Genomic DNA, 57,671 nt, shown 5'->3' with positions numbered 1-57,671 from the left:
GACCCGGGGATACTCACGACAGACATCTGAATTGAGACACACGCTTGCCGGCAAGCCATATTTGTCCAACGCCTCCATCAGCCTCCAAATGCCCACTCGCTGCCCATAGTCTCGCCAGCCGTAATTGAGAGCGTCCGGCATGAAATGCGCGGTGTGCGGCACGATCGCCGGGCCAGGCCGGTCCTCCGGAAAATGCTCCAGATTGATGTAGATCACGACCGCGATGCGTTCCTTGTTCGGAAAGGACACAACGGTACGATCGACAATCGGCGTGAAGTTGTAACGCTTCGTTTGGGTCTGCATTCAGTCGATAACTCCTCGATAAACTACTTCAAGCATCAGAAATGCTCGCCGAGCCCATCACGTCAAAAGCACTGGCCGGCTTGGCCGTGCTGCGTGCACAAGGCTGAGATGGATGTTGTTTCGCGACAAAGGTCCTTTCTGCGAGCCCGGTCAGTCCAACCTTGGTCATGCTGTCCCAAGTACAATAACCTGCCGGCCACGCGCGACCGCCGATAGGCACGACCAAAGATTCGGACCAGGCACCAGCTTGGTTACAGCATCAAGGAATGTTTATGATCATCGGGCGAGCCGCGTGCTGCCCGTCGTCAACGATCTTGTCGTCATCATCCGAGCCGACGGATCAAGACGGTCAAATGGTTGGAGGATGACCGGAATGCCGACCTTGATCATCTTCCGGTATCCCGGGAGATCGAGCTCGCTGGTGCCGGGCAATCGGACGTCAAGCGCCGCGTATGCAGGCGCGTCGCGTTATAGTCTCGGCCTTTCGACGATTGACTTACGGAAGGCCCTCTCGACGAGCGGGCCGCTATCAGCCGAAAGGTCGCGAAGGACTATTCGCGCGATCAATCTGCGGAAGGAATTGTCATTCACCTCGTTCCACCACAGCGGCTTCACCGAGGGACCGACAGTAATCTGACAGACGCCGAGCCGAAGACCGCCCCGCCCACTCTTCAGCCGCGAAGCATTTAAAGTCCGCGCCCTGCACCTCAGGTGGTGAGTGGCTCCATCCTGAACCGGCATTGATCCTCGATATGAGCGCGGTGGTGCACCCGTTCGCCGTCGCGCGTTATAGCTGCGGTCGCGGGAGCTGCTCCGATCATTGTGCCGCCTGGAACAAAGGAACGACGGGGCACCTCTGGATTCTGCTTTTTCAATTCCATCTCCGCGATTAACCGCGTCCCGCCTTCAACGATAACGACAACCGGCCACTATAATGATGAGACATTGGGGTTGACATCGAGAGCATGTCAACGAAGCCCATGTTGGTGACGCATCGATTGCAGCAAGTTTTGCAAAAGCACGCACACTTAGAGACGATTGCAGTTGTTGTTGCACTGGACGATGTGATCGATCAAGGCTACGCGTCACACCTTGTATTGGGCCAGACGTGTATTTCAGGACTTTGTGACCTGGGCTGTCTCGTTGCAAGGATGCCCGCATCCCAGTTTCACTATTTGCGATCAGATGTGCGGAGAACGAACAAGATGCGTCGATCATTGGTGATGCTCCTGGCGGTGGCTTCGCTCAACCAGGCCCACGCGGAGGCGAAGGTGAACAGCACGCATGCCGTGTGCAGCTATACGTTAGCAAGCGGGGAAACGTACCAAATACCCGCGGGCCAGACTCTTTGCTGGCGCGTCCCCCCGCCCTCGTACAAGGCGTACACGCTCCTGCGTTGTGATCCGCCATTTCAAGAGCTCAGCCGGGTACAACTTGGCGATGGTCGCTGCAACAGATACGAGGAACGCCAATAGCCGCGGCCGGATGCGCGTTTCTCTGTAACTGGGTGCCAAGTCAGGCGAGCCCGACCGCTCACAACGGTCTGGTTGCAGGTTCGAGTCCTGCCGGGCCCACCAAGGTGATCAATAGCTTACTTCGTTCTGGTTTGCCTGCAGCGCGACTGCCGCATCAGAAACCGCATCAGTACAATCAAGACAGAAACGTAGTGCTTGAGGACGTCGAGCGGCTCGTCGCCCTTCGGAACGAGGATCCATTGCACCAAACGGCCAAATGCGCACACAGCCGCCCAAAGCCTCGCGCCGCCCCACCAGATTGGAGAGAACCCTCGCGACGAACGCAGATAGCGCAACGCCGCGTCCGAACGCTCACTCACCCGTATGGATGCGGCGGCCATCGCCGCACGACACCGGCTGCCGAGGGTCCCGCTCGCGGGAATGATTTCAACTGACTTTGCCGACATGATCATGCTTCCTTTTGCTTCCATGGGTGCAAGGCGCACCACGCGCCTGCACCCCTGCCCGTCGGCGAGACCGGGGGTAGCAAGTGCCAGGGCGACCCGAGCGGAGGGGGATCACCCGCCCGCAAGGGCCGCTCACAAGAGCGGGTCTGCACAAGTGTGTGGGCCATGCAGTCCGAGGCAGCAGTGTGAGAAGAGCGCGGAAGACCGGGGAAACCGCTCGGGGCGGCGCCGGCGCCAGCCGGCGCTTTACTCTGGCGCGCGCGAGGGGCGGAGCCCTAAGGCTTCAAGCGCCGGAATGTGAGCAAGTCAGCGCGGGCGTGAGCAACGCATCGAAAGCAAGAGCAAAAGTGAGAAAATCGAAAGAGGCACCCGCAAGAGGGTCAGCATAGCGCCGACGCGTAGCGGCGGGACCCGGGACCGAGTGCAGTCGCGAGACCGGTTTAACAAGGTACCCGCGCGACGGGCAGTGATAGCGGTGCCGCAAAGCGGCAGCCCTTCGCGCGAGTGCCTCCGGCGAGCGACACATTATATCTACCTGTGCGAGGGATCGAAGCCGAAGGCCGAGACGCGACGCGGCTCGGTTCACGAGAGCCCGCTGCGGCCGTTGCCGCATGCGTCCCACCATTTTCGACGTCAGCCCACTCGTTCCGCCGCATACGATCCCGGCGACGCCGGAAAGACGACCGTTTTTTCGTCGTTGACCAACACTCTTCGATGTATGTGCGCGTGGACCGCCCGCGCGAGGACCTGGCTCTCGACATCTCGTCCCAGGCTCACATAGTCCTCCGGACTTTGTGCATGCGTAACCCGGATGATGTCCTGCTCGATGATCGGTCCCTCGTCTAGATCCGCCGTTACATAGTGGGACGTTGCCCCGATGAGCTTAACGCCGCGCTCGAAAGCCTGCTTATAGGGGTTTGCGCCTTTGAAGGAAGGCAGGAATGAGTGATGGATATTGATGATCCTTCCCGACATTTTCCTGCACATCTCGTCAGAGAGGATTTGCATGTAGCGTGCCAAGACTACCAGTTCCGCTCCAGTCTCCTCGACGATGCGCATCTGCTGAGCTTCGGCCTCGGGTTTGTTCTCTTTTGTCACTTTGATGTAATGAAAAGGAACATCGTGATTAACCACGAGCTTTTGGAAGTCGAGATGATTGGAAATCACCGCAACGATATCGATCGGGAGCGCGCCGATGCGCCAGCGATACAAGAGATCGTTCAGGCAATGACCGAAGCGCGACACCATGATCACGACTTTCATCCGCGTGGATCCGTCCTGGATGGCCCACTTCATGTCGAACTGCTCTGCGACGGCCGAAAAGCCCTCTCGTAACGCTGAAAGCTTCGCACCTTCCTCCGATAGAAAGCTTACCCGCATGAAAAATCGGTCGGCCTGCACGTCATCGAACTGCGAGCTGTCCGTTATGTTGCAGCCATTCTTAGCGAGAAACGTCGAGATCGCGGCAACGATGCCGCGCCTTGCCGGGCACGTAACGGTGAGGAGAAAACTGGTCATGAGGAGTTCTCGAAAGGAGTGGCGGCGGTCTGCCGGAGGATGAAACGGTGGCGGCGCTTAGGCCGTCAGGCCAACAGGTACGGGGAGGTTTCTGGCTCGATGAGCCGCAGTCAGGGTGTTGACCAGCAGACAGGCGATAGTCATTGGCCCAACGCCGCCTGGCACAGGTGTAATCGCGCCAGCCACGGCAGCCGCCTCGTCAAAGTCGACGTCGCCGACCAGCCGAGACTTGCCGTCGCGTTCGACACGATTGATGCCGACGTCGATCACGGAGGCTCCGGGCTTAATCCAGTCGCCCCGGATCAACTGGGCTCGCCCGACCGCGGCGACGAGGATATCGGCACGCCGACATACCGATGGAAGATCACGTGTGCGGCTGTGCGCTACGGTCACCGTACAATTGGCCATGATGAGAAGCTGCGCCAGGGGCTTGCCCACGATGTTTGATCGCCCGACGATGACGGCCTCGAGGCCCGAAAGATCGCCGTGAACCTCCTTCAGCATCATCATGCAGCCAAGGGGCGTACACGGCACCAATGCTCTTTGCCCGGTTCCCAGAAGCCCGACGTTCGAGATGTGAAAGCCGTCGACGTCCTTGTGCGGAGCGATCGCGTTGATAACACGTTCTGCATTCATGTGGGGCGGAAGCGGCAGCTGGACCAATATGCCGTCGACGGCAGGATCCAGGTTGAGCTTGGTGACCAGCGCCAGCAGTTCGCCCTCCGAAGCATCCGCGGCCAGCCGGTGCTCAAACGAGTTCATTCCGACTTCACGGGTCTGGGCGCTCTTGTTGCGGACATAGACCTGGGAGGCTGGATCTTCACCGACGAGCACAACCGCGAGGCCACAGACGACTCCATGGTCCTCACGAAGCCGGACCGCGACCTCCGCCGCCCGTTGGCGAATCTGGGCTGCCGTAGACTTTCCATCGATAATTCCACGCCTCATTCCATTGCTCCGATTGCCTGGAAGTAATGCCTCTTGCCTACGCGATTTCTAGTTTGAAGAACTCAAGATCGACGTTCCCCCCAGAAAGCACGACGACGGCTGTTCGACCTTGCAGATCGATGCGGCCGGCCAGGAGCGCCGCAAATCCCACCGCGCCGCCAGGCTCGACAACGAGCTTGGCGATCTGAAACAACTGACGAACGGCTTCCACGACGTCCGCGTCGGACACCGCGAAGCCGCCGGCAAGATTGCGACGGTTGATGGGAAAGGTGATTTCCCCCGGGATCTCTGTGACGATGGCATCGCAGATGGAGCGAGAACCGGCGCGATTGCTGGTACGCTCTCCGCGCTCCAACGAAATCCGCGTATCGTCGAACCCCTCCGGTTCGACGCAATAAATTTCGATGTGCGGCTGCAGCGCTTTCAAGGCGGTCGATACGCCGGCAATGAGGCCGCCTCCTCCGACGGGACAAAGCAATACATCGGCTCGTGCATTGATCGCATCGAGCTGGTCGACGACCTCCAACCCGATCGTGCCTTGGCCCGCGATGACCATTTCATCGTCATAGGGGGGAACCAGGATGGCCCCTGTTCTTGCGGCGATCTCCTCCGCAATTGCCTTTCGATCGCCGACGTGGCGGTCATAGAGCACGACGTCCGCGCCGAGCCTTCGTGTATTCTCGCGTTTCAGAATGGGCGCGTCTTCCGGCATCACGACGGTAGCCGGGATACCGAAAGTCTTGGCCGCAGCGGCAACGCCTTGAGCATGGTTCCCCGAAGAGAACGTCACCACGCCCTTTTTTCGTTGGCCATCGTCAAGAGACGCGATCTTGTTGAAGGCACCCCTGAACTTGAATGATCCCGTTCTTTGCAGATTCTCTGGCTTGAACAGAACGCGACCACCGAGACTATCGTTGATCCGATCGTACTCGAGCATCGGCGTCACGACGTGCTTTCCGTGCAGGCGAGTTCGCGCCCGCGAAATCTCTTCGATCGTGATCATCGCGAAGTATCCATGCTTTTGGGAACGACCGAAAGGGCGCGCGCATATCGATCCTGCGCTCGGATGATCACTTTGACACAGCCTTACCCAGGCCGATGGCCCTTTCCACGATGAGCACGATGCCAAGCGTACCCAGCACCAGCAGCGCGGAGACGGCGGCGACGAGCGGATCGGTCCAGCTTTCCACGTAGTGATAGAGTGAGACCGGGAGCAGCTTGAGCTGGGTTCCTGCGATGAACAGCGAAATCACGACTTCATCGAACGAAACGATGAATGCCAGCGCGGCGGACGCGACGAGTGCGGGCGTCATGAGCGGAAGCGTGATCTGGCGAAAGACCTGCCATGGCGCAGCGCCAAGCGTTCCCGCGGCATCCTCGACGAAAGGAGGCATTGTGCTAAGGCCCGTCATCAACACTCTCAAGGCATAAGGCAGGGTAATGACCAGATGCGCAATGACGACCCCGGGCCAACTGCTAACCAGACCATATCCGGCAAATATGACGAGGATGGCCAGGCCCAGGACGATGCTTGGAAGCAGAAGCGGCGCGGTGAACAAGGAAATCAGGGCGTCTCGTCCCCGAAAACCCCATCGCGTCAACGCCACAGCGGCCGGCATCGCGACCAGGAGTGTTATGGCAGTCACGCAAGCTGCGATGAGCAGGCTGTTGCGAAAGGCCGTCACCATCTCTTCGTTGTGAAGAAGAGCGACGTACCACCTTGTACTCCAGGCCGATGGTGGCCAGGCCACGAAAGCGTCAGCAGAGAACGATATGGGGAATACGAGGATCACCGGCGCAAGCAAGAACATCATTATTAGAATGATGCCCAATGCGTGGATGCCTTTCGCGATCTTTGGCAGCACGACCGAGCCCCCTACTCTACAATCTTGGAGAGTTGGCCGTAGAACAGCAAGGCTGTTCCGAACACGATCAAGATCAGGACGGACAAGCACGCCGCAACGGGCCAATTCAACGTGACGATGGCCTGATCGTAGATCTCGGTCGCCAACAGGGCGACCCGCCCGCCTCCCAGCATCTTAGGCGTGATAAAGCTGCTTACCGCCAGCACGAAGCAGAGCAGGCATCCGAGCAGAATTCCCGGCATGCTGAGCGGGAGAACGATCCGGCGGAATACGGTAAAAGGGCCGGCCCCAAGCGTCTCCGCGGCCTGCTCCAGCGTCGCATCCAGCTTTCCAAACCCCGAGAGGAGCGACAGTATCATGTAGGGCATGAGGATTTCGGTCATGCCGATGATGACGCCAAGCTGATTGTTGATCAATCGCGGCGGCGTCAGGTTGAACGAACGCAACATGGCTGGCAGGAAGCCTTGGTCGCCGAGGATCACCATCCAACCGTAGGTACGCACTACGGCCGAGATCAGGAGCGGCGAGATGCAGAGCACGATGAGAAGCGCCTTGGCCCTTGTCGCGCGGCTGACGAACAATGCGAGAGGATAGGAAAGCACCAGCGTGACGAGCGTGATCAGCGCCCCGATCCAGACCGTTCGCCACAACATCGACCAATAGTATGCATCCGAGATCAGTGAACTCCAGGTCGAGAGATCAAAACCGTCAGTCATCGCTCCCGTAGCCGCCGCACTGCGGAACGACATGGCTGCGAGATTCGCCACGGGCGCGACGAAGACCAGTATGTTCACGAAAACGATCGGGAGCAGGAGGGCCGACAGCAGCGATCTCCCTCCGCGCTTTGCGTCGTTCGCTTCGAGCGCGGAAACGGTCATCCGGCCGCCTCCGAGGAGAAGGTGAGCGTGTCGCGTGTTTTCCATCGTAGCGCCACGGCATCGCCGGGCTGAAAGGGATCTGTCGCGGAGCTCGTGGCCTTTTCGACCTGCAGCAGACCGCCCGCCGTCGCGACCGCATATTGGAGCGTGTCTCCGACGTAGGTGATGTGCCGGATGGTCCCGGCAACCATATTCTCTTCCGGCAATCCCGAGCCCGGCTCGCCAGCCGCTGCCAGATCGATGCGATGAGGGCGGATCATAATGAGGACGCGCCCGGTACGGCCGTTCGCGTTTGCGCGGATGAGAGAGTCGCCCACGGCGATGGCGCCATCGTTACGCCATTGCCCTTCCAATCGGTTGATGCGCCCGACGAACTCCGCCACCATCGGTGTTTCCGGCCTCTCATAGATATCGAGGGGAGTTCCGATCTGCTCTAGCTTGCCGCGGTTCATCACGACGATCCGGTCGCAGATCGCCATGGCTTCCGTCTGATCGTGCGTGACAAACACGGTGGTCATCCGCAAACGCTGTTGTATCTCCCGGATCTCGTTGCGCATGTTGTCCCGCAGTTTCGCATCGAGATTCGAGAGAGGTTCGTCCAGCAACAGAATATCGGGTTCCACGACTAGTGCGCGGGCGAGAGCGACCCGCTGTTGCTGGCCGCCCGAAAGTTCACGCGGCTTGCGATCCGCGACGCCATCCAAGCGAACCATCGCTAGTGCGGATGCGACCCGCGCTGCGATATCGGACTTTCTCACCTTGCGCATTTGCAGCCCGAACGCGACGTTCTCCGCGATGGTCATATGCGGGAACAGCGCATAGGACTGGAACATCACCCCCATGTTGCGTCGGTAGGTCGGAAGGTGAGTGACATCCTGACCGCCGACCTTGATCTTACCCGACGTCGCCTGGACAAGGCCGCTGATCATCCGAAGGGTCGTGGTCTTGCCGCAACCTGACGGTCCTAACAGGCCGAGCAGCTCGCCCTGTCCAAGCGAGAAAGACAGATCGGCCACCGACGGCGCGAAGCTGCCGTACCGCTTCTCCAAGGCTTCAACCTCTAGATACAATGTCTTTCCGTCGCTTGTGCGACGCCCCTCCGGTAGATGCGATTCTGGAACCAGTTGCCTAGCTGCGGCTGATTACGTTCCTGCGCCATTGCTCGGTAATCTTGTCCCTGAACTTGGCGACCTCGATCCAATCCACGTCGATCATTCGAGCCGTCCGCTCCGGCGTGGTAGCGGTCCGCTTCCGCGCATCCTCGGAAATTGACGCGTTCTTGTTCGTCGGAACGTAGGAGAGCTCTTCGGTGAACCGCGATTGCGCTTCCCCGCTTAATGCGTATGTCATGAACTGGAGGGCAGCCTCCTGTTGCTTCGATCCCTTGACGAGATTGATCGTGTTGATCTGGGAGATCGACCCTTCTTCAGGCATCGCGGCCGCCATGCGGTCCGGATTCTGCTTCGAAATGGTTTGCGCGCGCGCATTGTATCCGACACCGAGATCGACGGCGCCGTTTGCCACCGCTGCATAGGGATTAGGCTTCGGATCCCAGGTCTGCACGAGTGGAGCCATCTCGGCCAGCAGTTGGATCCCCTTGTCGATCGACTGGCGGTAGTCTCCGCCACCGGCCAACTTGTTGGCTATTAGCGTCAGTCCAACTCCGACCAGATTCGGAGGGGCGTCAATCGCAATCCGGCCCGCATGCTTCTTGTCCCAGAGCTCCTTCCAGGATGTCGGCGGCGTTGGGAACTTGCCGGTAGCATACATCAACACGAGCGCATCGAACGTCACGGCGGGACCGGGGACGCCCTGGATCAAGGCCGCGGGAACCAACTCCTTCATCACCGGCAACTGCTCGGCGCTTACAGGCTGGTAGATGTTTTCGTCCCCGCCGGCCTTGGCGACCACCACGTCCATGATGCAGACGTCAATTTGAGGCGCCGCCTTCTGGGCTCGCAGCATTCCAAGGTTTTGGGCAGACGTCGGCATTCCCATGTAGTCCACACGGATACCGGGATTTGCCTTCATGAAGGGCACGATAACAGTTCGCTTGTAAATATCCTCGAAGATATCGCTGTAGGCGGCGACCGTGATCTTCCGCTCCTGGGCGCTTGCTTTGCTTACCCACGGCATCGCTGCGCCGAGAGCGCCTAGAGCCAATACCTTGCGTCGCGTCAAATTCGGCATGGAATTCTCCTGTCTCACGTTGAACAATGTATGGTCACGCCCGTCTTCGGAGTCTTGTATCTCTCGCCTGCCCGGGTACCTCCGGACGGACTTCCTGGTCGCGCTCAAGACGCTTTGGAATAATGTCGTTTCACGTATTCCTCAGAGAACTTGCCGGAAGCGAGGTCTTCCTGGATTGCCGCGGCGAGCCGCTCGGCCGGCGGACCGTAACCGCCTGCTCCCGCCGTCTCGAGCACTGCAACAGCATCGGGCTCCAGGCGAACGCAGCAGGCCTTGGCGGCAAGTTCCGTGACTTGGCCGGCATCCGAGCGAACGTAAAACCGTCCTGTTGCGCCATCTTCACCACCGAACAGTCCCCAAGGCTTGTGAACGAAGCGCTCGCCGACACCATTGAACTCGCAGACATGATCGATCGGCCGAATGGTGCGTCGGATGCCCAAGCCGCCGCGGTAACGACCCGCACCGCCAGTGTTCTCGATCAACGAGTATTCCTCAACGCGGAGCGGATATTCGAGCTCGATGGCCTCCACGGGCAGGTTGGAGGTGTTGGTGATGTTGACCTGGACGCCGTCCTTGCCGTCGAAGGTTGCGCGCGCGCCCATACCGCCGCCCAGCGTTTCCAGATAAACGTAGAGCTGGGCAGTTCGAGGATCTATTCCAGCAAACACGGCGCTGGTATTTGCTCCGTTCGTGCCCGCGACCACGCGGTCTGGTACTTGCTCGGCCAAAGCACCGAACACACAGTCGACGACCCGTTGGCAGGAGTTGGCACGCAAGGCAACCGCGGCCGGAGCGATGCAGTTGACAAATGAACCGAGAGGCGCCTTGATTTCGATCGCGTCAAAGATTCCCTGATTGTTCGGCACGTTGGGGTCGAGCAAAGCTTTGAGGGCGAAGCACACCGCCGATTGCGTCGCATTGAAAACCATATTGAAGTTGCCGGGGACCTGCGGATCGCTTCCTTCGAAATCGAACAGGATGCGGTCGCCCGTCTTTTCGATTCTCAGCGCGATCTTGATATCCTCGGTGCCTGCACCGTCGTCATCCATGAAATCGGTAAAGGCGTAAACGCCATCGGGAAGTGTTGCGATGGCCTTTCTCATTCGAATTTCTGTGCGGGCGATAACTTCCCGGAAGATCGCCGAAATCCGGTCGCCGCCATGCTCACGCAACATGTCCTCGAGTCTGGCGACTCCGAGCTTGCAGGCCGCGATCTGGGCGTTGAGGTCGCCCCGACGTTCTTCCTCCAGACGCATATTGAGCAGCAAAAGCGTCAGCAGATCCTGATCGAGCACGCCCTTGGAATAGAGCCGCATGATCGGAATCCGCAGCCCTTCCTTGTAGATCTCGTCCAGACCTCCCGACATCGACCCAACCGCCGCCCCGCCGACATCGGCGTGGTGGATGATGTTGGCGACGAATCCGATGAGCCGGGAGCCTTCAAATACGGGCATCGCCATGTTGATGTCCGGAAGATGCGTGCCGCCCGCGACGTGCGGATCATTGGCGATGAAGACGTCGCCGGGGTGGATATCACTACCGTATCGATCCAGGATGAATTTTGTCAGACCGCGCATCGATGCAAGATGGATCGGCAGCGCCATTTCCGCTTGCACAACCAGCCGCCCCTGCGCATCGGCGATGGCGGTGGAGTGATCGTGGCGCTCTTTCACGTTAGTTGAGAACGCGCTTCGCATGATGCTGATGAAGCATTCGTCAGCAATCGACTTCAGTCCATTCCAGGCGATTTCGAGCGAAATCGGGTCAATCACGATCTCAGACATTGTCGATCTCCATGATCATGTTGAGGGCGGCATCGACCGTGATCTCGGCCCACGGCGGGACCACCGTGGTCGAGTCGAGCTGCGTGATAATTGCCGGGCCCTTGATGACGGTTCCAACAGGAAGACCGGAGCGATCGAACATCGGCGTAGGAACGGGCCCGGCTTCATCGAACCAGACGTCCTTGGTATCGAATGGTTCGAGCTTTTTCGCAGAACTTTTCGTCGCCGACTGGCTCTGCGGCAGTTTCGCGATCGTCCGAAGTCGAACGTTCACGATCTCGATCGGTGCCTGCTGATCGTAGTGGCCGTAGGCCCTCAGATATGCGGCGAAGAATGCCGCGCGCAGCTGCTCGGCATCCGGCAAGACCGGAGCACTGGAGCCGCTTGCGACTTCGACGGCGAGCTCGTAGTTCTGACCGACATAGCGCATGTCCAGCGACAGGACGAGGCGGGTTTCGAGAGCGCCCTCACCTTCCTGATCAAGCCAGTCCTGTCCTTGCTTCACGAGATCTGCGACGACATTTGCAGCGGTCCGCATGTCCCCGCCGACACGAACCCGGCAGCTCGCGACGAAGTCTTCCTGCAGATCCGACATGATCAGACCTTCGGCGCAGAGAATTCCCGGAGCATGGGGAACGATGATCCGTTTGATGCCGATCGAGCGCGCGACGTCGGTGGCGTGCAACCCGCCCGCACCGCCGAACGGCATGAGGATGAATTTGCGCGGATCGTATCCTCGTTCGATCGTCACCGCCCGAATGGCCCGGACCATGTTGGATGTCACGATCCCGACGATGCCGAGCGCAGCCTTTTCAACGCTGAGTCCGAGCTCGGATGCGATCGGTGTAACGGCCTTCACGGCAAGGTCGCGATCGATGGTCATGCCCCCGCCGGTGAGCGTTACGGGCAGTCGACCGAGAACGACGTTGGCGTCGGAGACGGTCGGCAGCGTGCCACCGCGGCGATAGCAGGCCGGTCCCGGCACCGCCCCGGCGCTCTCGGGGCCGACCTTCAGAAGCCCGTCATTGCCCAGCCGCGCGATGGATCCGCCGCCCGCGCCGACCGTGTGAATGTCCACCATCGGCAGCCGTATCCTGAATCCCGAGATGTCCCGGGTGCTCGCGATGGCGGTCTTACCGGCCTGGATCAGGCAGACGTCCGTGCTGGTCCCTCCGATATCCAGGGTGATGATATCGGGAATATCGGACATCGCGCCCGCGCCGGCTGCGCCGACCGCTCCGGCGGCAGGTCCCGAGAGTGCGGTCCGAACCGGAAACTGCGCGGCTCTGTCAACCGACATCAATCCGCCGCTGGACTGGAAAATGCCGAACTCTGCGTTTGGCGCGACCGTCCTTACCTCGAGCTTCAAGCGGTTCATGTAGCGTCCCACCTCGGGCTGGAGGAACGCATTAATCAGCGTGGTCGAGAACCTTTCGAACTCGCGAAACTCCGGCTGCACTTCGCTCGATACCGAGACGAACACGTTCGGGAACGCCTCGCGCAGCGCGGCGGCGATCCGCTTCTCGTGCGAGGAATTCAGGAACGAAAAGATCAGGCAGACAGCAATGCCCTCGATCTCCGGCTGCGTCCTCAATTGCTCCACCAGGGCGTCAATCGAGGTATCGGACAATTCACGGACAACCTGGCCGGTCGGGCCGATGCGCTCATCGATCTCGAAACGAAGCGCGCGGGAAGCGAGCGGCTGAGGCGCATCCAACTGCAGATCATAGATATGCGGCCGAACCTGGCGGCCGATCTCGACGAGATCGCGAAACCCCTTGGTCGTTACCAGGGCCACCTTGGCGCCCTTCCGCTGAAGCAGCGCATTGGTGGCGACGGTGGTCCCGTGCGCGAAACGCGTGATGGCGCCTGGATCAATATCGTATTTCTCGGTCAGCTCTCGCAGACCATGCAGAACGGCACGCGAGGGATCGTCCGGAGTCGAGGGCCTTTTGTGAATCAGGACGCGGCCTGTCGTCAGATCTTTGGCCGAGAAATCGGTAAAAGTCCCCCCGACGTCGACGCCGACGACCCAGTTTTGACGAGAGCTGTTCTGCTGAAGCATTGTCGGCCTGCCTATCCACCTACCTGGACTTGAATACCTGAATCGTCACAGCGCCTATCCATAGACGCCGCTTGGAACGCACGCCGATCGAAAACGGTCCAGTCAGGCCAGCTAGAGCTTGAGTACCGTTTCGCGTGCCTGTCGAAGAAATTGCCATCGTGCCTCTCAGCTGTTGACGATGCCGCTGGACACCAGAATACGCCGCACCGATCCCGCAGCTGACTTGGGAGTGTAAGCCCCCGTCACCCCGCCAAGAGAGCGCGATGTGACCGAAAAATCCCAAGCGAAACCCTGTCCCGAAACTTGAATACGATGACGCATCTCTTCGGTATCAGGCTTCGCTGCAACTATGCTTTTGGTTCGATCAAAGCCGATGCCCGCGATTGCGATAGCGGCATGCACGTTCACGTTTCTCGGGAATTTCTGACAGGCCTCTCGGGCGCTTCCCTCGAACACGACGCCGGAGATGTCGCTTTCAAAGCCAAGACCCGTGGCACGCTTTGTCGTGGTTATCGTGACGTCTTCGATGCAGTCGCGGCCATCAACGAAACCATCAAGTCCCAGGATCGCACCGTGAGGCAGAAAGAACTGCGTGCCGTTCGCACGGCAACTCTCTGCGACGGCACGCTCGACGTCGGGCCTGGCAAAGGCGGAGCAGCTGAACCCGCAAAGATCGGAAGACGCCAGCACGCGCGGCGCGACGGCCGCCAGCACGTCAGCGTGGGCCGCTTCGACCACAAGGTCTACCGGCTGCGCCATTGCCTCGTCGAGATCGGACACCAACAATGCCGGATCTATGCCTTCGACTTCGCGATGGGAAGCGCTCTTCTTGCCGGACACGAGTACATAGGCCACTTCGGCAACCTCGGAACGACAAACCTCGTTGTAGACGGATCTTCCGATCAAGCCCGCGCCGATGATGCCAACCTTGCGATACTTCATCACGAGTAACCGTCGGTACGAAGGGACAGCCCGGCTGGGTGCCCATTTTTGTTGATCTGACTACGCACTCCGCGCAACACGTCGAACACGATATCGCTCAATCATCGCAGCGACCCGATTCACCGCAGCGACAGCGGCTGCGTGATCCTGCGAATAATTGAACCGGATGCTTCCGAAACTGTTGGGACCGAACTCCGCTCCCGGCGTCACGGTGACGCCGGCCTGCAACCGCAATGCGCGGACGAAATCGATCGCGCTGATCGTCAACTCGGGGAGTCTTGGAAACAAATAGCTTCCGGCCTCTGGCTTTCGCAGCTCAAGCCCGTCAACCTGACGCAGGATGGCGACCAAATCATCGCGGATTGCCTGATGTCGCTGAATGCGATCACGCATCCACTCTTCCGGTTCGGCAAGCCAGACGTTCAGAACGGCCTGGCTATAGCCAGCCGCGCGCAGCGAAACGATAGCTTGCAGCTTGGCCATGCGCTCGATGACCGACGCTGATCCGAAAGCCACGCCAAGGCGAAAGCCGCTGAGCGACTCGGTCTTTGACGGCCCACTAATCGTGATCAGATTTTCGCGGGCGACCGATTTGGTCCGCAGATGACTATACGACTGCCCCGCGTAAAGTAGCCGCGAGTAGAGTTGGTCGACGATGACCGTCGCGCCGTACTTGCCGGCGAGCCGGGCAATCGCGTCAATCTCGTCATCCGAGTAGACGACGCCGGTGGGATTATTGGGATTAGAGAAGACGAGAACACGGGCCCCATCCCTGAATGCCGCCTCGAGCTGTTCAAGGTTCAAACCCGCCCGCCCAGCCGTCCCGAGATAGTCCATCTCGATCGGGACAAGGACACCGTCAAAGAAGCGGACCAGTTTCCGATTGGCGAAATAGTCAGGCTCGACCACGGCGACCTTCGTTCCCGAGGCGACGGTCGCTCCCATAGCCAGAAACAGAGCGCCCTGCGTTCCGGGCGTCACGATCAGATCCTCATCAGCCGAAAGGCGCGCTCCGGTAAAGATCCCCAGCCGCTCCGCAACGGCATCGCGAACCGCGGCATCGCCAAGATACTCGGTATAGGCTTGGGATCCTCCGCGGCGATACCCTTCCAGAAACGCGTCGAGCGCCCCTGGGGCCGGCAAAAACGCATCTACGTCGCCGTGAGAAAAGTCGACCGGCCTGCCTTCGATCACACCGCCGAGCAGGGCACCATCAGAGGTGGGTGTGGTCAGCCGAACCTCCTGACCTGGAGCATTTTCGGTTGCAAGCTCGGCGAATTTTCTCTGGATCGAATTCATCATACGCTCGCCACCGTTTGCCCATTGATCCACCAACCGCTGACTGCTAGTTGGGCAGTGCACGCTCGAGTACGTGGGCCCTTGTTGCCGCGGGGATCAACCCATCCCTTAATCGGTAGTACTTGCTTGATTACGCTCCAAGAAATAAAAACTGGCTCAGTGACCCTGTTTTCATTTGGCGGCGTTTTGAATGAGAAACTTGCCACCTCTGAGCGGGCTTCAGGCGTTCGAGGCCGCAGCGCGGCATCTGAGCTTCACGGAAGCCGCAAAGGAGTTGAATTGCACACAAGCCGCAGTCAGTCAGCGTGTCCGCGGGCTGGAATCCTACCTTTCGCGGCAACTGTTCGTACGCAGGCAAAATGGACTGCAACTGTCCGAGGTGGGCGAAGCCTACCTTCCGGGTGTAGCTGAGGCCTTGAATCTCGCAGCTGCAGCAACCGAGGGGCTGCGTGGCAAGGATGTACCTCGCACCGTGACCTTATCGGCTCCCCTCTCATTCGTTAGTCTATGGCTTGCCTCCCGGCTCGATGGCTTTCTGAGCCAAAATCCGAATGTCGAGATTCGTCTGAATAGTGCGATCTGGACTGACCCGAACGCTGAATTGGCTGACATCGTCGTAGAAGTTCGCGACGCCTCGGAGCTCGACGCCGACACCCCTCACTTGCCCAATGAAACCCTGGAGCTGGTCTGCGCGCCGGCACTCATTGGCTCGCTTTCCACGACGGCGCTGCAAGACGTGCTGGACTCATCGAGGAAGATCTTCGTTCAAGGTCGACACAATGTCTGGCAGCGCTGGGCGACCAAGCTGGGTCTCAATCTGGACGGCGACGTTCCCGCGTTGAAGGTGGACAATTCCGCGACCGCACTCGAGGCAGCGGCCCAGAACCTCGGCTTCGTCGTTACCTATTCGTCCTATTGCGAGCCGTATCTGAAGGATGGACGTCTTGCGACCTGGAGCAAGGCCAAGGTCCAGACCACGCTCTGCCTCGCACTCACCGGTTCGCCCGACAAACCTTCGTGGCATCCCGCGCACAAGGTTTTTGATTGGCTCAAGCAGGAATTCAAAAGTGGAACGCCGACACCGTAGATTTGATCTTGCAGCTCAGTTACGTGGCGTCCAATTCCTTCAGGCTCGACATCATGTAATTTGCCGAGGCCACATCGAAGAACAAGTCGAAGCCGTGATCGTTAGTACGGTCAGTACGTGCGAGGATGCAGTCCATCTGCGCCACACGGGTCTGCACTACACGCCATAGCGGCAATCGATCGGCGCTCAGATCGACAGGGCATGTCTTTGCGAGGAAATCCGCCACGTTGGCTCCATGAATGTGGAACCATGCCCAGACCTCTTCTCGCCAGGCATTGAAGCCTTTGCGCTCGCGTCCGTCGGATTCCCATTCCGACCGCAACGCAACCAGGGATGCCGACTGCCCGACGGACTGGGGCAGGACCAGATAATCTTCGGCTCCAAGACGAATCAGGTCGAGCCTTCGCGACGCAAGCGGGGCAAGCATATTGACCGGCTCCGGCAACGCGATCGCCTTGGACCTCAGCCAATCGCTGGCGCCTTTGCCCTTGATACCGAAGCGGGCATACCGGGTCAGATCCAGCAGGTGGATTGATCCGTCACCGTCCCCTTCAGGCACGATCGTCGTCCGGACAAGTGTCCCATCGATGGAGGACGGAACGCCGTCCGGGTGTTCGGCGTATAAATCGCCGAGCGGCGTCCGCCGACCTGTCGCGGTCACAGCCATATCAGATTTCCTGCCGCTTGTTTTCGGGATCGAAGAAGTGCGGAGAGACAATGCGAGCTCGCAATTGCGCGCCCTTCCGCGTTTTGATCAGCAAGCTTCTGCCCTGCTCGGACAGATCGGCCGGCACGAAGGCGAGACCAATCCATTTCCCCAGCGTCGGCGACAGGCAGGTCGACGTGACGTGACCAACCGCCTCGCCTTGCTCCAGGACGAGGCATGCTTCATCCGGCCTGTCTTGCTCGGACGATGGAAGCTCGAACCCAACCAGGCGACGCCTGGCAGGAAGATGGCGAAGCAATTCGGTCGACCTCTTGCCGATGAAGAAGGGTTTCTTCATCGCCAGCGCCCACGCCATTCCCAGTTCGTCCGCGGTGCTGACGGCATCGGTATCCTGACCGATGATGATGTGCCCCTTCTCCAGACGCAGGATTCGCGACGCTTCCAGGCCGTAGGGTCGAAGTCCCAGCGGCTTGCCGGCTTCCATCAGAGCATCCCACAAGGCCTCACCATAGGATTGAGGCGTGTGCAGTTCGAAGCTCAGTTCGCCGGAGTAGCCAATGCGCATGATGCGGACGGGACAGTTCGCGACCCGGCCGATGCGCCCGCCCAGGAAGGGCAGTCCTTCGGACGAGACATCCATACCTCCTGCCGCCTCGAGAACTTGTCGGGCAAGCGGTCCGGTGAGGTTAAAGGCCGCGAAGCCGGCTGTTACGTTGTGGATGTCAACGTCGAGTCCCCATTGAACGTTCTGCCAGCACATGTCCGCATAGATGCGGTCCACCCCACCGGTCGTTGCCGTGACGTAGTAGTGATCCTCAGCGACCCTGAAGGCGACGCCATCGTCGATGACTGTTCCCATCTCGTTCAGCGTCAGACAGTATCGGACCCTGCCGACGGGCTGCTTGGCGTAATTCATCGAACAGAAGCGATCGAGCAGCAGCCCGGCGTCCGGTCCGCGCAATTCGATCTTGCCAAGGGTCGAAACGTCAAGCACGCCGACGCGCTGCCTGACGAGGTTCACCTCATCAACGATCCGTGCATCAACAGAACCTTGGTCGCCGTAATACAACGGGCGCCACCACGCGCCCACCGGCGTCATCTTCGCACCGGCCTCAACGTGGCGATGATGGACCGACGTGTAACGATAGCGGCTTTGTTGAATTCCTGCGAGGAGCCCGAGCTTTTCGGGGCCGAATGGCGGGCGCGATGTCGTGACGCCGATATCGGCGACCTTGCGCTTGGTGGCATGCGCCACGATGCGCGCCGTGGCGAGAGCCGAATGACGGCCTTGCGACGGCCCCATTCCGACCGTCGAGAAGCGCTTGACGAGCTCAAGCTCGTCGTAGCCGGTGCGAACCGCGTTCTCAATGTCCTTGACCTGGAGATCCTCGTCGAAATCGACGAAATCACGCCCCTTGGAATGTCCGACAATGGGAAGCTCAAGGCTGCTGAGGCTTCGCTCCTCGTCTTCGGGCACTTCGACTTCACGTGTAGCAAGACCTAGCGCCTGCGCGGCCGCCCCGCCTGCCTTGCGTCCCGCCGCCAGAACAGAGCGAAGGGAGAAATTGCCCGCGACCGATCCGGCAAGCGTCAGATGCGCGGGCACGTTGGTGAGCGTAAACTGTGCCGTGCCATCGTCATAGCTCAATTTCGCACCCGCCTGCAAAGCGAGCTGATAGGTCGGAGTATAGGCGCAGGACATCGACAGAAGGTCGCAGTCGATCCACTCGGGCATATCCGCATCCGCGCGTGCAATCCCGACGGCCTTGAGATGCTTGTTGCCCGCGGTGCCCGCAGCCTCCGCTATTTTGGCGGTGAGGATGATCCGCACGCCTTTTGTCTCGAGCTGTGCCGCGAATGAACCGTGTTGCTGCGTGGCGCGGGGATCGACTACCGCAGCCACTTCGACACCGGCTTCCACGAGATCCAGCGCCGTCCGGTAGCCGTCCCGGTTGCCGGCGAAGACCACCGCGCGTTGGCCCGGCTTCACCGCGTAGTGCCGCATCAGTCGCTGTACGGCCGATCCGAGCACGATTCCGGGAAGGTCGTTATTGCGAAACGGAACCGGTTGATCGAGCGAGCCGGTGCAAAGGATGACCTCCTTCGCGCGAACCTTATACAACCGGTTCGCCGTGATGACAGGAATCCAATTGTCGGCATACCAGCCGTTCGCCACGGCATTCGTGAAAACCTTGATGCCGGGATGCGCTTTGATCTGCTGCCTCAAATCGCGCAGCAACAGCGCGGTGGCTTCAGGCTTGTCGTCGAACCGCGCATAAGTCAGGGACCCGCCGAGCTCGGGGTTCTCGTCCACCACGAGGACGCGCGCACCCGCCTCTGCGGCCTCGATCGCAGCTGAAAGGCCAGCCGGGCCGCCACCGACGACCATGACGTCGTAGAACAGGTTCTGCTTTTCGTAACGGCCGCGGGGAGCCGACGTATCAACCCTGCCGAGGCCCGCTTTTTTCCTGATGAGCGGCTCCCAGAGCCGGAGCCAGCTGTTCTTGCCCGGGCCAAAAAAAGTCCGGTAGTAGAAGCCGACCGGCATAAACCGTCCAAGCCGATCGAGAAGCGCGTCGCGATCCTTTTCGAGCGACCCGTTCACATTCTGGGCTGTCGCTTCGAGGCCCTCGCGGAGAGGATGGACGTCAGCCAGAACGTTAGGCTCTCCTTCGACTTGGACCAGAGTATTGGCATCCTGCCCCGCCATAGTCATGACGCTTCGGGGCCTGTGATATTTGAATGACCGCGAGATAAGCCACTGCCCCGAGGCAACGAGCGCGCTTGCTATGGAATCGCCGGAGAGCCCACGAAATGTCCTGCCTTCGAATTTGAAGGTCAGGACCTGGCCTCGATCGATACGGGTCCCATATGGCAGGGGCAAACGCGGAATCATGACTTGTTCTCGATGCGCGAAAGCTCGCTCGCGCTGTAGGTCGCGATGATTTCGTCGGTGACGGTGTGTCGTTCGGCGATGAAGTAGTAGTTCGAGGGTGTGTGTCGCCACCACTCGCGAATGATTCCGGCCTTGTTCTCCTGATAGAACAAGTAGTGAGACCAGGCGGCATCGCCGACCGATTGCGCATCGATGGCGTCGTGAACCGGCCCGAAGCAGGTGAACTCGCTGATGTTTCGTGCCCCGTTCAGAGGACAATTCATGATTTTCATGCAACAGATCCTAGTGGCTTGCCGCCGTAGCACCCATTTCATTGATGAGAGCCATCGTCTCGAAGCGGCCCAGACTGAACGGAAGCAGAATGTCCGCGACCCGTTCGTTGGCGACGGTGTCGGCCATGTATTTTCCGGCGACGGGCGTTGCCTTGAAGCCCCAGGTACCCCAGCCGCAATCGAGCCAGTAGTTCCTAAGCGGACTAGCGCCCATGATCGGCGTGTAGTCCGGTGTCATGTCGGTGATGCCGGCCCACTGCCTCAGCAGCTTCACGTTATGGAGGAAGGGGAAAAGCTGCACCGCGCCGTGAGCGAGCTGTTCCTTGAGATCCAGCGTCGAGCGCGTCGAAATTAATTGATACGGATCCGAACCGCCGCCGATGACGATTTCGCCGCGGGACGACTGCACGAGATACGTATGCAGATTTGCTGAAGATACCAGCGTGTGCAGGAACGGCTTCAGCGGCTGTGTCACCATCGCCTGCAACGGGAAGCAACGAATGGGCATATCGATGCCAGCCAGTTTCGCGACATGCTGATTGGCTCCGCCCGCGGCCTGGATGACGTGCCCGACGCTCACCGTTCCGCGGCTGGTTCTGATGGCCGACACCCTGTCGCCGGTCGTGTCGAAACCAAGCACCTCGGTCCGTTGGTGGATTTCCACACCTCGGCCGGCGGCCTGCGCCGCGTAGCCCCATGCGACGGCGTCATGGCGTGCCGTGCCGCCGTCCTCGTGCCAGAGGCCGCCGAGAACCTCGTGCTGGCCGCCTTCATCCATATTGAGATGAGGGCAGATCTCCTTCACCTGCCGCGGATCCACCACCGCGATCCGCGTGCCATGGTGCTTGCCCATCTCGGCGCGCAGATGGAAGGATCGAAGGGTCGCCTCGGAATGCGCAAGCGTGAGCTGGCCGCGCTGCGAAAACATGACGTTGAAATTCAATTCATGCGACATGTCTTCGTAAAGTGAAACGGCCTCCTTGTAGAAGCGTATCGACTGGTTCGTGATGTAGTTCGAACGGATCGTAGTCGTATTGCGAGCCGTATTGCCCCCGGCAAGGTAGCCCTTTTCCAGAACGGCAACGTCCCGGATGCCATGATACTTGGAGAGGTAGTGGGCAGCCGCCAGGCCATGCCCGCCGCCGCCAATGATGACCACATCATAGCGGCGCTTCAGATCAGGCGTAGCAGGAATCTCGCGGTGCGGAACGTAGTCGCGTTTCAGCCCGTACTTGAGCAATGAGAGAGGCATAGCGTGGGGCTGCCTTGGTTTGGCATCGTGGTCGCTTGAGCCTATGCTTCGCCTTCTTCGCTCGGCCCATCAAGCAACGTTATCTGGATCGCTGACCCCGATTTTGTTTTGCAAGGTTGCAACCTGACGCACGAATCCTGGATATGAACGAATCTGCAAGCAACTCGGCACGCCTGCAGCCATTTGACCGTGGCCGGGACTGGCACGCGAGCTAGAGTTCGGACGTCTCGCGAATCTTTCCGAAGCTCGTCGGACCTCCTCGATGACGCGCCGAACGCCTTGGCGCGTTTGGCGATCTCACGGGCCGGTGCTTCCGGACCCGACCATCAGCCAACGTTCCTGCGCATTTCTCACGAGATCTCGTTCCCATCTATGCACACCCGTGCACCACGGCGATACGCTCAATGCGTTCACTGAAGTGCTGGAGAAGACGGACAGCGATCACACTGGCTAGGGCGTTGACGGCCAGGGGGATCGCCCTGAGATTCAAGAGATTAGAACGATGAGCAACTCAACACAGTCGAAAACAAGACATCGAAAACAAGAAGAGTGGGAAAATTCAAAAGAGGCACCCGCAAGAGGGTCAGAATAGCGTCGACGCGAGCGGCGGGATAACACGAATATGATCGACTTGACCAAGCCGCTGCCAGTCATACTCAGATGACGGAAGCAACCCGATCTAAACGCAAGATGCGATAGCCTTGCTCGGCTTGCAGTTGAGCGAATGCTGCTGACCGTGCTTGATGACGATCGACAACTAAGAAGTCGATCTGAACGCCCGTTGCTACGTCGCGACACCGAGCTTCTGCAAGCGGCCAGCCGTTCACCGCCCTTCTACAGCACGCGCTATGTAGAAAGTCCTCGCGATGACCCGCCATAGTCCCAGCCAGTTATTGGCTTCGCCGAATGCCAGTTGCAATCGCAGCAGGATATTTGACAGACGAAGGCTTTATACCGTTTCGCGTCCACAACATCGAGTTGCCCCGCATAGCTCCAACGCTGCTTTTCGCCCAAACATCCTCGAAGCAATATCCCGAAGACGATCGTCAGCTGTCACGTTTTTCCAATTCGTGACGGTGCCTGCACCTCGAAACGTGACGCGATGATCTAGAGAATCGATCGTGCGGCCTGCTGATCGAAAATTACCCTTTGCAGAGGAGTTCCGACGAGGCGATCTTACGCCTTGCGCGCGTACTTGCTCGCCTGGCTGCAAGGGAAGATCATGAGAGAGCAAGCCAATCGAACAAAAAAAGAGAGCGGCGATCTATGCCCGATTCTCGACAGACCTTCAGAACGAGCGATCGATTGAGGATCAGCTTTCGCTTTGTCAAAGCTATGCAAGCCGCGAAGGATTAAGCATCGTCGGCACCGATGAAGATCGGGCCCGCTCCGGTGGCTCAGTAATGGGACGCAACGGCTTGCTGCAGCTGTTGGACGATGCAAGAGAGAAATCCTTTGATATTGTCATCGTTGAAGCCCTTGATCGTCTCTCCCGCGACATGGAAGACCTCGCTGGCATTCACAAGCGGCTATCCTTTCTTGGGATTGAGATCCGGGCGGTTCATGAAGGCGTCGTCAATACCGTGCTGGTTGGCCTTCGCGGTTTGGTCGGGCAGCTCTATCGCGAGGACAACGCTCATAAGGTGCGTCGTGGCCTTGCTGGACGAGTCAAGCAAGGCTTGGCTGAAGGGGGCCTGACGTACGGATATGCCGCGCTCGCCGGAAGACGCGGCGAGCGGGTCATTGTCGAGGCTGAGGCGCATGTCATTCGCCGCATCTCTCAGGAATACGGCGAAGGTCGCACCCCTCGCGAAATCGCGCACGATCTCAACAAGGAGGGAGTATCACCTCCGCGAGGCCGGGCATGGAATGCCTCGACTATCAACGGCAATCTCGAGCGGGGTGCCGGTATCCTACAGAACGAGCTTTATGTAGGGCGTCTTACTTGGAACAAGGTCAGGATGGTGAAAGATCCTGACACCGGAAAGCGACTGTCACGCCCCGACCCGCGGAGCGAGTGGCATGTTGCCGAAGTGCCGCATCTTGCGATTATCAACCCCGAACTATTCGCGGCGGCTCAGAAACGCAAAGGCGAGCGCGGTCAAACCCATCCTTGCCACCAACGCCGGCCGCGCCGGATGCTGTCTGGTCTGCTCCGTTACGGTTCGTGCGGCGCCGGCATGTCAACCAATGGAAAAGACAAATCGGGACGCGTTCGCATTCGCTGCTCAGCGGCGACGGAGAGCGGCACGTGCCCTGATGCAAAGACCTTAGACACAGTCGAGAGCGCAGTTCTCAGCGGACTAAAGGCCGAATTGCGCGCACCGAAAGTTATCGCAGAGTACGAGCGGACCTATCTTGAAGAGCGAAAGCGCCTCGCAATCACATCAAAACGCAAAAAGGCAGCGTCTTGAGCAGCAGCTCGCTCAATTGAACCGGGAAATCGAACGGCTGGTGGATGCGATCGCAAAAGGGCACGGCGATCAATCCGTTCTCGGCCCGCGATCAACTGCCCTCGGTGCCGAACGCGGCCGAATATCTGAAGAGCGGAGCGAACCACCAGTCGCAAAGGAAGTCGCGCTACATCCGGCCATCCTCAAGCGATATGAGGAACAACTCAGCCGGCTCGAGGAGGCGCTCGCGAAGGGTGTCAGTGGGGGCGACGGCGAGGCCGCCGAAGCCATTAGAGATCTGGTCGAGACGGTCACCGTCTTCCGGGATCCCGGGCGCCTGGGGTATGACCGTGGAGATAGCGGGCCGGCTCAACGCTCCTCTTGGGGAAACGGCTTATCCAAACCGCCTCCAAGGAGTGTGGGGAAAGATGGTAGCGGGAGAGGGACTCCCTACCAAATCAAAAAATTCGCCAGCAAGTTCAATAATTTCAGACGCTTCGGCGACACCTGTGTCTTGTGCCGGTGATACAAAACTACCAGGGGAAGCGCAAGATTGCCGCTTCACGGCAACCTGGCGCGGTCACTGCGCCTTCTCGCCGTCACCCCCGGCTCGACCCGTACAAACACGTCGGGGCCAAGAGAACGGTGCTTGAGGCAACTGGGTAGAGGGAAAGGCCGGCGGCGGCGCCGGCTGAGCGGTTGCCTGAACTACCGAGTGGGGCATCGAAGCCTCGGGCGAGATGGTGCGCTCGGTCACCGGCGGCGTCGCGTCCCCACAGCTTCCTCAATCGCGTCGATGGATGTTTCGGAAACGGCCATGGACTGATCTGTCGCGCTGTCCACGGCGGACGTGGATTCGGAACCAGCAGCGGCCGCACTCACCTTGCCGGGGAATGCCGTGACGAGGCGATCCAGTTGCGCGGCATCCACTCGCCCATGCCAGAATCCGCGCGGACCACCACGCTTGAGTCCAATTTCCTGGAGCAGCATGACCCGATCGCCTCGCTTGTAGCTCGTGTAGTTGACCGTGAATCAGCCAACTGATCCAGGCTGTTATTCGGCGCAGGGTTTATTCACACGCTGCGCAACCCCTTGTCTTAGGCACCCGGCTTTTTCTTGCTCCCTCCACCAGCGTCACGCTTCTTCTTGACGACGCTGATCTCTCCGTTGCCCTCGACACATGCGCTTTCTACATCAGAAAAATCGTCGAGCCCCTCCTGCCTGAGATGACTCCTTAGTTCCTCTTCAGTGATAAGCTCGCGCCGCATATTGCGCCGGTCCAAGTGGCCGCCGGTGATCAGCGGTACCGGCAACGGTGCGAGCAGTCGCTCGAAAAGGCTGACGTGGAAACCAAGCCAGTTGAACGCGAAATCCCAGAAAACTATGGTGAGTACGAGCACGATGCTCTCGGTGACCGATTTGTACTCCTTTGAGAAACCATTTTGCGCGGCATCGGCAATCACGACGATTACGAGAATGTCGGCAATACCTATCGTGGAGGATTGACGCTTCATGAGAAACCGCAGGATAACGAAAAGGGCGACATAGCTGAGGCTACCACGCACGACCATTTCGAGAATGGAGTGGGTCGGAATAACTATGTCAGCCCAGTCGACGCTATAAATTTTTGACATCGCAGATACCTTCTTCACTGGTGGTCATTGCCCCAAATGATCCAGTTTTCGCAGCGGAGCCATTGATGGTGACGCACCCGTCGGCATTGCCTCGCGGCTCGGCAGGCTGCTAATAGCCTACATGGCGAAGGCTCAGCGTTGTTCAGCCATGCTACCAGCGGAAATGCCGAATGAGCAGCCGCTCTCCTCAGCGCAAGCGCACTCAGTGAAGTACTATCAAAACGCAGGGATAGCAGGCCTTCACTGGAAAGGCATGGACAAGGCTACTTCTGATCGACGTTGCTCGTCCCGGAGCCCGGAGTGCCGATTGGCAAGCCGTTCGCGGCGTGACCGACGCCAACGCCTGGAGCACTGACCGCGCCGGGAGCTTGGTCTTGAGGAAGCGTCTTGATGCCCGTTCTTGCTTGTTCGGCGGGGGTCATCTGCCGGCCGTTGTTGTTGCCGCCGTTCGTTGCCGTGATGCCAGACTTGTCGTTCCCGTTTTGCGTACCCGTCAAACCAGTCGCGGTGTTGCCCGTGCCCGAGCTGGTTGGGGCCGCAGGTGTGCTTGCTGTATTCCCGTTCGGCGTCGGCGGCTGAACGTTCGGACTAATTGGCGAGTTGTTTGTGTGGACTCCCGTTGTGCTGTTGTTGGTCCCCATGCCGGATGGTGCCGAGGGGCCGCCACTCGCGCCATTGGACATCCCGACGCCTGCGCCTGAACTCGCGGATGACCCGGACGCCCCACCGCTGGAGGCCGCCCCACCCGCGCCTCCACCAGCACCACCACCGCCTCCGCCACCTTGGGCGAGGACAGGAGTAACAGCCAGGGACAACGCAGCTGTAAGAAGAAGAGATTTTCGGTTCATGACCTTCTCCCGATGGAAAGAAGATCAATGGTGTGAAAGAGGCGATAGTTCCTGAGTGGCCCATTCCCTTTTGGGGGCCGTCCCTCTCCCGCCCTTCCCCTTCTTCCTTCGATTGTGACTTCTATCGTCCTCGCGGGACGCAACACTCGCGGTTGTCTTCAAGCCGACCAACGATCCTGTTCTTCTTGATGAGCATGCTCATTGAGCCGTTTAGCGACCTGATCAGCGAGCTCTGGGGTCTCGGCAACAGCGACAGGTTCGTCCTTCTGGGTTCGCAGCTTCTGATTCTCGACCTTCACCGGGAAGTCATCAGGTTTGAGAGGACTATCTTGGGTCATGTGGCACCTCGACGCGTTTGAATTTCCATCTGCTTAGGAACGAGGCTTGGGGCGCTCGGTTGCAACCAAACTTCAACAGGAGGATACAACCATTAAGTTTGGCGCCGGGAGCGGCGCAGGTGCAGGCGGATTGGGTGGAGGCGGCAACTCCTTTCGTGAGCGGCCAAGCTGCTTGAGCAGTCCAGGATCGACAAATCCGGTTGCGAGAACGAACGATCCGAATGGGAAGGAAATAGCGGGGAAGAGACACCCGCCGGTTCTGACCGGCGGGATGTTGTCCTTACCCGGTATCCAAATGGACTAGTTGCAGTCCGCTAAGTCCACTAGCGGTCCTTCCCACGCAATCCGCCTTCGTCGGCTAGGCGCGCCTTACCGACGTTACTTCTTCAAGATGCCAGGATTAGTGTCTCCCAGTTGCCGGACTGCCGCGTCTGCAGTTGGCGTATTGTACGTCGGCCGCGATCCCCCACCGGCTTGATCAGAATTCGATGGACCGAGTCTCTCACCTGTTGTTCTGTGACTTTTGGCATTAGACGTGTTGGGGTCGGGCGAACCGCCTGTCCCGCTGAGCGTAGTCCCACTCGAAAGCGTCGAGCCACCTGCGCCGCTCGTACCGGCCGCACTTGCTCCACCAGCGGATGAGGCACCGCCCGAACTGCCTCCAGAGCTTTGCGCCATGGCTAACGAAAAGGTGCCCAGCAAGATAGCGCCAACGATCGCAAGAAGCTTCATTTGTCCCTCCCTATCGCCGGCGTGCAAACCACGCTCCGAGTAGGAACGCGACACCGAGCGAGCGTAAAGGCGCCTTCACGGTCATCTCACGCAGCTGATCCGCCCAGCGCATAGCAGAATCCAGCGAAGGCGAACGCTCTGATTGATGGCCTCCTCTTGTTTCAGCCCTGGGCTCCGACCTCTGGCCGGAAGTCTGCTCGACACCGCCCTGTTCGTCCGTCAGCCCGGAAGCTTCCGTCATTGCCGAAGTATCCTTTATGTCCATGTGGGTCCTCCTAGGGTCGTGACGGAGCAACAGGTCTCCTTTTGTCTGGTTCCTACGTTCGGTAAGGGCCGGACTAGGCCGACGTCCGCCGCGGTTTGGCCCCGAGCTTCTTGGCTGATCCGTCCTTCGCCGGCTTCTTGCCCGCGATAGGCATCAGCATCTCTTTTTGGCTGCTGGCGGCCTTCTTCGGCTTCTTCGCCTTCGCCGACTAGGCTTCCTCGGCTGGAGCGGCCATTCGACCGACACTGCGGCGCAGCGCCATCAGATCAACGACGTTCTCTCCCTTCGGACGGATCGTCTTGCCGGCTCGTTTTTGGTTGATGAGATCGATCAACGCGGTTTCGTAGCGGGCTTCGGCGCGGCGCTGCCTGCCCGCTGCACGAAGACGTCGCTTTGCGAGACCCCGCGCTCCTGGCTGCTCCACCGCCAAATTCGGCCTCGTCCCGAGTGTCGAACTCGCCGATGATCGTGCTTTCAAGGTCGATCTCTGCGGCAAGGATGAATGCCGGACAACCGACCAAAGATGTCCAAGGTTCCTAGCGGCGGCGACGGTGCCGCAGTTGACCATTAACGGCTGTCCGCGTGCGCCTGCGGAGTGTCGGACGCCGAAGCTTTCGGAATCTTTGCCGCGATAGGAACGATCGACCGCTACGCGCCTTTCTCAGCTTGATTATTCCTTCCCGCACAAGCCGAGGGTCCCCATGTATCACCACGTAAAAAAGTTGATGTTCACCGTGCGCGTCGACGAGCCGGACCCCCGCTTCGGCAATATGCTCCTCGAGCAATTCGGCGGCGCTAACGGCGAGTTGGCTGCTGCCATGCAGTATTCAATTCAGGGAATCAATTGTGAGGACCCGGACCGCAAGGATCTTCTCATGGACATCGGCACCGAGGAGCTCAGCCATCTCGAAGTGGTCGGCACCCTCGCCCGCATGCACCTCAAGCCGTCGAAGTTTGACCGACAAGCCGCCGAGGCCGATCCTTTGATCGCGATCGCGGGCGGCGGAGGCGTGAATCTGTTCAATTCGCAGGGCAACGCCTGGACCGCTGACTATCTGAAGATCACAGGCGAACTCGACGTCGATCTTCGCAGCAACATCGCCGCCGAGGCGCGGGCCAAGATCGTGTACGAACGCTTGATCAATTTTACAGACGACGCCGGGACCAAGGACGCGTTGCAGTTCCTGATGACCCGAGAGATCACCCACATGAAGGCTTTTACGCTGGCTCTCGAGAGCATGGGCAAGCCGGCTTTGAGCATCGGTCGCATCGCTCCCACGCCCGGTCTGGTAAATCAGTTCTTCAACGATTCCACCGGCACTGGCGACCACGGCGAGATCGACACCCGCGGCCCCTGGAACGAGGGGGGCGATTGGGTCTTCACGGAATCTCCAGCCATCCAGGTTGGCGATCCGGGTCCGGCGAGCGCCATCGTCACGGAAAGCTCGCCGCCGCTGGACGAGGTCGGTCTCGGTGACCTGCTGCTCGACGAGCTTCGCGACATCCTGCACGCCGAGAAGCAGTTGACCAAAGCCCTTCCTAAGATGGCCGGGGCGGCCCGCTACGATCAGTTGCGCGAACTCTTCGAGCAGCATCTCGCCGAAACCGAGGGTCAGATCGAACGCATCACTGAGTGCTTCGAGCTCCTAGGCAAGACAGCCCGCGCTAAGCCCTGCAAGGGCATGATGGGCTTGGTGGAGGAAGGTCAGGAGATCATAGCTGAAGGCGAGGAGAAGGAAGACGCGGCCGCCGACCTGGCGCTCATCGGTGCCGCGCAGCGGGTCGAGCACTATGAAATCGCCGCCTATACGACCGCCCGCAACCTCGCGCAGCAGCTCCGCCACAGTGCGGTTGTAGCCTTACTTTCGAAGTCCCTGGCCGAGGAGGAGAACGCCGACCAGTTGCTCAACCAGGTCGCGCGCTCGCTCATGTCGGTGGCCAAGATGCCCGCCGCCATCGAACAGGCCGAGCCAGCCGAATAACCTGGCCACGTCTTTTCGAGGGGCTTCTGCTACCCGATTGTCCTTTATACATTGAGAGAATCAACGCGCCGTTTCTCTACACCTTGAAGGGCAGCGGAAGTGAGTTCGGCGCCGGCATCGCCTACGCGGTCGAGAAGGGCTGGCTGATGCTTCACGAGAGCGGAACTTACGTGAAGCTCCTCGCAGCCGGCGAGGATCCTCTCGCCTCAGAATGCGTTCCGGATGCTTTTTCGGGAATGGACGAGTCGGAGCTGGCGAAGCTGGAGGCGCGGCCATGAAGCGCCACGCCATGAGCAAGTATTTCGGGAATGGCGCCGGCCACGTTCTGCGCCAGCACAACAGCGACGTTCTGCTGTTCAGCTGGCACGGCAAGCCTGACGGATCGGCCCGCTATGTTGAGCACGTCAACCGCTACGCCCGCAATGGCGTGGAATATCCCAGCCTTGCCGCCCTGCTCCGCGCCATCGAGGCCGAGCACGCTCAGAAGACGCCCTGATGCAGCCCCAGCTCAACATCAACGGCACCGGCCGGCGGAGCGCGGCTGGCTGGAGCTCCATGAGAGCGGCACCTATGTGCGGCTCACGAGAGGCGAAGACTTGTGCATCAGCAGCTAGGAACGACGCGAACGGGACGGGATTGCTTGGTCGCCGTCCCTTCACGGCGGGCTGGCCGAAAGGGTCGGTGGGACGGCTCTGGCTCAAACCTCCGCAGTCAGCCGGAGCCGTCTTCTCCATGAGCCGCAGAAATTTAATCCGCGATATTTGTCATTTAGTACATACGAGGAGATTTTCCCGGCCGAGATTGCTGCTGACGCATGCGTTGAGTTTGCACGCGCTGGCGGCCCCGGCTCGTCCCCTACCAGCCCCGGAGATGGGCTTGGGGCCGTTCCGTCCACGACTTGGCTGTGTTTGGTATGTCCGGAATAATGAGCCGTGCTTGCCGGGCCAAAATGAAAGAAACCGATATCGGATGCTGGTCATCCGACAGAACGAGCGCGTGCGCCTACTCGGGCGTCTCTTGCCCAGAAACGGCAGACCCAATTAACAAACGTTGAGGCGGGAACATTCCCCTGCGTCATACGATCACGGTGACCGGGGCTGGCTGCATATTTCACTTGAATCGTTTTCACCCGGGATTTTTTTGACACGGCGCGGGCCGCAGCGATCAACTTCGCTGCGGCCTTCGTTTTTAGTCGGCTTCCGCACATAACGCTTAAAGGCGTAGTCGCCGGGGCCGCGCCATGGCCCTCGGTGAGACGATTGTCGCGGTGTGTTATTCGGCGCAGGGTTTGACCCCCGATCGGCGCCGAAGGTTGATCCCGGCCAACACTGACGAAGCCCTTGAACTATTAGCAGAATGTCCATGACCTATGGGGTCAACGTTGGAAGCCGATGGGGGTCAAAGTTCCGAGCTTATTCACACATACGAAGGATGCTCGACCGTCTCGCGTGGCGTCCGCATGGCGTCGGGATTGGAATCGAGCCGTCTCTGAACCTCCTCGACCACATGCTCATGCTCCCAGCGCGTGATGCGGCGCTCCTTGGACGGCGTACATTGGCTCTTGATCGCGCAGTCTCGGCAAGCCGCCGTCGACCAGTAACGGCGCAGCGTCATCCCATGCTCGAGGTTGGTGTAATGATAGGGCAGCAGCTGACCGGACGGGCAGGCGGTAGACGTCCTCATCCGGCAGATAGGCGAAGTCCTGTTTGCCGAACCGACCCTCCGCCTTGGCGCCCGACGTCATGGCTTGGCAAGGTGACTGCGACGCCAGCCTCTTCGCAGGCCAGTATCTCCTCTCCATCGAAGTAGCCACGGTCGGCTACGGCCTCGAGTTTGTCCACTTCGAGCACTTCCTTGGCTTGCTTCGACATCCGAGCAAGCTGCCCACGGTCACTGCCGACGTTTATGACCTCGTGCGTAACGATCAGATGGTGTTCGGTGTCCACGGCGACCTGGACATTGTAGCCGACGACGCCCGATCCGCGTCCGCTGGTGGCCATCGAACGGGCATCCGGATCGGTGAGCGATATCTGTTGATCCGGCGTGTTGCGCATCTGGGCGTCAAGCACTTCCAGGCGGCTCATCTCCGGCTTCTATCGAGTGATCTTTTCCTTGATCCTCGTGGTCTTGATGCTGATCGCTTCCGAAGGCTCCTGTCGATCGGCGCTATCGAGTTGACGCAGATACCGATGAACCGACATTCGGCTACACCACGCCAACGGAAGCGATGGGCTACTTCCGGACGCCCACTTTGCAACAAGAAACGTTATACGGTCCTCAGCGGTGCGGTGAGCGCCAGCGCCGCCACGGCATCCGCTATTCCCGGCGAATCTGCATAGGTAACCATGTGACCGGCATCCTCGACCAGATGTAGCAAGGAGCGGGGCAATGCCTCGTGCAGGCGGCGCGACTGGTCGGCCTCGATGAGCCGGTCACCCTTTCCATGCAGGATCCTAACGGGACACTGGATACCCCGATACTGAAGCTGCAATTGCGCGGCAGCTGGAATAAGGAACGCGCTCTCCTCGGCGGCTGCCCTCAACTGCTTGGGCCGGAGAGCCAACGAGATCGGAAATTCATTCTTAAATTTCGGCGGAATGGCACGCGGCGCGAACAGCGTGCGCATCAGCTTCGGCGCAATAGCCCACGCTATGATCGGCGAGATAGTGTAGCGCATCAGATCCCCGAGCAGCGGCAGTGCCGGACCTGACATGAGCCAAAAGTCCATCCGAGAGGTTGGAAAATAGTAGCCTGACACAAGCACGAGCCCACTCACGGCATAACCGCTTCGCAGCGCCAGCGCGATTGCCACTAGCGTTCCCCAGGAGTGGCCGAGCACCACGGGATTGCGCACTCCAAGCTGATCAAGCGCCTTCGCGAACAAGGAAGCTTGCGTTGTGGGCGTCCAGATGCGCGTGCGAGGCCGGTCGCTGTAGCCAAACCCTGGCCGGTCGAAGCAAACGACGCGATAGTTGTGGGCCAGGCGGTCGACCAAACCGCTTAGGACGAGATCCTGAATCATGGTGCCGTTCCCGTGAAACAGGACCACGCAAGGCGCGGCGTCATCGCCGCGTTCGATATAGTGAAGGCGCACTCCGTCGCAATCGGTAAAGACGCCGATCGGCGGATTCTTTCGCTCCGCTGTCACCTGAAACGCGATGTTGCCGAGGATCAGAACGACAAGTCCTGCCAGAACGATCAGCAGCACGGCTTCAGTTGTGGACATGGTGTCAACCTACTTCGTGATGGCGGGGCCTCGGATCGGCGGCACCGAGCCCGCTAAGGGCTGCTGCTTCCGCTCCCTCGAGGTGAGCCGAACTCCCAGAAAGCAAGCGACCGTGATCGGCGCGCGCGTGATCCGCGTTTGCGTCCATCGTCTGTCGCAGCGGGTACGGCTTGCAATTATCGTCCCGGCAGAGCCGTGAGCTCTCGGGCCGGCTTGATGCGCCAGAACGGATATGCCGCCAATTCTTTCGAATGCTGCCCGTACATATCGACCCGTCTGCTTGTAAACTCCGTAATGACACCGAAGAATTCAGTTGGTGACCCGATCGTCGCAAGTCTCAGGCCGAGATCAAAAGCAAATTGCACGTTGGCCTGGGCTATCTCAAGAAGCTTCGCTTGGTACGCCTGCATGTTTGCCGTGGCTAAAGCAAAGCCTTTCATTGGATCGCTATCAATCATTCTCTGACTGAGGTCATCTGGCAAGGCATCCACCCGCGACTCAATGATAGGAACCTCGTGTCTAGGGTCATCATGAAGCTTAGGAGGCGGTTCAATCAAGACTGCCGCAACAGAGCGGAGAAGATTCTCTTTCGGGCTTCTAACAATGGCCTGCTTGTTCCGTTGGGCCCGCGCGGCCATTTTCGGATTGCGGGCGCGCTTTGACGCTGGTGCCGGTTTGCGTTTGCTCATCTGACGCTCCAAGAATATGGGGGTGCGACCACAACGGTCATTTCTGAACGGACAACAGGCTTTGTGATGTGGCGTTCCAAACCCGCGCATTGTTGGAGTCCCGCATGAACTGAGATCAATCGCACGTTCTGCGATGTGGACGATGATTTCAGGTAGCAATTCCAACCAACAAACGTCTAGCTGGCAGCGGCAGATCATAGTCGCGATCCAAAGAAGCTCCGACGTCGACGAGCCCGGACTTGCTGATATCTATGACGTCGGTGTTCTCGGTAGCGTCCTCACCCTAGACCAGCTGGCCGACGGCAGATGGAAGGCGCTGACCCAAATCCATCGGCGCGTCATGATCAAAGACTTCGCAGGTGAGGTGGACGGCTATGTCGCCGATGTCGAAGTTCTCGACGAACAACCTGCTCCGGATGTGCCGGACCTGATCCTGATGATTTCGGAAAAAGGTTGATGCAGCAAAGCAAGGTGATCCGCCGCGAATCGGGCCGCCGTTCGAATGGACCCGCGATCCCGGCCGGCTTGCCGATATGATTGCGTCGCATATCAAGCTGTCGATCTCGGATAAGCAGGCGCTGCTCGCGACCCTCGATCCCGTAAGGCGGCTCGAAAGGGTTCGGGACCTCCTGCAGGGTAACGCTTGAGGTCAGCTAAGGGTCACAAGCGGCGGTCGAGGCAAGCACGGCCCCGCGGCCGGTCCAGCGCCGAGCCGACATCACAATAGCCTCAGCCTTGTTCAACTAAGGGCCAGGAACCGACTTGCGAGAAGTGGCAGCTTTGGGCGGCAAAGCGGACATCGGCCGGCGAGTTGGCTTCGACCTCCATCCTTTCCTCCACCCCCGAAGTTCCCTCTGGGGACCGGATCTTCTTGGTTTCGTTTGCAGGTGACGGAAAGCCGAGCGGGCTTGTAGGCGCTCCTCATCCGCGAGACATTCTGTCGCTGAACCATTCGTTTTGCCGGAAGACTAACCTCTAGACGGAAATCTGCCGTTCGCAATGTCGAACGGGCGTGCAGCGGGGTGCTTCCGCGCCACGTCGGTTGCAACAGCCGTGGGCGTGGTCGTCCTTTCCGCTGATCCGTCCAAGTGCATGAGAACTGACTGCCGAAATACTACCGCTAGTCACGGAGGAGATGCCATGACGCAGATTCGGCTGGCCTCGCTGCAGGGCGAGGCGATTACGCTTGAAAGCGATGCAATTGAGGCCTTTCGCCAAACCTTGCGGGGTAACGTCTGTCTGGCCGAGGAGCCGGGCTACGATGAAGCACGTACGATCTGGAATGCGATGATCGATCGCCGTCCAGGCGCGGTCGTGCGCTGCAAAGGGGCCGCAGACATCATTCGTGCCGTACGGTTTGCGCGTGAGCACGGCCTCTTGGTGGCCGTGCGCGGTGGCGGCCACAACATTGCGGGCAATGCTGTTTGTGACGGCGGGCTCTTGATCGATCTCTCGCTCATGCGTTCCGTCCGGGTTGATGCATTTCACCGCACGGCGCGCGTGGACCCGGGGGCAACCCTTGGCGACTTCGACAAGGAGGCGCAAGCTTTCCGCCTTGCTACCCCGCTGGGGATCAACTCGACGACCGGTGTTGCGGGATTGACGCTGGGCGGCGGCTTCGGGTGGCTTAGCCGCAAGTTCGGGCTTGCCGCCGACAACCTGATCTCGGCCGACGTAGTGACGGCCGAAGGTGAGCTCGTCCGGGCAAGCATCGCCGAGAATACCGACCTGTTCTGGGCGCTGCGCGGAGGCGGAGCCAATTTCGGGGTGGTGAGCTCGTTTGAGTTCCGCCTGCACCCCGTTGGCCCAATGGTTCTGGCCGGGCTCATCATCCATCCCTTTGCCCGGGCGAAGGAGCTGCTCGCGGGCTATCGTGACGTCGCCGCCAAGGCGCCCGATGAGTTGACAGTGTGGGTGGTGCTCAGGCAGGCGCCGCCGCTGCCGTTCTTGCCTGCCGAGGTTCACGGCAAGGAGATCGTCGCGTTTGCCGTCTGTTATGCGGGAGATGAGAACGAGGGCAAGCGTGCATTGGAGCCGTTGCGCGCGCTCGGAGAGCCGATCGCGGACGTGATCGGCATGCAGCCCTTCGCGGCGTGGCAGACTGCGTTTGACCCACTCCTCACGCCTGGCGCCTATAATTACTGGAAGTCGCACAATTTCGTTGAGCTGAAGGACGGGCTCCTCGACACGCTGGTAAGTCAGACGACAAGCTTGCCAACCGGGGAGTGCGAGATTTTCATTGGTCAGCTCGGCGGTGCCATCAGCCGCGTAGCCATCGACGCCACGGTGTTCCCTCACCGCGATGCGAAGTTCGTCATGAACGTTCACACACGATGGCGCGACCCAGCGGATGAGCAACGTTCGATCAGCTGGGCGCGTCAGCTCTTTGCTGAGACAGCATCCCACGCAACCGGCGGCGTTTACGTCAACTTCATGCCGGAGGACGAGATCGATCGCGTGGCGGGCGCCTACGGCCCGAACTATGCTCGTCTCGCGGCGCTGAAGGCCAAGTACGATCCCGGCAACCTGTTCCGGCTAAACCAGAATGTCAGGCCGTCCGCCGCACAGCGACCGGCCGCCTGACAAGAAACCGTAGTTGAGGGGCAACGGAGACGAAGTTGGACATCGGAGAATGGCTGCGCACCCTGGGCTTGCAGTCCTATGAGCAGACGTTCCGCGACAACGGAATTGACCTTGAGATCCTGTCCCACCTGACGGTTGAAGATCTCAAGGAGATTGGAGTCCAGGCCGTAGGCCATCGGCGGAAGATTCTCGATGCAATCGGCCTGCTGCCAGCGGACCTGGCGGCGGCGCGGACCCCTGCGTCGGTCGAGCGACGTCAGCTCACGCTCATGTTCGTCGACCTCGTCGGATCGACCGACCTCAGCCGCCGTCTCGATCCCGAGGAACTGCGCGAGGTCATGCGGGCCTACTCGAATACGGTGGCGGGAGAGATTGCGCGACTGGAGGGCCACGTCGCGAAGTTTCTAGGAGACGGGGTGCAGGCCTATTTCGGCTGGCCGCGCGCAAGCGAAGATGCGGCGGAGCAAGCCGTGAGGGCGGGACTTGCCGTCGCAACAGCGGTCAGCGGCATGTCGTCAGGCGCAGGGGGCCTGCTGGCGGCACGTGTCGGCATCGCCACCGGGCTTGTCGTGGTCGGCGATCTGCTCGGGGAAGGTGTTGCGCAGGAGGAAACGGTCACCGGGGAGACACCCAATCTCGCTGCCCGTCTGCAACAGATTGCGGAGCCCGGTACGGTCGTTATCGCCGACAGCACGCGCCGCCTGGTCGGCGATCTCTTCGAATTAGTTGAGCTCGGTTCTCTTCAGCTCAAGGGCTTTGTCGAACCGGTCCAAGCGTGGCGGGCCATCGGCGAAGGCAGGGCAGAGAGCAGGTTCGAGGCCCTGCACGGCGCCCACGTCACGCCACTCGTCGGGCGCGGCGAGGAACTCGACCTGATGCTGTCACGGTGGAGGCTTGCAGAAGGAGGGGCTGGACAGGTCGTCTTGCTTTTTGGCGAGCCGGGAATTGGAAAATCACGATTGGTGCTCGCAATGCGCGAGCGGCTACAGACCGAGCAAATCGCGCTCGTTAGCTATGCCTGTTCGCCGCATCACCTGAACAGCCCGCTCTTTCCCTTCATCTCGCAGCTCGAGCGCGAGGCGCGGTTCGCACCTGAAGATGCCGCGGAAGCACGGCTCAAGCGCCTCGAATTAGTCCTTGGCGAAAACGGCGAAGGGCTGTCTAGCGATGCAATCCAGCTTCTTGCCGATCTGCTTGGCATCTCAACTGAGAGACCGAGCACCCAGCCAGAGATGTCGCCGCAGCAAAGGAAGGCGCTCCTGTTCCGCACATTCCTGGCCCGGCTCAATCGTCTTGCCGCTTGTGGCCCGGTTATGATGGTGCTTGAAGACGCGCACTGGCTCGATCCGACCTCGCGCGAGCTGTTCGACCAGATCGTGGATCGTCTCCAGGACTTGCCAGTGCTGGTCGTCGCCACATTCCGCCCGGAGCTCCCGCCGCCATGGACCGGGTTTCCGCACGTCACGTTGCTCATGCTGAACCGCCTGCCACAGGCGCAGGTGGTCGTGCTCGTCGACCGGATCACCGAAGGTAAAGCGCTTCCCGCCGAGGTTCTCGATCGGATACTGGAGCGGACCGAGGGTGTGCCGCTTTTCACCGAGGAGCTCACGAAGGCCGTTCTTTAAGCCGGGATTCTCCGCTACACCGGCGCTCGTTACGTGCTCGCCGGAGCATTCCCGTCCTTGGCGATTCCAGCGACGCTGCACGATTCGTTGATGGCGCGGCTTGACCGCCTTGCTCCCGTCAAGGAGGTCGCCCAAATCGGAGCCTGCATCGGCCGCGAGTTCGATCACGAGCTGCTTGCTGCAGTCGTGTCGATGCCAGAGGTGGAGCTCGCCGCGGCGCTTGACCGCCTGGTGGCCGCAGAGCTCGTTTTCCGGCGGGGGCTCGCACCTGCCGCTACCTATGTCTTCAAGCACGCCCTGGTGCGCGACGCCGCCTATGAAAGCCTGCTCAAACGGCGCCGCCAGGAATTGCACGCGCGGATTGCCACGTCGATCGAAGCGCTGTTTCCGCAACTTATCGAAGCGCAGCCGGAGCTCGTCGCCCGTCACTTCGGCGAGGCCGGATTGGCAGAGAAGGCCATTCCATACTGGCTGAGGGCTGGTCGCCTCGCAGCCGCTCGATCGGCGAATATGGAGGCAATTGCCCATTTGAGATCAGGGCTCGAGTGCGCCGGAACACTCCCCCTCGGCGCATCACGCGCGCGCTTCGAGCTCGACCTGCAACTTGGGCTTGGCGGCCCGTTGATTGCAACGAAGGGATTTGCGTCGCGCGAGGCGGAAGCGGCGTTCCAGCGCGCGCAGGAGCTCAGCCGCGAGCTGCAGAGCGAGGCTGACCTCTCCGCCGCATTGAAGGGGCTCGGTCACGTCTATCACGTGCGCGCCAACCTGCGCGAGGTCACAAGCCTCGTGGAGGAGACGGAGTTGCTGGCCAAACGAAGCGGTGATCCCGTGCGTCAGGCCGAAGCCGATCATCTTGCGGGAGTGCTCTCGTTCCACCTTGGCCAGTTTCAATTCTCGCGCGACCGGCTCGAGAGAAGCGCACAAGCCGGCGAATACCGCGGCCGCTATTACTCCGAGGTTTACGGAATTAATATGAGCGTATTCTGCCGTGCCTATATGAGTCATTGCGACTGGCATCTCGGCTATCCCGTTCGTAGCCTCAGGATTGCTGAGGAAGGGCTCGCCGTGGCGCGTGAGATTTCACATCCATTCAGCATCGCGCTCGCGCTCAACTATCTGGCGATGCTTCATCAATTCCAGCGAGAGCCAAATGCCGCACTGCAAGCCGCTGTCGAGTCACGCGACATCTGCGCCAAGTACGGCTTCGACTACTATGGTGCATGGGCCAGCCTCGTTCGCGCCTGGGCGATTGCAGAATCCGGCCGGCTTGACGAAGGCCTTGCGGACTTTGATACGGGGTTTGAGGATTTTCGGCGTACAAGTGCGGGGCTACGTATCCCGCACCATCTCGGCTTGCTCGCCGCGCTTCGTCGCAAGGCTGGAAACGCCATGGCCGGGCTTCGGGTCATCGACGAAGCGGTCGCACTTGCGGACGCAAGTCTCGAGAGCTGGTGCGCCGTCGAACTTCACCGGGAGCGCGGTGAACTGCTGTTGCTCGCAGCCGGGGAGGAGGCCGAAAATCAAGCGGACGCGGAGTTCGAGGCTGCGATTGAAATTGCCGCTGCCCAGGGAGCAAGGCTGCCCGAGCTTCGCGCAAGCGTTGCGCGCGCCAGACTTCAAGCGGCACGCGGCATGCGGCGAGAGGCGCGCGACGCTCTTGTGCCGATCTACACCTGGTTCAGCGAGGGCTTGGAAACACGCGATCTCGTGGAAGCTCGCAAGTTGCTGGCAGACTTGTGAGACAGAGCATCTTGCACGTTGGCTTTAGGGTCAAAGGGCTACCCTGGCCGAACCGACCGGTTCAGGCCACCGGGCAAAGCGGGCATCCTGCAGACACGCCACGAGCGCGCCGCCCGGGCGTAACGAACACGCACGACAATATTTGGGTCAGAAGGCCAGCCCAATGATGGGACAGATGAGATGTCATCGAGAAAAGATCAGGATATAGTGCTGGTTGCCTTAGGGGCACACCGAAAGATTGGTGGCCGGGATGCACTCGATTGCGCACTGGCTTCATGCACTCGGTCTCGAGCAATACGCGCAGCGCTTCGCCGAGAATGAAATTGATGTGTCGATACTTCCCCATCTGACTGACCAAGACCTCAAGGACATCGGTATTCCGCTCGGGCACCGGCGGAAAATTCTCGCAGCCATCAGCGGACCCGCTTCTTCGGCGCAGGCCGCGATCGAACCCTCTGCTGATTCCACGCCGTGGAAAACGACCGACGCTGCGGAACGCCGCCAGCTCACGGTCATGTTCGTCGATCTCGTCGGCTCGACCGCCTTGTCCGGGCGGCTTGACCCTGAGGAGCTGCGCGACATCATCGGCGCTTATCACCGTCGTTGCGCCGAGGTAATCACTAGCTCGGGAGGCTTTGTTGCCAAATATCTCGGTGACGGCGTATTGGCTTACTTCGGCTACCCGCAGGCCCATGAGGAGGACGCCGAACAGGCGGTGCGCGCGGGTCTCGCCTTGATCGAAGCCTTGGCCAAACTCGATGCGGGCAACGCAGCCACGTTGCGTGTGCGTATCGGTATAGCCACAGGCCTCGTCGTCGTCGGCGATCTGCTCGGTGAGGGCGCCGCCAAAGAACAAGCGGTCATCGGTGAGACCCCTAATCTTGCGGCACGCCTTCAGGGATTGGCCGAACCGAACACCGTGGTCATCGCAAACAACACGCGCCGCATGCTAGGCGGCCTGTTTGATTATGGCGATCTCGGAAAAAGGGCGGTCGCGGGCATTGACTATCCAGTGCACGTCTGGCGCGTCTTGGGCGTGAGTCCGGTCGGCAGTCGGTTCGAGGCTCTACGGACCGCCAGCACGCCGCTGATTGGTCGTGAGGAAGAGATCGCTTTGTTGAGGCGCCGCTGGGAGCGGGCAAAGGCCGGCGACGGTTCCGTCGTTCTAATCGCGGGCGAGCCGGGCATCGGCAAGTCGCGCATCGCCCAAACACTGCTGGAGCAGGTGAGCGAAGAGCCGCACACCCGTTTACGTTTTTTCTGCTCGCCACATCATCAGCACAGCGCGCTCTATCCCAGCATCGCCCAACTCGAGCAGGCGGCCGGATTTCGACGCGAGGATACGGCTGAGACCCGCTTGGACAAGCTAGTGGCGGTACTGGCTCTCGCCAACCAAGAGCTGCGCGAAGCCGTTCCTCTATTTGCGGACTTGCTGTCGACACCGATCGGCGATCGTTACCCGCCGCTCAATTTGACGCCGTATAGCCGCAAAGAGAAAACGCTTCAGGTGCAAGTGGCTCAGGTGGAAGGTCTCGCAGCGCAGCAGCCGCTACTGATGCTGTGGGAAGACATCCATTGGAGCGACCCCACCACCCTGGAGTCGCTGGATCTGCTTGTAGACCGAGCCGCGACGCTGCGGGTCCTGGTCATAATCACATTTCGACCGGAGTTTACTCCGCCGTGGGTCGGCCGTCCGCACGTGACATTGCTCAGTCTCAGCCGCTTACCGCCTCGCCACCGCGCCGAGATGATCGCGCATGTAACCTGTGGCAAGGCATTACCCAAAGAGATCGCCGATCAGATCATTGATCGCACCGACGGGGTGCCGTTATTCGTCGAGGAGCTGACCAAATCCGTCGTCGAGAGCGGATGGATAACCGATGCCGGAGATCATTACTCCGTAACTGGAACAGTGGTTCCTTTGGCGATCCCAACGACGCTACAGGCCTCACTTCTGGCCCGACTCGATCGGCTGGCGCCAACTCGAGAGGTGGCGCAGATTGCAGCGACGCTCGGGCGTCAGTTTTCCCACGACCTAATCACTGCCGTTGCCGACATGTCGCGACCGCAACTCGAGGCGGGCTTGGAGCAACTGATCCACGCGGAGTTGGTGTTTCGGCGCGGGACCCCGCCGGATGCCACGTACGCCTTCAAGCACGCGCTGGTACAGGACGCCGCCTACAGCACCTTGCTGCGCCCCCGGCGGCAGCAATTGCACGCTCGAATCGCGGAGGTCCTTGAAGCGCGGCTGACCGGGAACGCCGAGGCTCTGCCAGAAATCATCGCTCATCACTGCACCGAGGCGGGTCTTGCCGAACGGGCTATCCGATATTGGTGGCAAGCTGCGCAATTGGCGAATCAACGCTCCGGGACTCTGGAGTCGATTTCCCACCTGCAAAATGGGCTGAGTTTGTTGCAGACGCTGTCCGATGACCCCGAGCACGTCCGTCTTGAGCTCGATATGCAGGTGGCCTTGGGTGCAGCCTGCATGGCCGCCAAAGGTTGGTCATCCCCCGTCACAGTTGCGGCATTCGCGCGGGCAGAGGAACTATGCGAGCAGGTCGATGACCCCTTGCAGCGTAGCATCGCCGACTACGGCAGGTATCTTGTATTCCTTCTGCGTGGCCAAGCAGAAGCTGCGCTCGCCACTGCAACTGCCATGCTAGGCCGGGCAGAGCGCGAGCGAGACTCAGTTGCTATGATGATGGCCCACCGAGGTGTCGGGGCTGCGCTGGTCCATTGCGGAAAATTTGATGCAGGCCGCACGCACTTGGCGGAAGCGCTTACGTTGTGTGATCCAAATGCCACCTTGGCTTACCGGTTCGGTTACGAGCCTCGTATCGCAGTCCTTTCCTATCTCACGCACGCCCTCGTTCCGTTGGGCTATCTGAATCAGGCCCAGCAGACATTCGATCAACTGATGCAGGAAATACGCGCGCAAAGGCACAATCCCTCGATCGCGTTCGGCCTATTTCACGCCTCTCTGTTCTGCACCTTTGAGCGTGGCGCAGGGGCATACATACTCGATGGACACCTCGGGATGGACGAGAACATTGTTGATGAGCTGATCGCCGTCTGCACCGAGCATGATTTCTTTCTGTGGCGAGCTGCAGGCACGATCATCAAGGGTTGGCTGATGGTCCGGGCTGGCGAGGCTGATCGCGGCCTGGCTCACCTCCGAGAGGGGATATCGGCTTGGCGGGGCGATGCAAAATCTGTAGTGACCCACTGGCTCCTCCTGCGTGCGAATGCACTTGGTAGCCTCGGCCAGCTACAGGCGTCTCTCGACACTGTCGACGAAGCCTTCGCATTGATCGCCGAAACCAACGAGCGATGGAACGAAGCAGCGTTGCATTTTTGCAAGGGCGAACTGCTCCTTGCCTTGTCTGCTCCTGACAAGGCTGAGACCTGCTTGCAGCGCGCGTTTGACGTTGCCCGGGATCAGCGGGCCAGACTTTGGGAGCTACGCGCCGCGACCGCCCTCGCACGGCTTTGGGGCGAGAAGGCCCAGCGATGCAAAGCCCAGGAAATCCTTGTTCCTGTCTACGGCTCGTTTACAGAGGGCTTCGAGACGCCGGACCTGCGGGATGCGAAGGCTCTGCTCTACGAACTTGCCGGTGCTCCGCCGTCGGTCCCCTGCTAACCCCATCGATAGTTGCTTGATCACTTCCGCAAGCTAACCGAGACAAGGCAGATTACGCCCCATAAATGCGTTCACCCGACCGAAGAGCGATAGACATGGCGAAATTCACGGCCGAACGTCCAGATCCGGAAGCCGCGGCCCGCCAGCTGGTCCAACTCGCCGCCAGCATCGAGGCGGTTCAGGACGGCGCATATACATTGAGAGAATCAACGCGCCGTTTCTCTACACCTTGAAAGGCAGCGGAAGTGAGTTCGGCGCCGGCATCGCCTACGCGGTCGAGAAGGACTGGCTGATGCTTCACGAGAGCGGCAGCTATGAGCGGCAAAAGAGAGCGAACACCTGCGCGCCAGCAGCGGAACGACGGGAATGGGACGGGATTGCTTGGTCGCCGGCCCTTCACGGCGGGCTGGCCGGAAGGTCGGTGGGACGGCTCTGGCTCAAGCCCCCGCGGTCAACCGGAGCCGTCTTCTCCATGAGCCGCAAAAATTTAATCCGCGATATTCGCCATTTAGTACATACGAGGAGATTTTCCCGGCCGAGATTACTGCTGGCGCATGCGTTGAGTTTGCACGCGCTGGCGGCCCCGGCTCGTCCCCCTACCAGCCCCGGAGATGGGCTTGGGGCCGTTCCGTCCATGACTCGGCTGTGTTTCGTATGTCCGGAATTCGGTATGTCCGGAATAATGAGCCGTAGCTTGCCGAGCCAGATCCGCCATGGGCATGCACACGCGTAGAAACGACCCAGCACAACCCCATGCTGGGGCCGTTGGAGGTTTTGCTTGGCGGTAATGGGATCGTCAAACATCACAAGTTAGACGATTGCCGCGCCCGTTCTGTTCGCTTTCGGACGTTCTGTTCTGCGTCCACCGCTTCATGGCGAGAGGGTGTGACCTCTTCAGCGGCTAGTTGAGCCTCAAGGGCCTGGAGCAATCGCTGTTCGGTGATCGGGTCCCTGCCTTCACAAATAGCTTGGGCGATAGTCTCAATTTGTTCGGCAATGCGCGCTTGGATGGCGGTTTGCCGCTCGTTGTGGTCCATGGGGACCCCGCTGAATCGATGCAGGCGGGAGCGCCATTGGTCTCTCGGCCACCGACGCCTACGGGCAGAGCCTTGGCCGGTGATGGTGGTAGACTACCACGAATGTACGAAGGTTCCGGTAAATTTTTAATCGTCCCAACCCGCACTGGCATTTGAAGAGGCGAATCTGTCGGCAAGCTCTGTTGAGCAGCAACGTTGGCGAGGCAGCGGCGTCCGACACTTGGGCAATCGGACGGGATTTTGACTCGGTCTTGCGCAGTTATAGGCATGCCTCGGCGTGATCCCGAGACACTCGCCCCGAACCACCGACAGCGAATTAACCCAGACAGTCTTTGACGGCCTTCGCGCTGATATTAATCCAACAGGACGTATCATGTGATACGACGCGCCGATCTTTTTTACGGAGAACTAGCGAGAGCTGCATCCCGTTAAGCCAAAGCCTTGCCCGCGGTTAACAGACGCAAGGAATTAAGTTGCCTCAGCCGTCCAGACAGCGGCTGAGGCCTCTTCGTTAGCATCCCGCAGCGAGAAGCTTCCGAAGAAAGCTCAAGTAAAATTGTGAAACGTTCAGTCTGAACTCTCCCGCACCAGTCGGACTACCCTGCGCGGCCCTGCCCATACCTCTACCGCAGGATGAGCTTCTAAAAACTTCTCAGCCCGCTCCGTGGCGGCTTCGTCAGTCGGACTGTCGATTTCATAGACTGCGCGAGCAACACCGCGCAGGCCGACTGCGTACGCAACATATCGCATGGCTGATCCCCAGCGGGGGAAGAATGTCCGTAAGATTCGCTTGTGGGCGCTCGGTTCCTAAGTCGATGCATAGCCTCGGTTTAGGCCTGCCATCTCAGACTTTTCTTCCGCGCTCCTAGCCCGCTTCAGCAACGCCTCACGATCCTTCCCCGCGGGCAACTGGTTGGCCTGCTCTTTGAGCTTGGCGGCCTGGTCGGCCATGCGTTCTTCAAGAGAGCGAGTCTGCTTCACTCGCCGGCGGAGCTGCGTCATGCCGCACTCCTCAGATCGGTAATGACGAACCCCAACGGAATCGGTCCGATCTGGTTCCTATAATGAAACTGCGCCTGGTCTTGCCACATTTTCCCGCCCCCGGATTCACCTATGCAAATGCATCTACAAAGGCAAATGATTTTACCTGCTAATGCTGGGCAAAACCGGGAGCGCGCTCCATTGACTGACGAAGTTTCGTTGCAGAGTCGATATTTCGTGCGAATGGGCGGCAAGGGTTGGGTCGTCTACGATCGCGAACGAAAGGGCCCAGCACTAATCGGGTCGTACATGGCGGCCAACTTGACAAGGGAGCGAGCTGATCAGTTGCTACGATCGCTCACGTCCTCGCGCGCGGGGAATCCGTCTCCTGCAAATGACAGAGGCCCGCCAGCTTGAACGAAAGGCCGCCTGGCCACGCCGAGATGACGCATCGTGGCGAGAGGCCCGTGGCCCGGCATCGCGGAATGGCCCCAGCGCCTGAAGAGAGGGAGAAAGCGCCGAGGCCACTGCTCGCTGCTATCGGGACATCAGCGCAATACGAACTGGTGCCGAGAGCGCTTCGTTCCTAAGAGCGCTGGTCACGCAACGATTGGGCTGAGTCATGAAGCTGACGACCGAACGCGCCTACGCCACCCCAGAGTCCGCCGCACGCAAGCTGATCCAGCTCGCCGCCTGCATCGAACCAGTGCAGGACGGCCGAATCCACATCGAGAAACTCAACGCGCCGTTCCTCTACGCCCTGAAGAGCAGCGGCCCCGAATTCGGTGCCGGCATCATCTATGCCCGGCAAGGGTGACGCGAGTTGCACGAAAGCGGGACTTTCGTGCGCCTGCTTGCTTCGAGCAAAAGTGTTCTCAGCAACAGCGAGAGTTGACGATGCGGTGCTAATCGGCTCGCCAGAGCGTTTCGCCGATTCGCAGCGCAAACGGGTTCGCCTCACGCCTCCACGCGGTAGCGGCTAATGCTCTTGAAGCCACCCGGCTTCGGCGGCCAATGAGCGGGTTCCTTCGAGGTGCGCAGGTCAAAGACCTCACGACGTGAGCAGCGCGCGCAACGAAACTCCATGCGGAAAGTAAAATCGACCGGGCCCGTGAGGGCCATCGGCCAAGCCTTGCACTGCGGGCATGGCGGAAGGTAGCCACATGGCACCATAACGCGCCTCCTTTCTCTGTCCTGCTGCCAGCGGAACACTGAAGGTGGCGGGCTCGTTCCAAAGCCTCGCTTTGGGATATATTTTCGGGCCAGACGCCCCGCCCCCTTCGGATGTCTCTTTGGTGGAGTGGCGTATGAGTCAAGCGCTCCCGCTAGTGCGACGGTTTGTCCGCGCTAACTTTTGTTATGGGCGCCTGTAGCCAGAATCCCTAGTCTCGTCTCGTCTCGTCAGCAAGGGTGACGCGGTGGGATTGAAGCGCAGACGGTTCAAGCAAACGACTTCTCTCAAAGATCGGCGGCGCAGTTCGCGGCGGATACGAGGAAACGAGCTGAGGCGAAGCCGAGCGGCGCCGAGAAGGATAAACTTTTGAAGAAAGTTCGCAACGCGGAGGAATCGTGAACCTGGAAAGGCAACTCCGAGAGCCGCACTGATTGTTCACTCGGGCGGATGTACCCCAGTGAATCAGAAGGCCTCCGGTCCGATCCCGGGGGCTTTTTGCGGTGTGATCCTGACGGGGTAATCGGCAAGTAGGACATGGCGCGTCATGAGCGGATTCGCGTGCCTTTGGACAGCCGCGAAATGGCGATGCCGGAACCTCCCGCCCCCTTGCCGGTTTTTCCCGGCATGACGTTCTTTCATTTTGATCTCTATGACGGCAACGAGGATCATACGGATGAGGACGGGAACGATCTGCCTGATGTCCCGGCCGCCCGGCGGTTGGCTATCGAGGCGCTAGGACAAATGATTATTGATGCTGGCGTCAAAGATCAGCACGGCCTGAAGGCCGTCACGGTTCGCGACGCCCGTGGTGAAGTGCTGCGCGTATCTGCCAACATTATTGTCTCGACCCCCTGAGTAATCGCGAGGGTCAGGGTCACGTAGTCTTTGGTTATCGAGCCGGGACACGGGATACTCGATCAAGCGACGCGTTTTCCTCGCCATCATCGCTTCGTTGTTGATGTTACTTCTCGGTGAAACCGGCTTGTCCGTGATCAAGTATGCTGACCTGTCTCACGACCGCCGCACGGTCGGTTTCGTCCGCTCACGATAGAGTAGCCAGCGACAGCCTTCTGCTCAGTATCCTTGAGCACTACAACGTTGCGGCGGGAACGAGCTGCAGTAGACATCTCGCTTATAGTTCCTAGTGACATCGGCTAAGCGGAAAGAATGGGTAGCCGCAGGAACGGCCTTATCGGGATTGCGTTTCTGCACAATAGGCTGAGGGCAGTCACCGACTCAATCATCGGAGAACTAAAGATGGCCAACCCGCGTCCGGAAGAGAGATCGACACAAAGCATGGAAGACGCATCCCGCCGTACGGGAGAGCAGACTACGCGCATCGGGCAAGCAGCGGCTGAAGCCGGAGAGGAAGTGGCACGGGCGAGCGCTGATATGCTCAAGCAAAATGTTGAGACGTTACAGCAAACCTGGCGCTCCAGCCTCGAAGCGGCGACCTCGGTGATGGGACGGTCTAGCGAGCAGTTTGGTCGCACGCTTGGCTTATCTGCGGAAGATGCGCAAAAGGCAACGGCGGCAACTGAACGGTCAGCTCGCAACGCGCAGACGCTCCTTTACAGTGGCACAGCCGCCGCCAAAGTGATGGGGGGAATGTCCCAAGAGTACCTTCAGATGGTTCGGCAACAATTTGAGAAGCACATCGACCACATGAACAGGTTGTGGACGTGCCGAACTCCACAGGACTTTGCAGCGGTGCAGACTGACATGGTGCGGGAGACCGTGGAGACTGCTCTGGAAAGCAGCCGTCGTATCGCCGACATGTCGCTCAAAATGGCCGACGATACCGGAAAGCAGATTAAACAAACGATGGCTCAGATCTCACGCTAAGCGGGCGGACCGGTTCAACGGACGAGGAGCGGCTCAGGCAGGCAAGCCGCTCTTGCCGCCCCGGCGAATTCAGTGCGGTTTTCGTTTGCGCGTTCGCTTCCGACTGAGTCGTTTGACGTTTGCCGCCACCTTTCTTCGATATTGCTCAACAATCTTGTCGCCGGAAGCGCCAGCCACCAGACTGGTACTGGCCTTCGCCGCCGCGGCCATTTTTTCACTGACCATGCGGTGGGCTTCACGTTGGGCAGCTTTGCCGCCGCGCATCAGCTTCGCAATCCGCAGCCCGATTACGCGATTGCTTTCCAGCGCCAGAACCATCCAGTTCAACATTGCCGTGATCCGACCTTGGTGACGCGTCTTCCCTTCGGCGGCTCAGGCCGTATGCCGAAGAGAACTTCCATAATGCTTGAAGAAGTTATCAAGCCTTACAGGTTCGCCAGTATCTCGCCAGAATAGTCTTTTGCCGAGGCTTGCCGCCGCTGCGAGGCGGTGGTGGCCGCCCATTAGAGTATGGTCATCCGTTGCTTGGGCGATGATCTCGCCGGCTTCGTCCACGATGAATTTCATGGGCCGCCTCCGATCCGACGCGCCGGTCAGCGCCGCCGCGACGTGCGCAATCCATCCAACCTGGTTGCAGGTCCCGGCGTTCCAATCCATCCATGAAGATCACTGCCTCCCGCATTCGACATACGCCATATCGCGCACCGCCATTTGTGTATCGATATCGGTATAAAACTTACGTGGGAATGACTCCGCCAGCGCGCCGCGTCGCCGGCGCGCACGCGCACAACGACCAAAATCAAGAAGTTCTGTGTGTGCAGGATCGGTGCTCATTTTCCGAGGAACAACCGCGCACCTCCTTCGTTGGGCTGGTCATCCGGACAGCAAAGGTACACGATCATGGACCGTGAACACGTGAAGGGCGCCGCCGACAAGGCAAAAGGCGCAATCAAAGAGGGGGCCGGTAAGCTTACCGGCGATAAAGACATGGAGGCCGAAGGCAAGCTGGATAAAGCCAAGGGAGCTGCCCACAACGCCACGGGAGATGTGAAGGATGCGGCCCGGGACGCCGCTGACGCTCTCAAAAAATAATAGGATATAAGACCAAGACTAGCCGCCTCCGGGCGGCAATTTCTTTTACGAAAGGTTCCTTCATCTTTGGGCCATCAACCAAAATTGCCGAAACGGCAAAGGCCAAGAGGACGACAGAGAGTCAATTGAAGCGGCTCCCTTTGGCAGCCAAGATCAGGGTAGAGACAAAGAGACAGCTACGGGTCCAAAAGGAGCAGGAACTACATCCTCTCGTTGCTAGTTTGTCTGAGTCCAAGTTAGGTTCCCACATCTATGAACGATGGACGGCTTGCGCCAGATCGACTCGTTCGGCTCGATCCTAGGCGTGCGCGCGGCACCTTTCGGCGATCTCGACCGATTGAAGGCGTTCGCACATTCGGGCTATCTCACCTACGTCATCGATGCGCCGCGACTGTATACCGGACATGGCAAGGAGGACCGCAAGATTGGTGACCGGATTGGCAAGGCCGCCGGTCTTCGCGACAGCCATGTCTATCTTCTCTACTCTCGCGATGAGCGCTTCAACAAACTGACTGCGGCGTATCTGGAGGCCCGCCTCATCGACATCGCACACGATCTGGGAATTCCGCTGGCGAACGGCACGCGTCCGTTCGGCTCCTTCCCGATCCTGTCCGATGACCTTGAGCAGCTCGTCCAGCATGCCCAGATTCTGCTGCAGGTCGCGGCGTTCCTCCGTTGAAACTTTTCGCCAGCCGTGGCACGTTGGGGTTACCCAAGGGGCTCCACCCGAGGGCTACACCGGCGCCGCCGGCGTGCAGTGAGACCTGTTTTTAGGGGGCTTTCTCGAAGCCGTTTTATTATGGCGGAGAGGGAGGGATTCCCGTTAAGGTCGCAAAAATCTCTTACAAAATCATAGCTTTTGGAGAACAGCCCTCTCACCCCCGAGCGTCGTGGTGGTGATAGAGCGTTAGGATATGTCGTCGCGGCTTCTTGTGGGAGTCTTTCATAAGCGGCCCCTTACGACGAGGCCATGAACGCAGCTTTTTTGAGGGGCACGGTTGCTAGTCGACAGTTACGATCCGCAGACACCGACGTACGGTTTAGGAAACCATTTTCGGCTTAACGATGTCAACGGCTTAGGTTCGTCGTGTTGCAAATGTGTTGCATCGACAGATCATGGCGGAGACTTGTGACCAGGTCGCACCGACTAATGAACGGATCCGCCGCACGACCGCTCAGCCACCGTTAGACACCGAAGCGAAGCAGTGCGGAAGGTTGTTCAGCGAGCTCCGGATTCGCTCGGTTAAACGGCGCGATTATGGCTCGGCGAGCGACCGCCCCCATCTGCGACCAGCACCGCACCGGTGACAAAGGAAGCCTCGTCAGCCGCCAAGAACAGGCAGCAGGCGGCAATCTCGGTCGGCTCGGCCATTCGTCCCAGCGCAATCCGTCGTTCGACGGCCCGGAATTCGGACTCCACGGATGTGTCATTTTGATGCGCCAGCAGACCCATCTCGTAGGCGCTCATCGGCGTCCGAACCCAGCCGGGCGCGACCGCGTTGGCGCGGATGCCGTCGACACCGTGTGCGTAGGCAAGCGAGCGCGTATAGGCCACGACTGCCGCCTTGCTCGCAGCATAGCTTGCACTGCCCGGACTCGCATTGAACGCGGCGACGGATGCGATGTTCACGATCGCGCCGCCGCGTTGCTTTAGCAACGGCAACGCGGCACGACACATCCGCATCGTGCCGGTCAGATTGACGTCCAGCGTCCTCGCCCAGACATCGTCGGATACGCTCTCCGGCTGATCTGGGACGATTAGGCCGGCGGCATTGACCACGACGTCGAGCCTCGGCCCGCAAACTTCGATAGCTTTCGCGATGTCACCCACTCGCGTGACGTCGCCGTGGACAGCGTGGCCGCCCGCCTCCGCCGCCGCGGCGTCGAGATCATCACCACCGAGCCCGAACAGCACGACGCGCGCACCGTGTTTCGCAAACAACAGCGCCGTCGCTCTGCCGATACCGGTACCTGCTCCGGTGACGAGTGTCGTTCTGCCCGCGAGCCGCGACGCCATTTAGAGGCCCCACTGCCGCTCAACGGCAAACCCGGTCTCGGGGAGCGTCGCACCACCGTCAACGACGATGGTTTGTCCCGTGATGTATTTCGCCTCGACGGATGCCAGATAGAGCATCGCGTAACCGACGTCGTCCGCAGTACCCATGCGACCGACCGGGATGAAACGTTCGAGGCTGGCACGGTTCTCGGGCGCGCTCATGGTGCCGCGCCCCGGCTTGGCAATGAAGCCGGCTTCCACACCATTCACCGTGATGCCGTCGCGCGCCAGTTCGAAAGCAGCGGCCCGTATGAACGCGTTGACCCCGGCCTTAGCCGCCGAGTAATGCGCGCCACCGCCCATCGCGAACCGGGCTGACACCGAGGATGTCACCAGGATCCGTCCGAAGCCGTTTGCGCGCATATGCGGGATCGCGGCCTGCGCCAACCAGAAGCTGGCGTTGAGGTTCAACGCCAGCGCTTCGTCAAGTTTAGCCTCGTCGAGGTCTTCGATCGACGACCACGGGCAACCACCCGCGTTGTGCACGACGATATCGAGCCGGCCATATCGCCCGGCGGTACGGTCGACCAAGACACGCAGACTGTTGCGGTCGAACCGATCGAACGGTACGCAATGCACGGTCAACCCGTCGGCCGCGAGTTCCCGTGCCAGCGTTTCGGCGACGTCCTGCGTGCGGTTGGCGATCACCACGGCCGCGCCTGCGCCCGCAAGGCGCGTAACGATCGCAGCACCGATGCCCCTACCGCCGCCGGTCACAATGGCGACCTTCCCGCCGAGATCGAACGGCTTTTGCGGCATGGCCCTAGATCACTCCGGCTCTGCGCAGGAGGTCGATAAACTCGACGAAGACGGCCGTGTGGCGCTCCACGTCGTGCGCCGAGGTCGCTGGGCACATCAGCAGCATGGTGTGGAACGGCGTCACCAGGATGCCTTCGTTCATGTAGAAGGCGTGCAGCAGCGTTTCGAGATCGGGTTGTCGACCGGCGATGACGTCGGCGCCGCTGCGTGGCTGCCGCGGCATGAACATGATCTCAGCGCGGGCGCCGATCTGGGTGACGTGCCAGGGCAGACGATTTGCCGCGATCAGTTCGCGGATCGAGTCCGCGAGATCCGTGGCAGTCGCGATCATGCGCTGGTAGTTCGCCGGCGTCAGGACCTTCTCCAGCACCGCGCGCATAGTCGCGATGGTCAGCGCATTGCCTGCGAGCGTGCCACCGAAACCGAGATGCGCCGATTGCCGCTCGCGCGGATTGACGTGGGGAACGAGTGTCCAGAGCCGTTCGGCGGTCTCTCTGCTCAGACCGAACACACCGGCCGGAATGCCGCCTGCGATCGCCTTGCCGGCAACGATGATATCGGACTCGAGCCCGTTCTCAGCCGTATAGCCGCCAGGTCCGCAAGACAACGTGTGCGTCTCGTCGATGACGAGCACGACGCCGGCGCGACGGGTCAGGTCCCGCAGCGTGCGATGGAAGTCCGGCGCGGCCGGAATCATGCCGAAGTTCGTCATCAAAGGCTCGGCCAGTACGCATGCGGCATCGCCGTGTGCGAGCGCGGCCTCCAAGGCCGCGACATCGTTGAACTCGATCACCCGCGTCACGGCATCATGGTCGACGCCGTTCGGGTGGATCATGTTCCGCATGCCGACGCGACCGTCGCGGATCTCGACATGCGCCTCTTCGACGCCGCCGTGGTAGCACCCGGAAAACACCAGCACCTTGCGACGACCGGTGATCATGCGCGCGATGCGGATCGCGGCTCGGTTGGCGTCGGTCGCCGACGTCGTCAGCGTCCAGTATTTCGGGCCGAAACGGCGGGAGAGTTCGGCGCCGACCCAGAGACTGTCCTCGGTCGGCAGCATCATCGTGGTACCGCGCTTGAGCTGGCAGAGCGCCGCTTCCGTCACCGCTTCCGGCGCGTGCCCGCACATGCCGCCGGTGTCGCCGAGACAGAAATCGATGTAATCGCGCCCGTCGATATCGCGGATATGCGCGCCGTCGGCTTCATCGACGTAGATCGGGAAGCCTCCGGCCCAGCGGCGCATCCAGTGCGACGGTCCGCCATAGAGGAAGTTTCGCCCGCCCTCCTGCCAGGCCGCGGCCGAGCGCGGATGCAACGTCTTGAACCGTTCCTGCTCGGCGTCGATCAGCTTGCCAAGGAGGCCCGTACGCTCGACAGCTGCGATGGTCATAGCGCGATCCATGCGGTCTTTAGGTCGGTATAGCCGTAGAATGCGTGCAACGATTTGTCCCGACCGAAGCCGGACTGCTTGAAGCCGCCGAGCGGCACGGTGATGTCGGCGCCGCCATAGGTGTTGACATGCACGACGCCGGCATTGATGGCACGCACCATGCGATGCGCCCGCGACAGGTTGCCGGTCCAGACAGCGGATGCGAGGCCATAGGGCGTCGCGTTCGCAAGTGAAACGGCGTCGTCATCGTCGTCGAAACGCGTGACGGCGAGCACCGGACCGAACACCTCCTCGCGCCACAACTCCATCCCGGGCGTGACGTCGGCCAGGATCGCGGGCGACATGAAGCTGCCACCGCTCTCGACGCGGATCTGCTCGCCGCCGGTCAACCGCGTCGCGCCCTCCTCCTGCGCTCGGACCACGGCGTCGAGATTCTTGTGTAGTTGGCCAGCACTCGATACCGCCCCGATATCCGAGGTCAGGTCGAGGGGATCGCCGACCTTCAAGTTCGCCGTCGCGCCCAGCAGCGCCTCCATGAATTCATCGTAGACCGACGACTGGACGAGTAGGCGCGAGCCGGCGACGCAGACCTGGCCGGAATTGCGGAAGATGCCGTTCACCGATGTCTTGGCCGCCTGCCGGATGTCGGGCGCGTCAGCGAACACGACGTTCGGCGATTTGCCGCCGAGTTCCAGATGGACACGTTTGAGGTTCGATCGCGCCGAGCATTCCAGCAGTCTACGACCGACCGCGCCCGAGCCGGTGAAGGCCAACGCATCTACATCCATATGCAGCGCGAGCGCCTCGCCGGCCGACGCACCGCGGCCGGTGACGACATTGAGGACGCCGTCGGGCAGTCCCGCTTCACTTGCAAGCTCCGCAAGCCGCAGCAACGTGAGGGAGGCGGCCTCCGGCGGCTTCACCACCACCGAATTTCCGGTCGCGAGCGCCGGGCCGATCTTCCACGCCCCGATCATCAACGGGAAATTCCACGGCACGATGACGCCGACCACGCCAAGCGGTTCACGATGGACGAGACCAAGGATATCGCGTCCTGTTGGCGCGATCTCGCCATAGAGCTTGTCGATCGCTTCCGCATAATAGCGGATGGTGCCGGCGGCCGAGAGCGGCTCGGCCTTATACGCCATGGCGATCTCGGTTCCGTTGTCCCGGACGCCGAGCACCGCGATCTCCAGCGCATGCTGTTCGATCAGTTCGGCCAGCCGCAGCAGGACCTTCTTGCGGTGGGTCGGGGTCGCCCGCGACCAACTTCCACCGTCGAACGCCTGACGCGCCTGCTTGATCGCAAGGTCGATATCCTGCGCGTCGCCGTCGACGATCGTCGTGAATGATCGGCCGTCGATCGGCGACACGACATCGAGCCTTGCCTCGCCATTCGCGGCCTTCGACCGCCCTCCGATGAAAAGCTGCCGGGCCGGAACGGTGGCCGACCTCAACCGATCGATTTGCGCTTGCTGCATCTGACGGGCTCGAACCTGCGTAAAAATGACCGCAGGCTGATGCGCCCGCGTGGTTCAATCTTCGGCAATTCAAGGCCTTGGCAGCAATCAACCGATAGGTGGATGTCGTGTCCGCTCGTGTCCCCCTAGCCTTAGCCTAGCCCAACTCGACGGTCGGACATCCAGCCCGACCGGTGGACTCTCGTTGTTCGACACTTTCAAGCGCACTGGCGAGCTCTGACAGATGCAAGAGACCAAGAAGCCTCGAATCCTCCTGATCGGAACCGGGGATACCAAAGCCGACGAATTGCTGTTCATGCGCGATTGCATCGCAAGGGCGGGCGGCGACACTATCAAGATGGATATCAGCGTGCTCGGCGATCCACCCTACCCGGCCGAACACGACAAGCATGCGGTGGCCGCGGCAGCAGACACGACCATAGAAGCGGTAGCCGCGAGCGGCGACGAGAATTCGGCCATGTCGCTGATGGCGCTCGGCGCCGCCAATCTCGCGCGCGATCTCGCCGCGCGCGACGCGATCGATGCTGTCATCGCGATCGGCGGAACGATGGGAACGGATCTCGCGCTCGATGTCGCCCAGGCCCTGCCGCTCGGCATGCCCAAGCTGATCGTCTCCACGGTCGCATTCTCGCATCTGATTCCGCCGGAGCGGGTCGCGGCCGACCTGATGATGATCCTGTGGGCAGGAGGCCTCTACGGCCTCAATGGGACCTGCACCGCGGTGCTGTCGCAGGCCTGCGGTGCGATCGTGGGGGCGGCACGTAGCGCCGTCAGACCGCGCACCGACAAGCCGGTGGTCGCGATCACGTCGCTCGGCAAGAGCTGCCTCGCCTATATGGTCGAACTCAAGCCGCAGCTTGAGAAGCGCGGCTATGAGGTGGTCGTGTTCCACACCACGGGCATGGGCGGCCGCGCGATGGAGGCGATCGCAGCGCAGCGCGGTTTCGCGGCCGTGCTCGATCTGAGCCTGCAGGAGGTCGCCAACCTGCTCACGGGATCGGTGGTAAACTCCGGTTCCGACCGGTTGGAGAACGCCGGCAGAGCCGGCATCCCGCAGATCGTAGCGCCCGGCGCGATCGACATGGTCGATTTTCCGGCGTGGTTGCCGACGCCGCAGGAGCTGACGGAGAGACCTTTCCACGCCCACAACCGCCTGCTCGCCTCCGCGACGTCGCGACCGGACGACCGCCGCAGGATCGCGCGGGCGATCGCGAAAAAGCTGTCGGGGGCCGCCGCGCCCGTCGCCTTCGTGCTGCCGTCCGGCGGTATCCAGCAATGGGACCAGGAGGGCGAAGCCCTGCACGATCCCGAAGGGCTCTCCGCCTTCGTGGACGAGATGCGCTCTGCGGTCGCGTCCCCGGTCGAGTTGCATGAGATCAAGGCGCACATCAACAGCAAAACTTTCAACGAGACGGTCCTGCGGATTTTCGACCGCTGGGTGGACGCCGGCATCGTGCCTGCAGGCAAGACGACGGTCGCCGCGTGAGCCGGCCACTCGCACAGGCGCTTGTGCTGGATTTCGGTGGTGTGATCTCGAAGACGTTGTTCGAGACGCACGACATGACGGAACGCGCGCTGGGCCTCGACCCTTGCACGCTGAAATGGCTCGGACCGTTCGCTCCCGACAGCGATCCCCTGTGGATCTCGATGCAGCGCGGCGAGATTTCCGAGCGCGATTACTGGCTGACGCGCAGCCGCGAGGTCGGACGCATGCTCGGCGAAGACTGGGCCGACATGGAGACCTTCGTGAAACGGGCGCGCGGCGCCGATCCTGCCACCGTGATCCGGCCCGAGGCGGAGAAGGCGATCCGGATCGTCGGTGATGCCGGATTCAGGCTCGCCATTCTGTCCAACGAGCTCGACCTGTTTTATGGCGCCGACTTCCGCACCCGGCTTGCCGTTCTGGCGTGCTTCGATGCCATCGTCGACGCCACCCATACCAAGATCCTGAAGCCCGATCCGCGCGCCTATCAAAGCGTATGGGATACCCTGGCGCTGGAAGCGGAGGATTGCGTGTTCGTCGACGACCAGCGCCGCAACATTGTCGGCGCTGCCGCGTGCAATATGCGCACCGTCCTGTTCGACGTCAGAAATCCTGCCGCGTCCTACAGCGAGGCCTTACGTCATTTCGGACTGGAATTCGACTGAGAGAGCCACCATGCGCGACAAGAATTTTTTGCTCGAGAACAACGCCAAGCCGATCTGGCACCCGATGGCGCACCCGGCCGAGATGCGGGCGCAGCCGCCGCGGATCGTGATGAAGGCCGA

The 57,671-nt window shown here is 60.4% G+C and carries 50 protein-coding genes, 1 tRNA gene and 2 pseudogenes (2 of these 53 running past the window's edge); 21 read left to right on the top strand and 32 right to left on the bottom strand.

From position 1 onward, the window contains the following. Window positions 1-303 carry the 5' end (the start) of a polysaccharide deacetylase family protein gene (locus NLM27_RS40650; protein WP_254148601.1) on the bottom strand. Its footprint begins 576 nt before the window's first position, so the window shows 303 of its 879 coding nt (coding positions 1-303); it begins with the start codon at window positions 301-303; its stop codon lies beyond the left edge, outside the window. 1,505 nt (window positions 304-1,808) lie between these two features. Here NLM27_RS40650 and NLM27_RS40645 point away from each other — a divergent pair. Beyond that, window positions 1,809-1,880 (top strand) — tRNA-Val (locus tag NLM27_RS40645). A gap of 14 nt (window positions 1,881-1,894) precedes the next feature. Here the strand turns inward: NLM27_RS40645 and NLM27_RS40640 are convergent. The 12 genes from NLM27_RS40640 to NLM27_RS40585 form a co-directional block, all read right to left on the bottom strand. Then, on the bottom strand, window positions 1,895-2,224 hold the full coding sequence (locus tag NLM27_RS40640; protein WP_254148600.1) for a hypothetical protein: 330 nt from the start codon (window positions 2,222-2,224) through the stop codon (window positions 1,895-1,897). A 633-nt stretch (window positions 2,225-2,857) separates the two neighbouring features. Next, window positions 2,858-3,742 carry a formyltetrahydrofolate deformylase gene (gene purU / locus NLM27_RS40635; protein WP_254148599.1) on the bottom strand — a complete coding sequence of 295 codons (885 nt, stop codon included), beginning with the start codon at window positions 3,740-3,742 and terminating at the stop codon, window positions 2,858-2,860. Between the two features lie 57 nt (window positions 3,743-3,799). After that, complete coding sequence (gene folD, locus NLM27_RS40630) at window positions 3,800-4,690, bottom strand: bifunctional methylenetetrahydrofolate dehydrogenase/methenyltetrahydrofolate cyclohydrolase FolD (RefSeq protein WP_254148598.1); 891 nt, start codon at window positions 4,688-4,690, stop codon at window positions 3,800-3,802. A gap of 37 nt (window positions 4,691-4,727) precedes the next feature. After that, window positions 4,728-5,693 (bottom strand): threonine/serine dehydratase, encoded by a 966-nt coding sequence (locus NLM27_RS40625; RefSeq protein ID WP_254148597.1) that lies wholly within the window; start codon window positions 5,691-5,693, stop codon window positions 4,728-4,730. 67 nt (window positions 5,694-5,760) lie between these two features. After that, window positions 5,761-6,504 carry an ABC transporter permease gene (locus tag NLM27_RS40620; protein WP_375142338.1) on the bottom strand — a complete coding sequence of 248 codons (744 nt, stop codon included), beginning with the start codon at window positions 6,502-6,504 and terminating at the stop codon, window positions 5,761-5,763. Window positions 6,505-6,566: 62 nt separating this feature from the next. Further along, window positions 6,567-7,433 carry an ABC transporter permease gene (locus tag NLM27_RS40615; RefSeq protein WP_254148595.1) on the bottom strand — a complete coding sequence of 289 codons (867 nt, stop codon included), beginning with the start codon at window positions 7,431-7,433 and terminating at the stop codon, window positions 6,567-6,569. Then, a complete protein-coding gene (locus NLM27_RS40610) occupies window positions 7,430-8,503 on the bottom strand; it encodes an ABC transporter ATP-binding protein (protein ID WP_254148594.1) in 1,074 nt (357 codons plus the stop codon). The genes NLM27_RS40615 and NLM27_RS40610 overlap by 4 nt, the downstream gene beginning before the upstream one ends. 58 nt (window positions 8,504-8,561) lie before the next feature. Beyond that, window positions 8,562-9,731 (bottom strand): ABC transporter substrate-binding protein, encoded by a 1,170-nt coding sequence (locus tag NLM27_RS40605; protein WP_254148593.1) that lies wholly within the window; start codon window positions 9,729-9,731, stop codon window positions 8,562-8,564. After that, window positions 9,728-11,407, bottom strand: coding sequence for a hydantoinase B/oxoprolinase family protein (locus tag NLM27_RS40600; RefSeq protein WP_254148592.1), 1,680 nt, complete (start codon window positions 11,405-11,407; stop codon window positions 9,728-9,730). Before NLM27_RS40600 ends, NLM27_RS40605 begins: the two co-directional genes overlap by 4 nt. Next, entirely contained in the window at window positions 11,400-13,472 is a 2,073-nt protein-coding gene (locus NLM27_RS40595; protein ID WP_254148591.1) for a hydantoinase/oxoprolinase family protein, read from the bottom strand. The genes NLM27_RS40600 and NLM27_RS40595 overlap by 8 nt, the downstream gene beginning before the upstream one ends. Window positions 13,473-13,637: 165 nt before the next feature. Then, window positions 13,638-14,414 carry an aspartate dehydrogenase domain-containing protein gene (locus tag NLM27_RS40590; protein ID WP_254148590.1) on the bottom strand — a complete coding sequence of 259 codons (777 nt, stop codon included), beginning with the start codon at window positions 14,412-14,414 and terminating at the stop codon, window positions 13,638-13,640. Between the two features lie 60 nt (window positions 14,415-14,474). Then, window positions 14,475-15,716 carry a pyridoxal phosphate-dependent aminotransferase gene (locus NLM27_RS40585; protein ID WP_254148589.1) on the bottom strand — a complete coding sequence of 414 codons (1,242 nt, stop codon included), beginning with the start codon at window positions 15,714-15,716 and terminating at the stop codon, window positions 14,475-14,477. A gap of 187 nt (window positions 15,717-15,903) precedes the next feature. Here NLM27_RS40585 and NLM27_RS40580 point away from each other — a divergent pair, with 187 nt between their 5' ends. Continuing rightward, window positions 15,904-16,800 (top strand): LysR family transcriptional regulator, encoded by an 897-nt coding sequence (locus NLM27_RS40580; RefSeq protein ID WP_254148588.1) that lies wholly within the window; start codon window positions 15,904-15,906, stop codon window positions 16,798-16,800. A 19-nt stretch (window positions 16,801-16,819) separates the two neighbouring features. On the opposite strand, the gene NLM27_RS40575 is transcribed toward NLM27_RS40580, so the two are convergent. Genes NLM27_RS40575 through NLM27_RS40560 form a run of 4 tightly spaced genes read right to left on the bottom strand, consistent with a single transcriptional unit; the run spans window position 16,820 to window position 21,887 of the window. Then, window positions 16,820-17,467 (bottom strand): hypothetical protein, encoded by a 648-nt coding sequence (locus NLM27_RS40575; protein ID WP_254148587.1) that lies wholly within the window; start codon window positions 17,465-17,467, stop codon window positions 16,820-16,822. Between the two features lies 1 nt (window position 17,468). After that, entirely contained in the window at window positions 17,469-20,363 is a 2,895-nt protein-coding gene (locus NLM27_RS40570) for an FAD-dependent oxidoreductase (protein ID WP_254148586.1), read from the bottom strand. Then, window positions 20,360-20,635, bottom strand: coding sequence for a sarcosine oxidase subunit delta (locus tag NLM27_RS40565; RefSeq protein WP_254148585.1), 276 nt, complete (start codon window positions 20,633-20,635; stop codon window positions 20,360-20,362). The genes NLM27_RS40570 and NLM27_RS40565 overlap by 4 nt, the downstream gene beginning before the upstream one ends. Before the next feature lie 10 nt (window positions 20,636-20,645). Further along, complete coding sequence (locus NLM27_RS40560; protein ID WP_254148584.1) at window positions 20,646-21,887, bottom strand: FAD-dependent oxidoreductase; 1,242 nt, start codon at window positions 21,885-21,887, stop codon at window positions 20,646-20,648. 1,238 nt (window positions 21,888-23,125) lie between these two features. On the opposite strand from NLM27_RS40560, the gene NLM27_RS40555 reads away from it, so the two are divergent. Both NLM27_RS40555 and NLM27_RS40550 read left to right on the top strand, forming a co-directional pair. Next, entirely contained in the window at window positions 23,126-24,301 is a 1,176-nt protein-coding gene (locus NLM27_RS40555) for a recombinase family protein (protein ID WP_309144811.1), read from the top strand. Then, the gene (locus NLM27_RS40550) at window positions 24,246-24,806 is read left to right on the top strand and encodes a hypothetical protein (protein WP_254148583.1); all 561 of its coding nucleotides are present in this window, start codon (window positions 24,246-24,248) and stop codon (window positions 24,804-24,806) included. Before NLM27_RS40555 ends, NLM27_RS40550 begins: the two co-directional genes overlap by 56 nt. A 227-nt stretch (window positions 24,807-25,033) precedes the next feature. On the opposite strand, the gene NLM27_RS40545 is transcribed toward NLM27_RS40550, so the two are convergent. From NLM27_RS40545 to NLM27_RS40530, 4 genes and pseudogenes are all read right to left on the bottom strand, one after another. Further along, window positions 25,034-25,270: a hypothetical protein gene (locus tag NLM27_RS40545; RefSeq protein WP_254148582.1), complete on the bottom strand. Its 237-nt coding sequence runs from the start codon at window positions 25,268-25,270 to the stop codon at window positions 25,034-25,036. Window positions 25,271-25,377: 107 nt separating this feature from the next. Further along, the gene (locus tag NLM27_RS40540; protein WP_254148581.1) at window positions 25,378-25,914 is read right to left on the bottom strand and encodes a DUF421 domain-containing protein; all 537 of its coding nucleotides are present in this window, start codon (window positions 25,912-25,914) and stop codon (window positions 25,378-25,380) included. 1,006 nt (window positions 25,915-26,920) lie between these two features. Continuing rightward, window positions 26,921-27,100 carry a hypothetical protein gene (locus NLM27_RS40535; RefSeq protein WP_254148580.1) on the bottom strand — a complete coding sequence of 60 codons (180 nt, stop codon included), beginning with the start codon at window positions 27,098-27,100 and terminating at the stop codon, window positions 26,921-26,923. Window positions 27,101-28,170: 1,070 nt separating this feature from the next. Next, a pseudogene (locus tag NLM27_RS40530) lies at window positions 28,171-28,452 on the bottom strand (Ku protein); the annotation flags it as partial. A 346-nt stretch (window positions 28,453-28,798) separates the two neighbouring features. Here NLM27_RS40530 and NLM27_RS40525 point away from each other — a divergent pair. Together NLM27_RS40525 and NLM27_RS40515 are read left to right on the top strand one after the other, a co-directional pair. After that, window positions 28,799-30,079: a DUF892 family protein gene (locus tag NLM27_RS40525; RefSeq protein WP_254148579.1), complete on the top strand. Its 1,281-nt coding sequence runs from the start codon at window positions 28,799-28,801 to the stop codon at window positions 30,077-30,079. Window positions 30,080-30,353: 274 nt separating this feature from the next. Then, on the top strand, window positions 30,354-30,575 hold the full coding sequence (locus tag NLM27_RS40515; RefSeq protein WP_254148578.1) for a hypothetical protein: 222 nt from the start codon (window positions 30,354-30,356) through the stop codon (window positions 30,573-30,575). Window positions 30,576-31,510: 935 nt separating this feature from the next. Here NLM27_RS40515 and NLM27_RS40510 read toward each other — a convergent pair. The 3 genes and pseudogenes from NLM27_RS40510 to NLM27_RS40500 form a co-directional block, all read right to left on the bottom strand. Then, window positions 31,511-32,121, bottom strand: a pseudogene (locus NLM27_RS40510) (transposase); the annotation flags it as partial. A gap of 224 nt (window positions 32,122-32,345) precedes the next feature. Beyond that, window positions 32,346-33,305: an alpha/beta fold hydrolase gene (locus NLM27_RS40505; protein WP_254148577.1), complete on the bottom strand. Its 960-nt coding sequence runs from the start codon at window positions 33,303-33,305 to the stop codon at window positions 32,346-32,348. Between the two features lie 176 nt (window positions 33,306-33,481). Beyond that, the gene (locus NLM27_RS40500) at window positions 33,482-33,994 is read right to left on the bottom strand and encodes a phasin family protein (protein ID WP_254148576.1); all 513 of its coding nucleotides are present in this window, start codon (window positions 33,992-33,994) and stop codon (window positions 33,482-33,484) included. A gap of 142 nt (window positions 33,995-34,136) precedes the next feature. Between NLM27_RS40500 and NLM27_RS40495 the strand changes: the two genes are divergently transcribed. The 7 genes from NLM27_RS40495 to NLM27_RS43900 all read left to right on the top strand — a co-directional run bounded on the left by NLM27_RS40495 (window position 34,137) and on the right by NLM27_RS43900 (window position 43,818). Further along, on the top strand, window positions 34,137-34,451 hold the full coding sequence (locus tag NLM27_RS40495) for an LON peptidase substrate-binding domain-containing protein (RefSeq protein WP_254148575.1): 315 nt from the start codon (window positions 34,137-34,139) through the stop codon (window positions 34,449-34,451). 28 nt (window positions 34,452-34,479) lie between these two features. Continuing rightward, window positions 34,480-34,641, top strand: a complete 162-nt coding sequence (locus tag NLM27_RS44225) for an LON peptidase substrate-binding domain-containing protein (RefSeq protein WP_375142337.1) — start codon at window positions 34,480-34,482, stop codon at window positions 34,639-34,641. 493 nt (window positions 34,642-35,134) lie between these two features. Further along, on the top strand, window positions 35,135-36,577 hold the full coding sequence (locus NLM27_RS40490; RefSeq protein ID WP_254148574.1) for an FAD-binding oxidoreductase: 1,443 nt from the start codon (window positions 35,135-35,137) through the stop codon (window positions 36,575-36,577). A gap of 35 nt (window positions 36,578-36,612) precedes the next feature. Beyond that, a complete protein-coding gene (locus NLM27_RS40485) occupies window positions 36,613-38,202 on the top strand; it encodes an adenylate/guanylate cyclase domain-containing protein (RefSeq protein WP_254148573.1) in 1,590 nt (529 codons plus the stop codon). A 90-nt stretch (window positions 38,203-38,292) separates the two neighbouring features. After that, window positions 38,293-39,942, top strand: coding sequence for a hypothetical protein (locus tag NLM27_RS40480; RefSeq protein ID WP_254148572.1), 1,650 nt, complete (start codon window positions 38,293-38,295; stop codon window positions 39,940-39,942). A gap of 250 nt (window positions 39,943-40,192) precedes the next feature. Then, window positions 40,193-43,585, top strand: a complete 3,393-nt coding sequence (locus NLM27_RS40475) for an adenylate/guanylate cyclase domain-containing protein (RefSeq protein WP_254148571.1) — start codon at window positions 40,193-40,195, stop codon at window positions 43,583-43,585. Between the two features lie 95 nt (window positions 43,586-43,680). Further along, complete coding sequence (locus tag NLM27_RS43900; RefSeq protein WP_309144785.1) at window positions 43,681-43,818, top strand: hypothetical protein; 138 nt, start codon at window positions 43,681-43,683, stop codon at window positions 43,816-43,818. A gap of 570 nt (window positions 43,819-44,388) precedes the next feature. Here NLM27_RS43900 and NLM27_RS40465 read toward each other — a convergent pair. Both NLM27_RS40465 and NLM27_RS40460 read right to left on the bottom strand, forming a co-directional pair. Beyond that, a complete protein-coding gene (locus NLM27_RS40465; protein WP_254148570.1) occupies window positions 44,389-44,622 on the bottom strand; it encodes a hypothetical protein in 234 nt (77 codons plus the stop codon). Between the two features lie 807 nt (window positions 44,623-45,429). Beyond that, on the bottom strand, window positions 45,430-45,624 hold the full coding sequence (locus NLM27_RS40460; RefSeq protein ID WP_254148569.1) for a hypothetical protein: 195 nt from the start codon (window positions 45,622-45,624) through the stop codon (window positions 45,430-45,432). Window positions 45,625-46,225: 601 nt separating this feature from the next. Between NLM27_RS40460 and NLM27_RS40455 the strand changes: the two genes are divergently transcribed. The 3 genes from NLM27_RS40455 (at window position 46,226) to phaP (ending at window position 48,622) form a co-directional block, all read left to right on the top strand. Then, a complete protein-coding gene (locus tag NLM27_RS40455; RefSeq protein ID WP_309144784.1) occupies window positions 46,226-46,420 on the top strand; it encodes a hypothetical protein in 195 nt (64 codons plus the stop codon). A gap of 891 nt (window positions 46,421-47,311) precedes the next feature. Continuing rightward, window positions 47,312-47,632, top strand: coding sequence for a DUF6894 family protein (locus NLM27_RS40450; protein WP_254148568.1), 321 nt, complete (start codon window positions 47,312-47,314; stop codon window positions 47,630-47,632). 402 nt (window positions 47,633-48,034) lie between these two features. Beyond that, a complete protein-coding gene (phaP, locus tag NLM27_RS40445) occupies window positions 48,035-48,622 on the top strand; it encodes a phasin family protein (RefSeq protein ID WP_254148567.1) in 588 nt (195 codons plus the stop codon). A gap of 69 nt (window positions 48,623-48,691) precedes the next feature. Here phaP and NLM27_RS40440 read toward each other — a convergent pair whose 3' ends face one another. Continuing rightward, window positions 48,692-48,952 carry a hypothetical protein gene (locus NLM27_RS40440; protein WP_254148566.1) on the bottom strand — a complete coding sequence of 87 codons (261 nt, stop codon included), beginning with the start codon at window positions 48,950-48,952 and terminating at the stop codon, window positions 48,692-48,694. A 42-nt stretch (window positions 48,953-48,994) separates the two neighbouring features. Continuing rightward, the gene (locus tag NLM27_RS40435) at window positions 48,995-49,189 is read right to left on the bottom strand and encodes a hypothetical protein (protein ID WP_254148565.1); all 195 of its coding nucleotides are present in this window, start codon (window positions 49,187-49,189) and stop codon (window positions 48,995-48,997) included. Window positions 49,190-49,522: 333 nt separating this feature from the next. Here NLM27_RS40435 and NLM27_RS40430 point away from each other — a divergent pair, with 333 nt between their 5' ends. Together NLM27_RS40430 and NLM27_RS40425 are read left to right on the top strand one after the other, a co-directional pair. Next, window positions 49,523-49,714: a CsbD family protein gene (locus NLM27_RS40430; RefSeq protein ID WP_254148564.1), complete on the top strand. Its 192-nt coding sequence runs from the start codon at window positions 49,523-49,525 to the stop codon at window positions 49,712-49,714. Between the two features lie 268 nt (window positions 49,715-49,982). Next, a complete protein-coding gene (locus NLM27_RS40425; protein ID WP_254148563.1) occupies window positions 49,983-50,393 on the top strand; it encodes a hypothetical protein in 411 nt (136 codons plus the stop codon). A 564-nt stretch (window positions 50,394-50,957) separates the two neighbouring features. Here NLM27_RS40425 and NLM27_RS40420 read toward each other — a convergent pair. From NLM27_RS40420 to NLM27_RS40405, 4 genes are read right to left on the bottom strand one after another with little or no spacing between them, the layout of a single operon-like run. Continuing rightward, window positions 50,958-51,731, bottom strand: coding sequence for an SDR family NAD(P)-dependent oxidoreductase (locus tag NLM27_RS40420; protein WP_254148562.1), 774 nt, complete (start codon window positions 51,729-51,731; stop codon window positions 50,958-50,960). Continuing rightward, complete coding sequence (locus tag NLM27_RS40415; RefSeq protein WP_254148561.1) at window positions 51,732-52,529, bottom strand: SDR family oxidoreductase; 798 nt, start codon at window positions 52,527-52,529, stop codon at window positions 51,732-51,734. 4 nt (window positions 52,530-52,533) lie between these two features. Then, the gene (locus NLM27_RS40410; RefSeq protein ID WP_254148560.1) at window positions 52,534-53,922 is read right to left on the bottom strand and encodes a transaminase; all 1,389 of its coding nucleotides are present in this window, start codon (window positions 53,920-53,922) and stop codon (window positions 52,534-52,536) included. Continuing rightward, entirely contained in the window at window positions 53,919-55,403 is a 1,485-nt protein-coding gene (locus NLM27_RS40405; RefSeq protein ID WP_254148559.1) for an aldehyde dehydrogenase, read from the bottom strand. The genes NLM27_RS40410 and NLM27_RS40405 overlap by 4 nt, the downstream gene beginning before the upstream one ends. 223 nt (window positions 55,404-55,626) lie before the next feature. On the opposite strand from NLM27_RS40405, the gene NLM27_RS40400 reads away from it, so the two are divergent. The 3 genes in view from NLM27_RS40400 to NLM27_RS40390 are tightly spaced (at most 10 nt apart) and all read left to right on the top strand, a layout consistent with a single transcriptional unit that may run on beyond the window. Continuing rightward, window positions 55,627-56,889 carry a Tm-1-like ATP-binding domain-containing protein gene (locus NLM27_RS40400; RefSeq protein ID WP_254148558.1) on the top strand — a complete coding sequence of 421 codons (1,263 nt, stop codon included), beginning with the start codon at window positions 55,627-55,629 and terminating at the stop codon, window positions 56,887-56,889. Next, on the top strand, window positions 56,886-57,551 hold the full coding sequence (locus NLM27_RS40395; protein ID WP_254148557.1) for an HAD-IA family hydrolase: 666 nt from the start codon (window positions 56,886-56,888) through the stop codon (window positions 57,549-57,551). The genes NLM27_RS40400 and NLM27_RS40395 overlap by 4 nt, the downstream gene beginning before the upstream one ends. 10 nt (window positions 57,552-57,561) lie before the next feature. After that, window positions 57,562-57,671: the 5' end (the start) of an aspartate aminotransferase family protein gene (locus NLM27_RS40390; RefSeq protein WP_254148556.1), read on the top strand. Its footprint extends 1,243 nt past the window's final position; 110 of the gene's 1,353 nt are visible here — the first part of the coding sequence; it begins with the start codon at window positions 57,562-57,564; its stop codon lies off the right edge, out of view.

It is taken from the genome of Bradyrhizobium sp. CCGB12, assembly GCF_024199845.1.
Lineage (GTDB): Bacteria > Pseudomonadota > Alphaproteobacteria > Rhizobiales > Xanthobacteraceae > Bradyrhizobium.
The sequence above is the reverse complement of the archived record's forward strand: the minus strand, read 5'-3'. Positions and strand labels throughout refer to the sequence as shown.

Coding starts and splice junctions, on each gene's coding strand:
- NLM27_RS40640 (WP_254148600.1), bottom strand. CDS start 2,224: ATGTCGGCAAAGTCAGTTGAAATCATTCCCGCGAGCGGGACCCTCGGC.
- purU (WP_254148599.1), bottom strand. CDS start 3,742: ATGACCAGTTTTCTCCTCACCGTTACGTGCCCGGCAAGGCGCGGCATC.
- folD (WP_254148598.1), bottom strand. CDS start 4,690: ATGAGGCGTGGAATTATCGATGGAAAGTCTACGGCAGCCCAGATTCGC.
- NLM27_RS40625 (WP_254148597.1), bottom strand. CDS start 5,693: ATGATCACGATCGAAGAGATTTCGCGGGCGCGAACTCGCCTGCACGGA.
- NLM27_RS40620 (WP_375142338.1), bottom strand. CDS start 6,504: ATGATGTTCTTGCTTGCGCCGGTGATCCTCGTATTCCCCATATCGTTC.
- NLM27_RS40615 (WP_254148595.1), bottom strand. CDS start 7,433: ATGACCGTTTCCGCGCTCGAAGCGAACGACGCAAAGCGCGGAGGGAGA.
- NLM27_RS40600 (WP_254148592.1), bottom strand. CDS start 11,407: ATGTCTGAGATCGTGATTGACCCGATTTCGCTCGAAATCGCCTGGAAT.
- NLM27_RS40595 (WP_254148591.1), bottom strand. CDS start 13,472: ATGCTTCAGCAGAACAGCTCTCGTCAAAACTGGGTCGTCGGCGTCGAC.
- NLM27_RS40590 (WP_254148590.1), bottom strand. CDS start 14,414: ATGAAGTATCGCAAGGTTGGCATCATCGGCGCGGGCTTGATCGGAAGA.
- NLM27_RS40585 (WP_254148589.1), bottom strand. CDS start 15,716: ATGATGAATTCGATCCAGAGAAAATTCGCCGAGCTTGCAACCGAAAAT.
- NLM27_RS40580 (WP_254148588.1), top strand. CDS start 15,904: ATGAGAAACTTGCCACCTCTGAGCGGGCTTCAGGCGTTCGAGGCCGCA.
- NLM27_RS40575 (WP_254148587.1), bottom strand. CDS start 17,467: ATGGCTGTGACCGCGACAGGTCGGCGGACGCCGCTCGGCGATTTATAC.
- NLM27_RS40570 (WP_254148586.1), bottom strand. CDS start 20,363: ATGATTCCGCGTTTGCCCCTGCCATATGGGACCCGTATCGATCGAGGC.
- NLM27_RS40565 (WP_254148585.1), bottom strand. CDS start 20,635: ATGAAAATCATGAATTGTCCTCTGAACGGGGCACGAAACATCAGCGAG.
- NLM27_RS40560 (WP_254148584.1), bottom strand. CDS start 21,887: ATGCCTCTCTCATTGCTCAAGTACGGGCTGAAACGCGACTACGTTCCG.
- NLM27_RS40545 (WP_254148582.1), bottom strand. CDS start 25,270: ATGCTGCTCCAGGAAATTGGACTCAAGCGTGGTGGTCCGCGCGGATTC.
- NLM27_RS40540 (WP_254148581.1), bottom strand. CDS start 25,914: ATGTCAAAAATTTATAGCGTCGACTGGGCTGACATAGTTATTCCGACC.
- NLM27_RS40535 (WP_254148580.1), bottom strand. CDS start 27,100: ATGACCCAAGATAGTCCTCTCAAACCTGATGACTTCCCGGTGAAGGTC.
- NLM27_RS40525 (WP_254148579.1), top strand. CDS start 28,799: ATGTATCACCACGTAAAAAAGTTGATGTTCACCGTGCGCGTCGACGAG.
- NLM27_RS40515 (WP_254148578.1), top strand. CDS start 30,354: ATGAAGCGCCACGCCATGAGCAAGTATTTCGGGAATGGCGCCGGCCAC.
- NLM27_RS40505 (WP_254148577.1), bottom strand. CDS start 33,305: ATGTCCACAACTGAAGCCGTGCTGCTGATCGTTCTGGCAGGACTTGTC.
- NLM27_RS40500 (WP_254148576.1), bottom strand. CDS start 33,994: ATGAGCAAACGCAAACCGGCACCAGCGTCAAAGCGCGCCCGCAATCCG.
- NLM27_RS40495 (WP_254148575.1), top strand. CDS start 34,137: ATGATTTCAGGTAGCAATTCCAACCAACAAACGTCTAGCTGGCAGCGG.
- NLM27_RS40490 (WP_254148574.1), top strand. CDS start 35,135: ATGACGCAGATTCGGCTGGCCTCGCTGCAGGGCGAGGCGATTACGCTT.
- NLM27_RS40480 (WP_254148572.1), top strand. CDS start 38,293: ATGGCGCGGCTTGACCGCCTTGCTCCCGTCAAGGAGGTCGCCCAAATC.
- NLM27_RS40475 (WP_254148571.1), top strand. CDS start 40,193: ATGCACTCGATTGCGCACTGGCTTCATGCACTCGGTCTCGAGCAATAC.
- NLM27_RS43900 (WP_309144785.1), top strand. CDS start 43,681: ATGGCGAAATTCACGGCCGAACGTCCAGATCCGGAAGCCGCGGCCCGC.
- NLM27_RS40465 (WP_254148570.1), bottom strand. CDS start 44,622: ATGGACCACAACGAGCGGCAAACCGCCATCCAAGCGCGCATTGCCGAA.
- NLM27_RS40460 (WP_254148569.1), bottom strand. CDS start 45,624: ATGACGCAGCTCCGCCGGCGAGTGAAGCAGACTCGCTCTCTTGAAGAA.
- NLM27_RS40455 (WP_309144784.1), top strand. CDS start 46,226: ATGAAGCTGACGACCGAACGCGCCTACGCCACCCCAGAGTCCGCCGCA.
- NLM27_RS40450 (WP_254148568.1), top strand. CDS start 47,312: ATGGCGCGTCATGAGCGGATTCGCGTGCCTTTGGACAGCCGCGAAATG.
- phaP (WP_254148567.1), top strand. CDS start 48,035: ATGGCCAACCCGCGTCCGGAAGAGAGATCGACACAAAGCATGGAAGAC.
- NLM27_RS40440 (WP_254148566.1), bottom strand. CDS start 48,952: ATGTTGAACTGGATGGTTCTGGCGCTGGAAAGCAATCGCGTAATCGGG.
- NLM27_RS40435 (WP_254148565.1), bottom strand. CDS start 49,189: ATGAAATTCATCGTGGACGAAGCCGGCGAGATCATCGCCCAAGCAACG.
- NLM27_RS40430 (WP_254148564.1), top strand. CDS start 49,523: ATGGACCGTGAACACGTGAAGGGCGCCGCCGACAAGGCAAAAGGCGCA.
- NLM27_RS40420 (WP_254148562.1), bottom strand. CDS start 51,731: ATGGCGTCGCGGCTCGCGGGCAGAACGACACTCGTCACCGGAGCAGGT.
- NLM27_RS40415 (WP_254148561.1), bottom strand. CDS start 52,529: ATGCCGCAAAAGCCGTTCGATCTCGGCGGGAAGGTCGCCATTGTGACC.
- NLM27_RS40410 (WP_254148560.1), bottom strand. CDS start 53,922: ATGACCATCGCAGCTGTCGAGCGTACGGGCCTCCTTGGCAAGCTGATC.
- NLM27_RS40405 (WP_254148559.1), bottom strand. CDS start 55,403: ATGCAGCAAGCGCAAATCGATCGGTTGAGGTCGGCCACCGTTCCGGCC.
- NLM27_RS40400 (WP_254148558.1), top strand. CDS start 55,627: ATGCAAGAGACCAAGAAGCCTCGAATCCTCCTGATCGGAACCGGGGAT.